We start from the raw sequence: 57671 nt of genomic DNA, 5'->3' as shown, positions 1-57671 counted from the left end.
ACGCGCTCCGGTCGCGGGAGTCCCGCCGCGAGGGCGATTCCCCTGGTGGGCGCTGATCGTCTGTGCCGCCGTCGCGCTTCTCGTCGTGGGACTCGGTCTCGCATCCTCACAGGGCGTCTGGGCACAGGAGAACTGGCTGAGCGCCCACGATCCGTCGTACCGCGACCGGCGTCTTGCGCACCTCTACAACGACCTGGCCTGGTTTCCCTCGAACTGGGCCGACTGGTTCCACCCCAACATCTGCGGCTGGTACGGCGTGATCGGTGTGCTCCTGGCCGTTCTGTCCGCCCGGTCCGCCGCCCCGGGCGCCGCGACGGTCAGCCCCGGGAGGACGGAGCTGTTCGCCCTCTCCTTGCTCCTCGTGGCCCAGATCCTCCCGACGCCGGGCGGGTACGCCGGTGCGCCGGTCTGGATGGTGAACCTCCTGCCCCTCTTCCTGGTCGGCCTTCTCCTCCTCGCGGTGGGGCGCCGTCGCGCCGTGCTGTCCAGGACGTTCGGGGAGAACGAACCCTCGCTGCGCGAGGTGATCCGGGAGTCGGACCGGAGCTGGCTGATCGACTCGGCGCGGCAGTACCGCGACCTGCACTCCCAGCTGCGCCGCCTGGAACAGGGTGACCAGGACAGCGAGCGTGCCCAGCTGGAGGACCGACTCGACGCGATACACCGGTGGAATCCCGGCGACACCACCTCCGGGCACGCCGGCAAGAAGCTCCCGGACTCCGTCGACGCGGTGGATCTCACCCTGGCATGGGGGCCCTGCGACACCTGGTGGAACAACGGCCGCCGAGCCGCCCTGTTCGCGGTGCTGCTGTCCCTGCCCGCCACCGCTGTCGCGTTCTGGGCGGACAACGTCCGCGGGCCGCTCTGGGGTGACACGGCCCGATCCCAGTTCGGCGTCGTCAACCTGGTCGACTACGTCGTCACATGGGAGGTCGTCGGGGGCGTACTCGGCTTCACCCTCGGTGCGCTGTGGCGGGTGCTGCCGGGCCGCCGTGGCCCCGCGAAGGCCCTGGGCCTCTCCCTCGTGTACGCCGCTCCGGTCGCCGTCCACTGGGTGCTGAGCACGATCGCGGGCGAGCCCATCGGCACCCTGGCGCTGGACGTTGCCCTGACCCTGCTCGTGCTCACCTCGACCGGTGTTGTCATGGACATCGATACGTTCCGCCGGGAGGGCCACTACTGGCCCACCAAGGCGGCCCTGCTGCTGTCCGTCTACCAACTCCGCACGGCGTCGGTGCAACTGGCGTTCTTCGTGGCCCAGGCGGTCGCGCTGGTCGGCGTCTGGCAGCAGCTGAAGGGCAACGACCCCATGGTCCTGATTCAGCCCGAGCCCCCGCCGGGGACGCCGGAGTCGGGAGGTGCCCCGTGAGACATCGACGGCGGCAGCCCGTTCCGCGCGGTACGACACCGCGCGGCTCTTCAAAACCGTGAGGCAGCTTGCCCATTCGGGTGCCAGTCCGCCTCGGACCAGTCGTGCTCCTCGAAGCCGTCGGGAACCTGCGCGCAGGGGGCGTAGACGCTGATGAACAACGTCGTGGTCGAGTCGTTCCACTGAACGTCGACCTGGTCGCCGTCCTTCGGGTTTTCGAATCGGAAGCCCAGCTCGCGGAAGGTCGCCCCTGCACGGTCGCCTTCGTGGGTGAGTTTCCAACCCTGCTTCACCAGTCGCTGGCGTACGCGCCGCTGCGCGTCTCGTGCGGTGGCTTCGGGGATGTCGGGCACGCTCCAATCGAGTCCGAAGCTCCGGACGTCGCTGCGTGCCTCGTCGATATGGGCGATGCTTCTCAGCCCTCGGTAGTAGCAGGCGCCGGTATCGACCCTGCCCGAGTTGGCCGCGTACGTTTCGGGCAGCGCGAAGCCGTCGTACACCCAGTCAGACCGGTCCTTGAGCCGTTGGGCGACCACGTCGGGGTCAGCAGAGGGATACGGCGCGCCGTTCCATACGGAGTTCCCCACTGCCACGGCAGCCACTGACAGCGCGACCGGCACAAGCCCTGCGACGGCGTACAGGACGGTCCTCCTGGCGGTTCGGGTTCTACGTAGACGTAGAGGGGTCTTGGGCATGCACGTGACGGTAGACGTCGGCAGGGTGCGACGCATGAGTAGCAGTACCCAGGTGAGTTCTGGCGCCCCTGCGAAGTCGCGTGCTGAAGCGGCGAATCGCGGACAGCCACTGGGCAGGGGGCTCTTACGAGTCGGTGTTGCTCACGGGGGCGGCCTCTCAACGTTCCCGCTCCGGGGTGATGGTGGCGTGGCCGCCCGGCTCCGGGGTGGTCGGAGCCGGGCGGGGTCGCTCCCGGTCAGGAGCAGATGTTGGGGTGTTTGATGTCGAGGACGAATCGGGCCGGGCGGGGGACGGTGTAGGCCTTGTAGTGCGGTTTGGTCTTGAACGCCGTCCCGAAGGTGACCACGCCTTCGAAGTCGCCGGTCAGTGCGAGCCCCTTGAGCTTGGGCAGGTGGATCTTCAGCAGGCGGGGTCCCCGGTAGACGGGCTTGCCGGCCTGATTGTGGGCGGCGGCGGGGGAGAGCTTGATCTCCAGGAAGTAGCGTCCGGCGAGCGGGACCCTCTTTCCGGAGCCGTCGTAGCGCAGGTGCCTGACGGGTTTGACGGTGACGGGTGGCACGGTGCCCCGCACATGGATGACGAGGCGGTCGAAGGTGCAGTGCCCGGCCCAGTGGGCGTCGACGACGAGTGCGGTGGCCGGGGCTCGCCCCGATGCCGCGGACTGTGTGGCGGCAGAGGCGGGAGCCGCGGCACCGGCGGTCGCGGTGAGGAGGATGCCGGCGGCGGCGACGGCCGTGCGGCGCGGATGGTGGTGCATGACGCCCCCGATCTTTCTGTAGGGGACTGTGTGCTCACTGGAAGAGACATCAGGGCGATTCGGGTGGTTCCCTACTTTCCGGTCTTTTTGTCTATTTTCGTAGTTTTTCGACCTCGGGCGCTTGCTGCGGATGTCGATGCCGTCCAGGCAGCCTCCGCGCGGCTGGGGATTCCTGCTCCCCGGCCCCGTGGGTGCAGTGTCCGGCATGGTGGGGCCGGACCCTTTGTGCGGTGATCGGCCCGTCCTGCGTTGACCAGGTTCTGTCGGCGCCCCGTGGGGGAGGGGGCGGTGGCTTCGGCATGTGCGGCCGGGAGCGGCGTGTCCTGGGTGCCGTTGCCGTCGGGGTGTGTTCTGTGGGGCGTCGGGTGGTGTGGCTGAGGTCAGGTGGTGGGTCCGCCGCAGCGCGCGCGTGCCTGATCGATCGGCGCGCGATCTCCTGGCGGCGGGGGCGGGGCGCGGTTTCACGGCCGGCCCGAAGTCTTTCCTTGGCGCCTCGTTCCGCGTCGCTGGCTGCCGCTCCGCCCGCGAGGTGCCCGGCGGGCCGGAGGTGCCCAGGGTCGCATGGTCCGGCGTCTTCGCCCGGACCGGTGTCGGTGACGGGCAGGTGGTGGCTCTCTTCCGCGGCGTCTGCGTCGGCGGTCTCGGCGCGCTGCTGCGCACGGTCACCGCTGTCTGTCCGTATCGCCCGGCATGCCGGTCGCCGGAAGGGTTGTGGGGAGGGGCGGTGACATCCCTCACGTGCCCGGTCCGCATCAACGTGTCGCGGTAGTACGTGGCGTGTGGCCGACATAGGCGGATCTGGCGTATGGAAATCGGCATATACGGCATCTTGGTCGGGGGTGATGGCCGGGATCGGCGGTCTCGAGGCGCCGGACCGTATCTGCCGTCCTTCTGACGGAGTGTGAGGCGCTGCCGGTCTCCGCCTCGGCGGCTCGGCACAATCCGGGGCCGGATTCAAGGGGGCCGTCGTCTACTAGGTGAGGTAGTGGAAGCGGCCCGTTGCCGTGTTCTCACGTGGCTTTTAACAATGACGGCCCTGCAAGGCGCCCCCGCAGGTCAAGCGCAATGTCTGTGCGAAACCGGGCCGGCCGGGGCGCAAAGAGAGTCGACCGAACGAGGTCCGCATGAGGAACCAGCGCAAGCACCGCAGGAAGACCCGCCGCCGGCCCATAGCCGTCGCGGTCCTGGCGATGGGCGCGGTGGCGGTGCCGTCGGCCGCCATGGCGTGCATGGGTGACGCGGGAGCCGAGGCCGTCACCGCCACGTCCAGCGGTCACTGGACGGACGGGAGGAAGACCTCCTGGGACGGACACCGGTGGTGGGACGTCCGGACCGCGAAGCAAGCGGCGACGGCTTCGCCCTCGGCCTCGCCGACGACCTCTCCCGGGACCGCGGCGCCCGCCCCGAAGAAGCCCAAGGCACCCGCCCGGAAGAAGCCCAAGCTGCCCGCGTCGAAGACGATCACCCCGCCTGTCCGGAAGACGGCCTCCCCGCCCGCCCCGACGAGGGCCACCGTCGCGCCGAAGCCGACCGCCGCGTCTCCCTCGACGACGACCGCCGCGCCGAAGCCGACCGCCGCGTCTCCCTCGACGACGACCGCCGCGCCGAAGCCGACCGCCGCCGGCACGGCGACCCCGGCCGTCGCCCGCGTGGTCGCCCTGGTCAACAGCGAGCGTGCCAAGGTCGGTTGTTCCCCGGTCACCCTGAACGCGAAGCTCTCGCAGGCCGCCCAGGCTCACAGTGCGGACATGGCGAGCCACAACACCATGTCGCACACCGGTTCCGACGGGTCCGACCCGGGACAGCGGATCACGCGCGCGGGCTACCTGTGGAGCACCTACGGCGAGAACGTCGCGTACGGGTACTCCACGCCCGAGCAGGTCATGGCGGGCTGGATGGCCAGCGCCGGCCACAAACGCAACATCCTGGACTGCGGCTTCAAGGAGATCGGTGTGGGGGTGGCGCAGCCCGGCAACTACTGGACGCAGGACTTCGGCACGGCCCGCTGACCCATCCCGCCTGCCGCGGCGGCTCCGCTCGCTGCGGAGCGGCCGCGGCGGACGATGCCGGGAGCGGCGTATTGGCATCGGTAGGAGAGACGATCCCTGACCTGGTGGTAGGTGCGGATCCACTGGGCGAGGCAGAGGCCGCTGCGGAACTGGGGGAGCGGAGTTCGTGCCCGGCGCTGTTCCGGCAGATGCCGGCGGTGATCAGCACGAGCCGGCACTGGGCTCAGGTGTTCGCGGTGCTGGAGCCGTGCTCGACCACGGGGCCGTGGCCAGGTTTCCGGCGAGCAGGAGGCAGGGGCCGGTCAACAGGGTGTAGCTGTGGTCGATGACCCGGTCCCTGCCGACTTCGAGAACCCGCACACCGGCTCCAGTTGCCGCATCGTCGGGTTCGTCCGCCAGTACGCCGCCACCGCCCATACATGTGGTCCGCCGGAGACAGGGCCCACGGCCGGCCGTCGGCCGGCCCGTCCCCCTGTCGGGGGCGGCAGAAGCCGCTCAACAGGCTTGTGCGTCAACTGCGTTGACATCCTGTGTGAAGCGCCTCCACCATGACCGGGCGGTCACATGACCGCCCGGTCATGCGGAGGAATGCCCATGCCCACGCCCACCTGGACCCGGCTGTCCCCGGCTCGTCGCGAGCGTGTCCTGGTCGCGGCGATGGACGAGTTCGGAACGCACGGCTACTCCACGGGCAGCCTGAACGTCATCGCCCGCGAAGCAGGGGTGGCCAAGGGCTCACTCTTCCAGTATTTCTCCGGCAAACTCGATCTCTTCACCTACGTCGCCGAGCAGACGTCGCTGCGCGTCCACGCCCACATGCGGCCCTGGCTCGAGGGCTACGACGGCACCCGCGACTTCTCCGTGCATCTCGTCGACGCGCTGGAAGCCTGGCTCGACTACTTCGCCAAGCAGCCCCTGGAGCGCGGGGTGGCAGCCGCCACCAACATGGAGATGGACCCCGCCGTCCGCGACGCCGTCCGGACACCCGTGAACGCCCTCTATCTGGCCGCGCTGCGCCCCCTGCTCGAACGAGCCGTCGCCGCCGAGCACCTGCGCGAAGACACCGACGTCGAGGCGCTGCTGTCGCTCCTGCTCGTGGTCCTGCCCCACCTCGCGCTCCTTCCGCACGTCCCCGCCCTGGACAGCCCCCTCCCGCTCACCGCGGTAAACCCGCAGGTTCGGCGCCAGAACCTCGAACGCCTCGTCACCCCGCTGCTGGCCGACTTCAGAGGAGAGGACGACCGATGAGCGGCTTCCACCACGATGTCCTCGTCATCGGTGCGGAGTTCGGCGGCCGCGGCAGCGCACCGCCGGACCGACAGATCGTCGACAACCCGTCCCGCATGACAGGCGGCTACCGGTCACGACAGCCAGGCTGACCTCCACCCGACCCACCGCCCGGGCTTGTGCGGGTGTGCCCGCCGCGGTGCGCTCCTTCGACCTCGGCGCCGAAGAAGACCCGGACATCACGGAGACGTACCACCAGAAATCACTGCTTCATCCCCACAGAAAAGGTGATCTCGTGTTCCGTACACTCCTGCGCTCCAGCACCGCGGTGCTGCTCACCGCTGCGGCCGCCCTTGCCCTCGCACCAGGAGGTGCCCACGCCCGCCCGGCGGCAGCCGCGGAGGTGGTGGACCCCTCGACCACAGGGTCGTTCCCCGTCGCCTACACCGACGTCACAGTGACGGCCGCGGGGCGGTCGTACAGTGCGCGTGTCTGGTACCCGGGCACGACGGCCGGGGCGAACGCACCGGCCGCCGCCGGAGCCCACCCGGGCCTCGCCTTCGGGCACGGCTTCTTCCAGGCCGTCACGCAGTACGAGAGCCTGCTCAAGCACTACGCCTCCTGGGGTGTCATCACCGTCGCCCCCAAGTCCCAGGGCGGCCTCTTCCCGAGCCACACGGCCTTCGCCGACGACCTCAACGCGGCACTGACCTGGCTCACCACACAGAACACGACCAACGGCTCACGTTTCGCAGAGCGGGTCGACACCTCCAGGTACGCGGTCTCGGGCCACTCCATGGGCGGCGGCGCGGCACTGATCGCCGCGAGCCGTAACCCTGCCGTCAAGTCCGTCACCACCCTCGCCGCCGCCGAGACCAACCCCTCGGCCGTCGCCGCCTCCGCCGCACTCGCCATACCTGTCCAGTACGTCGGTGGCAGCGCCGACTCGATCGCCGGTGTCGCCGGCAACCAGCAGAAGATGTACGACGCCAAGGTGTCGCACACGCAACTGCGCGTCATCACCGGCGGATTCCACTGCGGGTTCGAGGACAGCTCCGGCATCGGCTGCGACAGCGGGAGCACCACCCGAGCCGTCCAACTGAAACTGACCTACGGCATCACCACGTCCTGGCTGCTCCACACGCTCGGCCTCGACTCCTCCCTGTACGACCAGGTGTGGGGCTCCGCCGCCCAGAACCTGGCCGGCGTCGTGTACACGGCCAAGCCCTGATCGCCGCCTCGGCATGCCATCAGCCCGTCGCCGGTGAACTCGCCCGCTGAGGGCAACCGGACCTGAAGGCGCGAAAGTCCAGGCAGACACATCACGTCGTGCGGGCGGCCGCGCAGACCTCACGGCCGCCCGCACGTCCGGCTTCGGTGGCCGCCCGCACGAGCCAGGACGTGGGTCTCGAAGCTGCGGTCTCCCACCTGTTCCAGCCAGACAACCGATCGTCGCCGTCGCCGGACACCAGCAGGTCGATGTCGCGGTCGCCGTCCATGTCGCCGCTGCCGAGCACGCCCGGCGCAGCCCGGCCGGGGTTGCGGTGCGGACGGGGCGCGCGACCGTCGCCGGCTCGGCCTGCGCATCGTCTCCCGGCCGGCGGGTGCGAAGGCTTCGCGGTCCTGCCCTGCCGTGTGAGGGTCGGGTGCTCGATCGGCTGCGTCGGCATGATGACCCGAGGTCTGACCCGCGGAAGGCGGCGGGCCAACTGGTGAACGAGGGAACCTGTGCTGGACACGGCGGCGGCCTCGCAGCTCCCGAGGTCGCTGTGGCCGTCGTCGTCTGGGCGCGTTCAGTTGTGCCACTGTGGCTGAAAGGTGCTGGAGTGGTCGTGGCGGTGGCGCGTCCGTGAGCTAAGCGCTTCCCCGGGGCCGAGTGTGTCCGGGAGCATGAGACATGGTTTCCGATGACTGGCGGTTCACCGACGATGTCGAGGACTTTCTGGCCCGGGCCGGGGGTTTCCTGCGCTCGCGTCCCGTCCTGCACAACACGCCGCTGACCGACATCGAGAGACTGCGGGCACGTGGTGCCGGCGCACCTGGTACAGGCGCACGGGGTGTCGAAGCCGGCTTCTTCGGTGTGCTCGAGTCCGGGGGTGAGGTCTGTGCCGTTGTCTATCGCAGGCCACGCGGGCATGTGTGGATCACCCCTCTTTCTGCCGGGCGGGCGGAAGCTCTCGTCGCTCGCCTGGCCGGCGTTGACCGGTTCGTCTCGGGTGTTCTCGGGGATCACGACACGGCCACCGCGTTCGCCGGGGCGTGGCAGCGGCACACGGGCGCGGTACCGGTCCCCTTCTGGCGGACGCACCTTTACCGTCTCGGCTCGCTCACCCCGCCGCGGCCGCACCCGGAAGGCCGGGGGCGCATCGTGGGCGAGAGGGACCGGGATCAAGTCGTGTGCTGGTGCCGGGAGTTCTGCGTCGATGTCGGGGAGCAGCGTTCCATCGACCTGATCGACGCCGGCTCCTGGGACGACTCGCGTTTCGGCGACAGGCACTTCACGTTCTGGGAGTCCCCGGAGGGCGTTCCCGTGTCGATGGCGGCTGTGACCTCGGTCGTGGGGGGCATGGTCCGGGTGGATCCCGTCTACACCCCGGCTCGTCTTCGGGGCCGCGGCTACGCGGGTGCCGTGACGGTCGAGGTGAGCAGGGCGGCGCTGGCCGCGGGCGCGAGGGACGTCGTCCTGTTCACGGACCCGGACAACCCCACCAGTAACGCCCTCTACCGGCGGATCGGATACAGCCGTGTCGCCGACTTCATCGGATACGACTTCTCCTGCGACGCACCAGGGGCCGGTGAGGTGACCTGAGCTGTCCAGGACCCGGGTTCCCGGGGCGGATCCCAGGCCACATCGACGTCAGCTTCGTGGAAGTCGTGTGCGAGTCCCACCACCATGGCAGCCACGGCGGCCCGTGCCTTGGCCGGGCCGGCGTCGCCCCGGGTGGCCGGTAGCTGGTTCTTCGAGCCTGGTGGTCCACCTTGTCCGGGGGCGGGACGCTGACGGAGTACAGGATCGGACGGAGGCCGTCTACGTGTCCGCTGAAGTGCGAAAACGCTGATCAAGTTCGAGCCGTGTTCGACGCCGGTCCTCAAATGGCAAGCTGGGACGGTGTGTTGGCCCGGCCGAGCGGCGCGGCCTGTGCCCGGGGTGGGTGTGGGCTGTTGATTCCCCGGTCAGCGGCGGCCGGTGGCCAGGGTGACGAGGAACTGGCCGCCGCCTGCCTGGATGTCGGCGGTCACCGGCAGCGTCGGTGCCAGTCGGGAGAAGCGGTCCACCAGCCAGTCCGCGGCTTGTTGGGCGTCCTGCCTGGTCGGGCAGCGGCCCACGGTCTCGCGGCCTCCCTTGCGTTCCAGTCGTGCGGCAACGGTGATCAGTGGTGCGGGTTCGATCACGTAGAGGTGGTCGGGCCAGGCGATGACGACCTTGACCGCGCCCTTGCGGGAGTTGCACCCGCGGTGCGCGAGCCGTTCGGTGACCTTGGCCTTCCGGTCGGCGGTCCGGCTGTCGACGCTGGGCCCCTGGGGGTCGTTCACCGATTTGTCGGGGTCGACCGGCTGGTCGCAGACCCAGCATCGCCAGCCGTCGCGTTCTGCCACATCATCAAGGAGACTCACCCGGGCAACTTAGCCTGTCCAGCCCGCATCTTGCGCGCCGGGGCTTCGTCAGTCGGGTGAGCCGTGGGCCCTGCCGTGGGCCATCGGCCGGCTGCGGAGCGGGGTTGGGGGGTGCGGGACGGTGAGTGCGGTCCCGCGCAATATGCCGGGGCAGGCGCAGGCGCAGGCGCAGGCCCGGGGCCGTGGCCTTCCGTCGAACCGGGCTCATCGACACCGTCGCCGGCACCAGCATCGGCCCATTTGCCGGCTCCTGTCGTCCGGCCAGCAGCCGCGCCGGACAGCCCAGCGCAACCGGCTGACCCTTGATCTCGCCGGCTGTGGCGGCGTAACGTCGACCGATCCTTCATCCTCGCGTCTGGAAGTGTGTATGCCTCGCCGGTCACCGGGCGAGATCAGAGCCGGTCGGTCACGCTTTTGGGGCGCTGGTACCAGACGCGTCGTCCCTGGTGTGTCCGCAGCGACGAATCGGCAGATCGCTGCATTCGAGCGCCGGAACGGGCTGCCCTGCGGGCATGTCGCTCACGCTTTCCGGGCGTGGGCTCTGGCGCTTCACCCTTGGCCCGGCCATGGAGCGAACTACGGGAGCGGAACCACGCTGTGGCGGGACCGGCACGCGCGGACGCTGCTCGAGGGCGCGGCCACGTCCATGGACCGCACGGCGCGTCGCGATCTCCTGGCAGCGGTCAGGCCGGTGGACGAGCGGTTCCTTGCACGGACCTTGCAGGATCCGTTCTCGGCGCCCTCCGACCCTTGGTGGAAGCGTCGCCTCACCGGGTGAAGCAGCCCTCGGCGGATCCGGTTACCCACCGGTGGCTGCTGGGGCCGCTGCTCCGTTTCGTCACCCCCTGCCGCTCCTCCCGGTTACGGGCAGCAACGGGAACGCACCTGGCGGGCCGCGCACGCGGTCCGAGCAAGCACGACGACCGGAGCGTGCCGTACGCCGCGCAGATCGCGAGGGTCGGATACCTCGGCCGGTCGCTCCAGCAGGCCCGGGATTTCCTCGGGCACGGCCCCGGGAGGCTCGCGGAGTTGGTCAAAGGCAGGCGGGATCGGCCATGACGCGTGGGCGGGCACGGTCTTCCACTCGGATCACGGAGCGTCGAGAACTCCACGATCCCGGGAGGTCACGTCAGCCGTCTGCGGCGTCCTCGGCCTCCCAGCGCAGCAGGTCGCCCGGCTGGCATTCGAGCACTTCGCAGAGCGCGGCGAGCGTCGCGAAGCGCACCGCCTTGGCACGGCCGTTCTTGAGTACCGCAAGGTTGGCGGGCGTGATCCCCACGCGGTCCGCGAGCTCGCCCACGGACATCTTGCGCCTGGCCAGCATCACGTCGATGTCGACGGCGATCGGCATCAGATCACCTCGTCCAACTCGGCCTGCATCCGGGCCGCTTCGACGTCGCGCGCGACGGCCTGGGCGAGCAGCATCCGCATCAGCAGCACGATGAGCGCGACCCCCAGGATCGCCAGGCCGACCCCGCCCATGATGACGGTGACGCCGGGGTCCTCCCGCTGGCCCGGCGCGTTGATGCCCGTGATCGCGAACCACACGAGGGCAGCCGCCACGATCGCGCCGATCACGCCGTCCACGTACCGGAAGGCGGCGTGGGAGAACACGGTTCCACGTCGCACCATCGTCACCAGCCGCCATACGCAGACCACGGCGACCTGGACCGACACCATGCCCAGGATCGTGACCACGCGCAGCGGGGTCAGCGGGAGCGACCCGTCCTCCGGGTCGCTCCCGCTGACCAACACCCACACCATCAATGCCTGCACGAACACGGTGCCGGCGAGCACCACCACGAGCACGGCGCGCAGCGCACGCACTGTCAGCTTTCCCATGACCCATCCTTGCATCGAGTTACGATGGGAATCTATCGATATTCGATAGGTGAATCAAGTGCCGGGACGGAGGGTGGGCGGCAGTCTCGCACCGTGGCGGGATGCCCGCGCCTCCCATGGCCTGGCGATCGCGCGAACCGTCTTGATCCTGCCGAAGCGGGCCTCGCTCGAACGCGAGATCGGATGTCACCCGACTGCGCCGAAGCCCTGGGCCGGCGGTGACGACGGCTTCGCCGCTCGGTGTCTCACCTGCGTCCGTACCGTGAACCCGCTGGTCAGCTGGGCGATCGCGGAGTGGGACGACCAGGACAAGACCTCTGCGCAGGCGAGCCGTGGCTGTTCCTGGCCCTGGATCACCGCAAGGACGCCGACCAGCCTGCCGCCGTCACGACCGCCACCCGACACCGACGCTCCGCCGCTGCCCGAGATCCACGCCGTTGGGCTCCAGGGCGATCGGTGCCCACGGGCGCGGCATCCGGGCAGGCCGGGGGAGGGGGCCGGGCCGGCACGCACCGCGTACCGGCCGGAACGCGAGACTTCCGTGAGCTACGTCGGCGCGGGCCCGGCAACGATCGTGACGACCACGACCCCGCCAGGACCAGGAGCGCAAGGCCCAAACGGCCCGAAGCCACCGGATTCGCCGCGCTCGTCGAAGGCCTGGAACGCTTCCGGCATGCCCGCGGTCAGGACTGGGGCAGGACTGGGCCAGGACTGGACCCTCGCAATTCGATGCAGAATCGGTGCGACTTGAAACGAGGATTCCGCTCGGCGCACGCTCTGATGGCCGGACGCGAGTGGCCCGGTGGCAGTCCGGTCAGAACTGAGCGGGCGCCCGCTCCCGTCCCGGCTCCAGCCGGGCAGGACGAGGAGTCGTCATGAGCGACGGACGTTCGGTTCCTCCTGGCAGGTCGTCGGCCGTCGGAATCCACCGACCTCCCACGGACCTGCCGGCTCTCCGGACCTGCTCGTTCCGGTTGTCCGGCCTGCCTTGGCGGCCTTGGAATCCGAGGCCGGGCCGGCACCGAGTCGGAACGCACGACGAGCGCGAAAGGCGCGCGGGGTCCATGGCGTACGAGGGGGAGATCATGAGCAGGCGCAGCGTCGCTGTGGTGGGGGCGGGTGTGGCCGGTCTGTCGGCCGCGTACGTGCTCTCGCGCGGTCACGACGTGGTTCTGTACGAGGCGGACCACCGGCTCGGAGGCCACGCCCACACCCATCAGCTGCCCGCCCGCGGGGGCGGCACCGTCGGCGTGGACACCGGGTTCATCGTGCACAACGAGCGCACGTACCCGTATCTGCTGCGGCTGTTCCGGGAGTTGGGCGTGCCCACGCAGAACGCCGAGATGAGCATGTCCGTCCGCTGCGACGGCTGCGGCCTCGAGTACGCCGGTGCCCGTGGTCCGTACGGTCTGCTCGGCGGCGGCAACCTCCGGCGTGGCCGGTACCTGCGGATGCTCGCCGAGGTGCCGCGCTTCCACCGGGCTGCCCGCCGTCTCCTCACCTCCGGCGACGAGGCGGCCACGCTCGGCACCTTCCTGGAACGCGGCGGCTTCACGGCGTACTTCGTGGGGCACTTCGCCCTTCCTCTCGTCTCCGCGGTCTGGTCCTGCCCCCCGGACACGGCGCTGCGCCACCCGGCGGCCTACCTGTTCCGGTTCCTGGAACACCACGGTCTGTTGTCCGTCACCGGCTCTCCCCGGTGGAAGACGGTCACCGGCGGCTCCCGCGTCTACGTCGACAAGGTCGCCAAGGAACTGTTTGCCGTGCGCACGACCGCGCCGGTCCGTGCGGTCGTGCGCGGTGCGGATCACGTACGCGTCACGACCGACGACGGTGAGACCACCGACCACGCCGCCGTCGTGATCGCCGTCCACCCCGACCAGGCCCTGCACCTGCTCGCGGACGCCACGCCCGACGAACGCCGGGTCCTCGGGGCGTTCACGTACTCCCGCAACCCCACCGTGCTGCACCGGGACACCTCGGTGCTGCCCGCCTCGCCGCATGCCCGCGCCGGCTGGAACTACTGGCTCCCGTCCTGCCGGACCCGCCCCGGGACGGTGCAGGTCAGCTACGACATGAACCGCCTGCAAAGGCTCACCGGGGAAGAGCCGCACATCGTCACCCTCAACCCGGACGGCCGCGTCGACGAGAGCACCGTCCTCGCCCGTATGGTCTATGAACACCCCGTCCACACCCGCCACTCCGTTGCCGCTCAGCGCGAACTGCCCGGCCTCGCCACCTCGGTGACGGCGTTCGCCGGCGCCTACCACGGCTGGGGATTCCACGAGGACGGCTGTCGCTCCGGCGTCGAAGCGGCCCGGGCCCTGGGGGCGAACTGGTGACCCCCGCGCCCGACGTCCCCTCGCTCTATGCCTGCGAGGTCGCCCACGTCCGCACGGTGCCGCTCGGCCACACCCTGCGCCGGCGCACCTACCTGTGGCTGGTCGACATCGACGACCTGCCGCGCCTGCCCCGCTTCCTGCGGCCCCTCGCCCGCTTCGACGCCCGCGACCACTTCGGCGGCGGGGCTCCCACCATCCGGGCCGGACTGGACTCCTTTCTGAGACGACAGGATGTGACGGACGCCGACGGACGCGTCCTGATGCTCGCCCACGCCAGGGTCTTCCACCACGTGTTCAACCCGCTGACGCTGTACTGGTGCCACGACCGCACCGGTCGCCCCGCGTGCGTCGTCGCCGAGGTGCACAACACTTACGGCGGCCGCCACTGCTACCTGCTGCGGCCCGACGCGGACGGACGGGCGGACGTCGCCAAGACGTTCTATGTCTCCCCGTTCTTCGATGTCGAGGGCTCCTACCGGATGCGCCTGCCGCTGCCCGCCGAGCGGCTCGACCTCAGCGTGCAGCTACGGCACGAGGACGGCAGCCGTCCCCTGACCGCCACGGTCCGCGGCCGACGCCGCCCGGCCGACGTGTCCGGTCTGCTCACCGCGACGCTCAGCCACCCCTGGTCGACACTCGCCGTCACCCTCGGCATCCGGTGGCACGGCATCCGTCTCCACCTCAAAGGGCTCCCCGTCCGCCCTCGACCCGTTCCCCCGACCCGAGAGGGCATGCTTTGACCATCTCTCCGTCGTCGTTCCGCACCGCCTGCACGACCTGCGGCAGCGAGTCCGCCGGCGCCGCGCCCGTCGACGCGGCGCGCTGGCCCGACGTCGCCCGCCTTCCCCGATCCTCCGCCCTGCGGACGGCGCTCGCCCGGCTGATCGTCGAACACGCCCTCTCCAGCACCCCGCTGCGGGTACGGCACGGCGACCGTGGCCATGGCCGGATCCCCGCACCCGCCCAGGGCGATCCCGGACACCCGACACTGGTCCTGCGCGATCCGGCCGCGTTCCACCGCCGGATCGGCGCGGACGGCCTCATCGGCTTCGGCGAGTCGTACATGGCCGGCGAGTGGGATGCCGACGACCTCGTCGCCGTCCTCACGATCCTGGCCTCCCGCGTGGACGCTCTCGTACCCGCGCCCCTGCGCCGACTGCGAGGTGCCTGGGTCCACCGGCGCCCGGCCCTCGAACGCAACACCCTCGACGGGGCCCGCAACAACATCCGCCGTCACTACGACCTGTCGAACGACCTCTTCGCCCTGCTCCTCGATACGAGCCTGACCTACTCCTCGGCCGTCTTCACCGCGTTGCCCGCCACGCACGGGGACCTCACCGCCGCCCAGCACCGCAAGATCGACCGGCTCCTCGACCTCGCCCGCGTCGGGCCGGGCACGCGCCTGCTGGAGATCGGTACCGGCTGGGGCGAACTCGCCCTCCGCGCCGCGGCGCGAGGCGCCGATGTCCTGACCGTGACCCTCTCCGCCGAGCAGCGCGACCTTGCCGCACAACGGATCGCCGCCGCGGGACTGACCGGCCGGGTCACCGTCGAGCTGCGCGACTACCGGCAGGTCCGGGGCTGCTTCGACGCGGTCGTCAGCGTCGAGATGATCGAGGCGGTCGGCGCCGAGTACTGGCCGGTGTTCTTCGCAGCGCTGCGCCGGCTGCTCGCGGCCGGGGGCAGCGTGGCGCTGCAGTCCATCACCATGCCGCACGCAGGCATGCTCGACACGGCCCGCACACACACCTGGATCAGCAAGTACGTCTTCCCCGGCGGGCTCATCCCCTCCCGGGAGGCGATCGCCCGACAGAGCGCCGCCGCAGGTCTGCGTATCACCGACGACGCCGGGTACGGCGACCACTACGCCGAAACCCTGCGGCTGTGGCGGGAGAATTTCCTGCGGCGGTCCGAGGCCGTCACCGCGCTCGGCTTCGACCGGGTGTTCCGGCGCATGTGGGAGCTGTACCTGGCCTACTCCGAGGCGGGGTTCCGCTCGCACTACCTCGACGTGCGCCAGCTCCGCCTGGTCGCCGACGGAGCCGTACCGAGGAGTCCGCGGTGACCTGGAACGCGCTGGCGGTCAACCTGGCCGCCTCGGCCGGCGCGGCTCTCGCGGTGATGCTGGCCACCTTCGTGATCTCGTTCCGTGCAGGGGTCCACCGGATCGTGGACATCGCCTGGGGCGTCGCGTTCGCCGCCGTCGCCCTCGTCACCTGGGCCCTGTCCGCGGGCCACGGGGACGACCTGCGACGGTTTCTCGTGGTGGCGGCCACCTGCGTCTGGGGGCTGCGGCTGGCGCTGCACATCGCACGCCGTGCCCGCGGCCACGGCGAAGACCCCCGCTACGCCAGGATGCTCGCACGCGCTCCCGGCAGGCCCGCCGTGTTCGCACTGCGCAAGGTCTACCTGCTCCAGGGTGGCCTCGTCTGGCTGGTCTCACTGCCCGTGCAAGCCGCCGCCTACCTGCCGAGCGGCCCCGACCTTCTCATGGTGCTCGGACTCGCCTGGTGGGCGGCCGGCCTGGGCTTCGAGGCGGTGGGCGACCACCAGCTCGCCCGCTTCAAGTCCGACCCCGCCCATCGGGGCCTGATCATGGACCGGGGACTGTGGGCCTGGACCCGACACCCCAATTACTTCGGCGACTTCCTCGTCTGGTGGGGCCTGTACCTGACAGCGTGCGCAGACTGGCGGACAGCCGCAGTGACCCTCGTGTCACCGCTGACCATGACGGGGCTGCTCGTCTGGGGCAGCGGCAAGCGCCTCCTGGAAGCCCATATGGCCGACCGGCCCGGCTACGCCGACTACAAGGCCCGTACCAGCGGATTCCTGCCCCGCCCTCCGCGCAGGACCCCTGTCCCGCGGGGGAGTGGATGACCACGTCCGCGGCACCGGGCTCGTCCGGCGTGGGCGGGCGCCTTCCCGTGATCCTCACAGGTCACTCCAGGGGCGGCCCTGCGGCCCTGCGCCGGAGGCGACCCAATGCCCGGGGCGTGGTCGCCCCCAGCCCCGGGCTGCCCACGGACAGCCCACGCGGACATCAGCGGCGTCGTGCGGTCGCCCTCGTGCCGTGGAGAGCCATGCGGTGTCGGCCGCCGCCCGCGTCCGAAGGCGTCGACGGATCGGACGAGGCGGCGCAGTGCCGGCCGAGGAAGGTCGAGGCCTCGCGCAGACCGGCTGGGCAGAGCATGCCCGGTGCGGCCGGGTGGCTTCCCCAGCCCGGTCCGGCCAGAACCACCAGCGGACGGGTGCGGGCTCCCTTGATCCCGAAGCCGGTGTTCGCGACGAGTCGGGCAAGCGTGTGGCCGGCGGTGCAGCGGGACCGTGACCACTCCCTTCCTTCTTCGCAGGCCACCGCGTCGCCGGATGCAGGGGGGAGGTCCGATCACCAGCCCCAGGTGCCGGGCCCGCCCTTGAAAGGACCCGTGACCTCGTCCGTGATCCATCCGCCGTAGAATCCGCCGGCCTGAGCACGCACCCGCTCGCCGTCGACCATGCACGCCTCCACCCGGTCGGGGTAGAACGCCAGGTGACCGGCAAGGGCTTCGTATCCGGGGCGCGGAGCGTCATAGCTCCAGGCGGCATCGGGTACGGGAGGGCGGCCGGCCGTCCCCCGCACGGTCCAGTAGGTGGCCAGGCCCTTCCACTCGCACACACTCCGACGCCCGGAATCGGACAGAAGCTCGATGCGCACGTCCGCGCGAGGAATGTAGAACACCGGCGGATGGCTGGTCTCCAGCACCCTCAGGCAGCGGTGGGAGTCGGCGAGCGTCATACCCCGATCCCGTACCACCACGTGCCGCGTGTCGGGTTCGATCCGAGGCGGACGCGGATAGTCCCCGACCGATTCCCTGCGCTCACGACCGTCTGCTCCGGGTGTTTCGCCCACGGCTTCACCTCCCGCTCGAGCCGTCGGTCCTCCACCGGGCCCGCACCACCTTTCCACTGAGCGCTCTTCAGGACTTCACCCGAGCCGAGGAATGGGATCCGGGAACGGTGCGGTGCGTGCAGGTCGGTGAAGGACCGGTGCGCCAGGGGACCGTCTGGCGGAACACCTCACGCTTCCGCGGCAGGACCAGCGACCTGCTCTACCGGCTCGCCTCCCGGGAGCCGGACCGGCTGCTGTTCATCGGTGACAACAAGACCGTCACTGCCACCGATGACCTGACCTTCCAGGCGCGGTCGGCAACGACCACACTCCTCACTGTCGTAGACGTGCATGCCCCAGGAGCTGTCACAGCATCCGACGTGGCCGCACTTCACGCACCACCGAAGCCGCACCCGGCTCCAGCCGCGTGACGGACAGTCCGCGCGGCCGACGGGCCGGGCCGGCAGTGACACCGCGGACGGCACCAGCAGCCCGAGGTGCGCGCAGAGAAGCCTCCGCGGCCGGCCGCCGTCGGGTGCCACCTCCCGGCCGAGGCCGCCCAGCACCACCTTCCTCACCTGCATCAGCCCGCCTCCGCTCCGGACACAGAAGCTTCTGTAGTCCATTCCTTCGGTGCGAGGGGCGCGGACGGATGCGTCCGACGCCGATTCGCGCAAGCTCGGCCCTCGCGTGAAGGGACGGCTCCCATGCCGCCGCCGCGGGGTGGCGCTCGTTCCCGACCGGAGGGTGTTTCCCGGCAGGAGGTGAGGCCGGATCCGCGCTGCGTGCCGAGGCCCGCCTCGGGACCGTTGAGATCGTGATCGCCCGGTCGGGTTGTCCCGGTGGACATGCGGTTCGGCCGATGCGTGCCGCCCTGCGGGTGGGTGCTTCCGCGACACCGCTCAGGACCGCCCGCCGCAGGTCCCTCATCGCCTGTGCCCGGGGACGTTCTCCTCGTGCGCGCACGTTCTGGCCGCCGGATACTCGATGCGGGCCCGATGCCGCCCAACCGCAGTCCGGGCGCTGAAGAAAATCGACCTTCCCGGCCCCGACCGATGAGGAGATTGCGTCGTGCGCTCCCGAAGGATCCCGCTGACCCCACTCGCGGCGGTGACGGCCGGCCTGCTGGCCGGGGCGGTGGGAACGGTGTGCCTGGATGCCGTCCACTACCTGAAGTACCGGCGCGCAGGTGGGACGGACAGCCCGCTCGACTGGGAGTTCGCTCCGGTTGAGAGCTGGGAGAAGGCCCCTGAGCCGGGGCAGGTGGCGAAGCGGGTGATCGAGGGCTTCACCCAGCGCCGGCTTCCTGATGATTCCGCCTGGTTCACGAGCACCGTCGCTCACTGGGCCTACGGATCGGCGGCGGGAGCGGTCTACGGCATCGTCGCCGGATCACTGCCCAGGCCTTCCCCCGTGTACGGCGTGCCTTTCGGCGCCGCGGTGTTCGCCGGTGACTACGTCGCCTTGCCGATCGCAGGACTCTACAAGCCGATCTGGCAGTACGACCCCAAGACCGTGGCCTGGGATCTCGGCGCGCACGTCGCCTACGGCACCGGCACCGCAATCACCTTCTGGCTGCTCGGCCGACTCGGCATCGGCGCCGTCGAAGAGACACCGTAGGCCGCCTGCCGTCCACCGCCGATGCCCTTGCGCCACGGCTCCCTGCTGACGGGGGTGCGGCGGCTTCCGGACCGCCGCCCAACCTCCCGACAACCGGCTCCGGCGAGGCCGGATCGCCGTCTGCCGGATTCCCCTGCGCGGCTCGCGTCGGGTCGTGCGAGGCTCGTCATGTCGGCATCTTGCACGAGCGCAGGAGGTGTCAGTCATGGACATGAAACTCGAAGTCGTGGTCGTACCGGTGTCCGACGTCGACCGGGCCAAGGGCTTTTACACGCGATTGGGCTGGAGGCTGGACGCGGACGTCGCCCCGGACGAGAACTTCCGGGTGGTGCAGGTGACGCCGCCGGGCTCTCCGGCATCGGTCATCTTCGGCACCTCGGTCACGTCCCAGACGCAGGGCTCGGCCCAGGGCCTCCAGCTGATCGTGGACGACATCAACGCCGCACACGATGAGCTGAAACGGCTGGGCGCCGAGCCGAGCGAGGTGTTCCACGACGCCGGCGGTGTCTTCCACCACGCCGGGACAGAAGCCCGAGTGCCGGGACCGGATCCGCAGCGCACGAGCTACGGCTCGTTCCTTTCCTTCAGCGACCCCGACGGCAACGGCTGGCTCCTGCAGGAGATCACCACCCGCCTCCCGGGACGCCTCGATCCCGCCACCACGACGTTCGCCTCCGCAGAGGACCTGGCGAGCGCGCTGCGTCGCGCCGCGGCCGCGCACGGGGAGCACGAGGCACGCATCGGTGCGGAGGACCCGAACTGGCCGGACTGGTACGCCCTGTACATGGTGCGTGAGCAGGCCGGGACCGAACTGCCGTCGTGACCGCATCGCCTTTCGGTAGGTGACTTGCCGAGGCCACAGCACAAGCATGCGTGGGCAGCGTGGGGCTGCCGCCGTTGTGATGGGCCACATTGGCTGGAGAGCGGCTGACTGCTCCAGCGCAGGATGAACCGATGGCACGCGGTGCGTTCCTGCCCAGGCCGAAGAGGGCGCCCTATGGACAAGCCTGCGCGGGGGGAAAATGTGGAGTGGGCCCCGGTATCGCGACTGTCCGGGGATCAGCTCAAGAAGCTGGGGGCCGTCGGATCGGAGTATCCGGCACCCGCCGGCGAGGTTCTCTTTTTGGCGGGTGACGCGTCCTACGACTTCTTTGTCGTTCTGGAGGGGGCCGCGGAAATCATCGATCGGCTCGGTCAACCGGAGGAGCGGCTAGTCGCGGCATACGGCCGCGCGGAGTTCCTGGGCGAGATAGGTATGCTGACCGGGGAGCGCTCACGCTTTACCGGTGTCATGAAGACCCCGGGCCGATTGCTGAGAGTGCCGCTGCAGCAGATCCAGACGATCGTTGCGCAAGACAGTGATCTGAGCGAATGCATCCTTCGAACATTCCTTGTGCGGCGGGCGAACCTGTTGAGAAGGGGTGCGGGCATTACGCTCATCGGTTCCCGCTACGACGAACGATGCCGAGTCCTTCTGCATTCGTTCTCACTCAGCAGGATGGCCGTGGAGTGGCTGGACCTTGAGGATCGGCCAGAGGTCGAGATGCTTTTGCGAAGGCTCAAGGTATCGCTGAAAGACCTTCCCGTCATCCTCATCCCCGGCCGACCGTTGATGCGTAATCCGCAGCCGGCGAACATTGCTGCGGAGTTCGGAGAACCGCCGCGTGCAGTCGACGACCAAGAGATTTGCGACCTGCTCGTTGTCGGTGGGGGACCGGGTGGTTTGGCGGCCGCGGTATACGGTGCGTCCGAAGGACTGACGACCGTCCTCATGGACGCGGACGCGTTTGGTGGTCAAGCCGCCACGTCATCGAGAATTGAGAACTACCTGGGATTCCCGGCCGGTCTGCCCGGCGCCGAATTGGCGGCCCGAGGGGCGATACAGGCAGCAAAGTTCGGAGTACGGCTTCACCGGCACGCCCGCGCGGTGGCCTTCACCAGCGAGGGCGGTATACACACCGTCACGTGCGATGACGGCCGGGCATTCAGCGCTCGCGACGTCATCATCGCCACCGGGGCCAACCACCGGCGCTTGGCCGTGCCCGGCATCGAAGCCTGGGAGAGCAACGGCGTCTACTACGCCGCCACGGTTGTCGAAGCGACGTACTGGCGCGGGCGACCCGTGGCAGTGATCGGCGGCGCGAACTCGGCAGGTCAGGCGGCACTGTTCCTGGCCCGGACGTCTGATCCGGTGTACCTCGTGGTGCGAGGTGACGACCTTGAACGGTCGATGTCTCGCTACCTGATCGACGCGATCGCCGCAGACCCGAAGATCCATGTGAGGGTGCGGACGGAGGTGGTCGGCATTTCCGCCGACTCCGAGGTGACAGGGCTTGAAGTAGTGGACCGGACGAGTCGACTGCGCTCCTCCATGGCGGTCAGCGCCGTCTTCGTGTTCATCGGTGTCACGCCATGTACGGATTGGCTCGACGAGCAGTTGGCGACGGACCCCGACGGGTTCCTGCTGACCGGACAGGACGTCGCCGGCCCGGCGGGCCGGCGCATGCCACTGCCCTTCGAAACCGGCGTGCCCGGCGTGTTCTGCGTCGGTGACGTGCGCAGTGGAAGCGTCAAGCGAGTCGCCGCCGCGGTTGGTGAAGGTTCCGCGGCAGTACGGCTCATCTTCGATCGGCGCGGAGTCGATGGAGTCGCATTCCTGTGACAGCCGGCGCGGGGGCCGGAACGCCGGCTGCTCGGGAACCTGCTGGTGCGCAGTACCGGGCGCGGGTGCACTCTGAAAGGTGGAGCGTTCCGGTCACCGAGCATGCCCGGTAGGCCTACGAGGCCGAGGCACTGGACCTCCGCAGAGCCGGGTGTGCGAACCAGCGTCGGTGCAGCGCGCCCCATGCGACGCCTACCAAGGCTGCCGACGGACAACAGTCATCGCGAACCAGGGAGTAGGTCATGCCGTCCCTACACTTCCACGTGAACTCTTCGATGAGCCCGGACGAGGTGATGGGCGTGCTGACGAACTTCGGCCCGTCCCGTGTCGAGGAGTGGCCGTCCATCGATGCCGAGCACTTCCGGGTCCACGAGCGTGGCGATACCTGGGCCGAGGTGACCGAGGGGAACGACAAGTCGTGGGAGCGCGCACGCTACGAATGGGACCCCGCGACGAACAGGGTCACCGTCACCACTCGCGACTCGGTGCCCTTCGGCTCGGGGGGCTGGCAGTTCCAGATGACTCCCATGGACAACGGCACCCGCGTCGACGTCAGACTCGAACGGCACCCTTCCTCGTTCAAGTCGAAGATGATGTCCTCGATCATCCCCTTCGCCGGGCCGGTGTTCCGCAAATCCTTCAAGGAACCCCTGCACACCACGTAGTCGGGCCCCTCAAGCAGTGTGGTGACCATCGACTTGGGGTGGCACGAGCAGCAGGACCGTACGGCCGGTGTCCGGCAAGCGCCGTGTGCCGGCGGCGAACGGGGCTCCGAGGCCGTAGGCGCTGTCGATCAGCAGGCGGCGGCGCGGTGACTCGCGGCCGCGCGACGCCGCTCGGTCGCCCGGCGGCCGCCCTGTCGTACGGCTCCCGGAGGCCCGCCACTCTCGCTTTGTCCTGTGCGTGGAAAAAGTTGCACGCTACTGCTGCGTAAGTGCTTCCCAGGCCGGAAAATCGTTGTTACGTTCCCTTCCGAGAGCTCGACGACGCAGTCGGTGGAGAGGGGAGGGATCGTGCGACGGATGACTGCTCGACCTGAGAACGCGCATCAGGCGCGCCTGCTTCGTCTGCTGCGTGACAACGGGTCCCACTCCCGGGCCCGGCTGGGTGATCTGGTGGACCTGTCCCGTTCGAAGCTGGCGGTCGAGGTGGACCGGCTGCTGGAGACGGGGCTGGTCGTCGCGGACGGGCTGGCCCCCTCCCGGGGCGGCCGGCGGTCGCACAACATCCGGCTGGCACCGACGTTGCGTTTCCTCGGCGTCGATATCGGTGCCACGTCGATCGATGTCGCCGTGACGAACGCGGAGTTGGAGGTCCTGGGGCATCTGAATCATCCGATGGACGTCCGGGAGGGGCCGGTCGCGGTATTCGAGCAGGTGCTGGCGATGGCTGCCAAGCTGAAGGCCTCCGGTGTCGCGGAGGGCTTCGACGGCGCCGGCATCGGCGTTCCGGGGCCGGTCCGCTTCCCCGAAGGTGTACCGGTCGCGCCACCGATCATGCCGGGCTGGGACGGCTTCCCGGTCCGGGAGGCGCTCAGCCAGGAACTGGGCTGCCCGGTCATGGTGGACAACGACGTGAACCTGATGGCGATGGGGGAGCAGCACGCGGGCGTCGCGCGCTCCGTGGGCGACTTCCTGTGCGTCAAGATCGGCACCGGCATCGGCTGCGGCATCGTCGTCGGTGGTGACGTCTACCGCGGGACGACGGGCAGCGCCGGCGACATCGGTCATATCCAGGTGGAGCCGGAAGGCCGCGGGTGTGCGTGTGGCAACCGGGGCTGTCTGGAGGCCCACTTCAGCGGGGCCGCGTTGGCCGTCGACGCCGAACAGGCCGCGCGTGAGGGCCGGTCGGCGCAGTTCGCCGCCCGGCTGGAGACGGCCGGACGTCTGACGGCCGAGGACGTGTCGGCTGCCGCGGCGGCAGGGGACGCGGTGGCTCTCGAGCTGATCCGGGAGGGCGGGAGGCGTCTGGGGCAGGTCATCGCAGGGCTTGTCAGTTTCTTCAATCCGGGGCTGGTGGTGATCGGCGGCGGTGTGACCGGGCTCGGGCACACGTTGCTGGCCAGTGTCCGGACCCAGGTGTACCGGCAGTCCCTGCCGCTGGCCACGGGCAACCTGCCGATCGTGCTGGGTGAGTTGGGGCCGGCAGCCGGAGTCATCGGCGCGGCCCGGCTCATCAGCGACCACGTCTTCTCACCGGCCTGACTCCTGCCCGACCCGTGGGCGACGGAACATGACCTGCACCACTGGAACCGGACGACGCCACCACAATCGCATGTCCTGCGACTCCGACGGCGTCACCGCTGACCCCTTGCGCCTCGGCAGCCTCACCTCGCCGTCGTGACACCCCGGAGCCGGCGCGCCAACCACAGCCCCGCCGTATCACCGTAGGACCTCGGCGGTCGGCTCCCACCACCTCATGGCCGACGGGCCCTCGGGCCTGCCCAGTCCTGCCCCGCTCCGCCCGTACGCCCCTGCGCACTCGAACACCCGGGCTCTCCAGAGCCGCCCAGGTACCCGAACCACCGTGCCCGGTCCTGCCCGCTCACGGCCCGCACCCGCCGAGGGGATTCCTCATGGCACCACAACCACCCCTGCTCACCATGTCCGGCATCACCAAGTCGTTCCCGGGCGTTCGCGCCCTGGACGGTGTGGATCTCGAGGTCCAGGCCGGTGAAGTCCATTGCCTCCTCGGCCAGAACGGGGCCGGCAAGTCCACTTTGATCAAAGTGCTCGCCGGAGCCCACCAGCCCGACAGCGGCGAGATCACCTGGCGAGGCGAGCCCGTGACCCTGAGGTCGCCGATCGCCGCCATGCGCCTCGGCATCGCCACCATCTACCAGGAACTCGATCTGATCGAAGGGCTGTCCGTCGCGGAGAACGTCTTCCTCGGGCACGAACCCACCTCCGCCGGGTTCGTCGTGCGTGGCTCCGTCGCCCGTGCGGCGACCGCGCAGTTGCTGCGACGCCTCGGGCACTCGGAGATCGATCCCGCGCGGCTCGTCGGCGATCTGTCCGCGGCGCAGCAGCAGATCGTCTCGATGGCCCGCGCTCTGTCCCACGACGTCCGGTTGATCGTGATGGACGAGCCGTCGGCGGCGCTCGACCCCGAGGAGGTGGACAACCTCTTCAGGATCGTGGGTGATCTGACGGCCGACGGTGTCGCCGTGATCTACATCTCCCACCGTCTCGAGGAGATCCGGCGCATCGGCCGGCGGGTCACGGTCCTCAAGGAGGGCCGGTCGGTGGCCGGCGGTCTGCCCGCCGAGTCGACGCCGACCGAGGAAGTCGTGGCGCTGATGACCGGCCGGAACGTGGAGTACGTCTTCCCCGAGCGCCCCGAGGCCGGGTTCGCCGCGGGCAGCGAGCCGGTGCTGAAGGTCGAAGGGCTCACCCGGCGAGGGGAGTTCGCGCCCGTCGATCTGGAGCTGCGGCCCGGTGAGATCGTCGGTCTGGCCGGGCTCGTCGGGTCCGGGCGCAGCGAGATCCTGGAGACGATCTACGGGGCTCGCAAGCCCGACGGCGGCCGCGTCCTCGTCGACGGCGCTCCCCTGCGCCCCGGAAGTGTCCGCGCCGCCGTCCGTGCCGGCATCGGTCTCGCGCCCGAGGAACGCAAGGCGCAGGGCCTGCTGATGCTGGAGTCCGTCAGCAGCAATGTCTCGGTCTCCACCCTGTCCCGGTTCGCCCGCGCGGGCTGGCTCGACCGGCGCACCGAGCGAGCCGCGGCACACCAGGCGGTCCGGGAACTGTCCCTGCGGCCGGACAATCCCGATGCCGCGATCAGGACCCTGTCCGGCGGCAACCAGCAGAAGGCGGTGCTCGCACGCTGGCTGTTGCGGGGCTGCAAGGTGCTTCTGCTGGACGAGCCGACCCGGGGTGTCGACATCGGCGCTCGGGCGGAGCTCTACGCCGTGATCCGCCGGCTGGCCGACGAGGGCCTGGCCGTACTTCTCGTGTCCAGTGAGGTGCCCGAGGTTCTGGGTCTCGCCGACCGGGTGCTGGTGCTCCGGGAAGGCAGCGTCGTGCACACGGCGGACGCCCGCGAACTCGACGAGCACCGTGTACTCGATCTTGTGATGGAAGGGAGCCCGACGCCATGACGCAGCCGGCCACCGCGGCGCAGAAGGAAACGCCGACGTCCGCCGCCAAGTCCGCGAGGGGCCAGGAAATCTCGCGGCGACTCGGTCTGCGGTGGGACGTGCGCAGTCTGTCGCTGCTCGGAGTCCTCGTCGTGCTCGTCGCGGTCGGTGGGATCACCGCACCGGACGAGTTCCTGGCGACGAGCAACCTTCAGCTCGTCCTCACCCAGGCGTCCGTGATCGGCGTCGTCACCGTCGGAATGACGTTCGTCATCACCGGCGGCGGGATCGACCTGTCGGTGGGCGCGATCGTGGCGCTCGCCTCGGTGTGGGCGACGACCGTGGCCACGCAGGAGTTCGGTTTCGCGGGCATCCTCTTCACCGCCGTGATCGTCGGCGTGGGCTGTGGTCTCGTGAACGGTCTGCTGATCGCCTACGGCAGGCTGGTGCCGTTCATCGCGACGCTGGCCATGCTCGCCTCCGCCCGGGGTCTGGCCTTGCAGATCACGGACGGCAGCACCCAGATCGTGGCCGTCGACTCCGTGCTCGACCTCGGTGCCAGGGACGCCTATGTCCTCGGCGTCCCGCCCCTTGTCCTGATATTCGCCGCGGTCACCGTCATCGGCTGGCTGCTGCTCAACCGCACCACCTTCGGCCGCCGCACCGTCGCGGTCGGCGGCAACGCGGAAGCGGCACGCCTCGCGGGCATCGACGTCCGACGCCAGCGCCTGTACCTGTACCTGCTGTCCGGACTGTGCTGCGGTATCGCCGCCTTCATGCTGATCGTGCTCGCCGGCTCGGGGCAGAACACCAACGGCAACCTCTACGAACTCGACGCCATCGCCGCGGCCATCATCGGCGGCACCCTGCTCAGTGGCGGTCGCGGCACGATCCTCGGCTCCGTCCTCGGTGTTCTGGTCTTCACCACGATCACCAACATCTTCGCCCTGAACAACCTCGAGACCGCGGTCCAGCAGATCGCGAAGGGCGCCATCATCGTCGCCGCCGTCCTGGTCCAGCGCCGCTCGATGCCCGGCGACGCCTGACACCGTGCCACACACCGCTTGACGCTGTGCCACACACCGCCTGACACCGTGCCCGCACACCGCCGGACGGCGGGCCACACCGTGCCTCACACCGCCGGACGGCGGGCCACAAGGTGCGCACACCGCCGTCCGGCACCCTCACCTTCCCCACCCGACGTGCACCGCCCAGTCGAAGGGTCGATCCGCCATGGCAAGAATCCCCTCCACCAGCCGCAGAGCACTGCTGTTCGGTACCGCGGCCGCCTCCGCCGGTGCGCTGCTGACGGCCTGCACCAGCAACGAGCCCACGAACCAGGAACAGGCCACGGACAACGCCCCGGTCGCGGACGACAAGCCGGGCAAGGCCGTCACCATCGGCTTCGCCGGCCCCCAGGCCGACCACGGCTGGCTCAACGCCATCAACGACAACGCCAAGTCGCGTGCCAAGAAGTACTCCGACGTCACCCTGGAGATCACCGAGGGCTCCAACGACATCGCCCAGCAGATCGGCCAGATCCAGACACTGATCAACAAGAAGGTCGACGTCCTGGTGATCCTGCCGGCCGACGGCAAGGCGCTCACCCAGGTCGGCCTGCAGGCGATGAAGGCGGGCATCCCCGTCATCAACCTGGACCGCGTCTTCGCCTCTCCCCAGGCGTACCGCTGCTGGATCGGCGGCGACAACTACGGCATGGGTCTCAACGCCGGCCACTTCATCGGTGAACGGCTCAAGGACAAGCCGAACGCCAAGGTCGTCGAACTCGCCGGCCTCGACAACCTCGAACTGACCCAGCAGCGCACCAAGGGCTTCGACGACGCCCTGAAGAACTACCCGAACATCAAGAAGGTGGCCCGCCAGGCGGCCGACTTCACGGTCGAGTCCGGCCAGGCCAAGATGGCGCAACTGCTCCAGGCCCAGTCGCAGTTCGACGCGCTGTGGAACCACGACGACGACCAGGGTGTGGGCGCGCTGCGAGCCATCGACCAGGCCGGTCGCGACGACTTCCTGATGGTCGGCGGCGCGGGGGCCAAGTCCGCGATGGACGCCATCAAGGCCGACAACGGCGTGCTCAAGGCGACGGTCCTGTACCCGCCGACGATGGCCGCCTCCGCCATCGATCTCGCCCGGGCGCTCGGTCAGGGCAAGGGCGTCGGCGGCCTCGCCGAGTTCGAGATCCCGTCATCGCTGACGCTCTACTCGGCCGTGGTCACCAAGGACAACGTCGACCAGTACCTGCCGACCGGCTTCAAGTGACCGGACCGGGCCGCGTGCCCACGAACACAGCGATGGGTCACTGACACTCCGACGAGGAGGAATCCGTATGGAACAGAGGGACAGCCGGACCGCGCCGCCGGCACTCGGCGTGGGCATGGTCGGCTACGCGTTCATGGGTGCCGCGCACTCGCAGGGGTGGCGCACCGTAGGGCACGTGTTCGACCTGCCGCTGCGGCCGGTCATGGCCGCGATCGCCGGCCGTGACGCGCACGCCGTGAGGGCGGCGGCCGACAAGCACGGCTGGGCCGCGGCGGAGACCGACTGGCGTGCCCTCGTGGCCCGTGACGATGTGCAACTCGTCGACATCTGCACACCGGGCGACAGCCATGCGGAGATCGCGATCGCGGCGCTGGAGGCGGGCAAGCACGTGCTGTGCGAGAAGCCGCTGGCCAATTCGGTCGCCGAGGCCGAAGCCATGCTCGCCGCCGCCGACGCGGCCCGCTCACGCGGCCAGTTGGCCATGGTGGGCTTCAACTACCGGCGTGTGCCCGCCCTCACCTACGCGCGCCGGCTCGTCGCCGACGGAAGGCTCGGCACCTTGCGCCACGTGCGGGTCAGCTACCTCCAGGACTGGCTGGTCGACCCCGACTTCCCGCTGACGTGGCGGCTGCAGCGGGAGCACGCGGGGTCGGGGGCGCTCGGTGACCTCGGCGCGCACATCGTCGACCTCGCGCAGTACCTGGCGGGTGAAGTGCTGGTCGGCGTCTCCGCCCAGCTGGAGACCTTCGTCAAGGAACGCCCCCGCCTCGACGGTGCCTCCTTCGGTCCGACCGCTCCCGGCGGCACCGGTCGCGGGCCGGTGACGGTGGACGACGCGGCCGTCTTCACCGGCCGGCTCGCCTCGGGGGCGCTCGCCACGTTCGAGGCGACCCGGATGGCGTCGGGGCGCAAGAACGCCCTGCGGCTGGAGATGAACGGCGAGTCCGGTTCGCTCGCCTTCGACCTCGAGCGGCTCAACGAGCTGTACTTCCTCGACCACCGGGAGCCCGCGGCCACGGCGGGGTTCCGCAGGATCGTCGTCACCGAGGCCGAGCACCCGTACCTGGAGGGCTGGTGGCCGCCCGGCCACGCGCTCGGCTACGAGCACACCTTCACCCACCAGGCCCGCGACCTGGTCGAGGCCATCGCGTCCGGCACCGACCCGGTGCCGTCGTTCGCCGACGGCCTTCAGGTACAGCGGGTGCTCGCCGCGGTGGAGGAGAGCGCGCAGAAGAACTCCGTGTACACCCCTGTCCAGGCCGTCGAGGCCGAAGTCCGGTAGAGATCCGCCGGGAACCACGTTGGGAGGCACCATGCCACGCCCGTTCACCCTGTTCACCGGTCAGTGGGCCGATCTGCCGCTGGAGGAGGTCTGCCGACTGGCCGCGGACTTCGGCTACGACGGCCTCGAACTCGCCTGCTGGGGCGACCACTTCGAGGTCGACAAGGCCCTTGCCGAGCCGTCCTACCTGGCCGGCCGGCACGCCCTGCTGGAGAAGTACGGCCTGCGGTGCTGGGCGATCTCCAACCATCTCGTCGGCCAGGCCGTCTGCGACAACCCCATCGACGAACGGCACCAGGGCATCCTGCCCGCCCGCATCTGGGGCGACGGGGAGCCGGAGGGCGTACGGCGGCGTGCCGCGGCCGAGATCAAGGACACGGCGCGGGCCGCGGCCGCCTTCGGCGTCGACACGGTTGTCGGCTTCACCGGATCGTCGATCTGGCACCTGGTGGCGATGTTCCCACCCGTACCGGAGCGGATGATCGAGCGCGGCTACGAGGACTTCGCGGAGCGCTGGAACCCGATCCTGGACGTGTTCGACACCGAGGGCGTCCGCTTCGCCCACGAGGTCCATCCGAGCGAGATCGCCTACGACTACTGGACCACCAGGCGTGCCCTGGAGGCGGTGGACGGCCGGCCGGCCTTCGGGCTCAACTTCGACCCCAGCCACTTCGTCTGGCAGGACCTCGACCCGGTCGGCTTCCTCTACGACTTCCGGGACCGGATCTACCACGTCGACTGCAAGGAGGCCCGCAAGCGTCTGGACGGACGCAACGGGCGGCTGGGCTCCCATCTGCCCTGGGGTGACCCGCGGCGTGGCTGGGACTTCGTCTCCGCCGGGCACGGTGACGTCCCCTGGGAGGACGTCTTCCGGATGCTGCGTTCGATCGGATACGACGGGCCGGTCTCCGTGGAGTGGGAGGACGCCGGCATGGACCGCCTCGTAGGCGCGCCGCGAGCACTCGCCCATCTGAAGCGGTTCGACTTCGACCCGCCTTCGGCGTCCTTCGACGCCGCGTTCGGGGGCGGCGACACGTAGGCGCTCCGTAGCCGATCCCTTCGACCTGCCGAGAGCCGACCAGGTCAGTGCCCGGTGACGGGAGAGCCGCCGGGCCGGTCCGGGCTGCCCGGACACGGCTTTGTCCTGAAGCGGGAAAAAGTTTGACGCGTTCGTTGCGCGAAGGGTTTCGGTCAAGGACGAACGGGGCTACGGTCCACCTCGTGCCCAGCCGCCGCACAGTTCGAGACTGACGGCGCATTCCGGTGGCACGGCTCACCTCTCCTGCGACCGGCCCACGAAGGACCTGCACAGAGCAGCGCCAAGAGCCCCGAGACATCACTCGTTCATCTCACCGGCGGCCTTCTCGCCGCCCACTCGCACGCTGTGACCGCGCCCACCACGGAGCATCCCTCCCGGGCCGCGGCCAAAGCCGCCCTTGTGCCGGCGGTGGCTGGCAGGCCTTGAGCCCCGCCCACCGTCCTCCACCCGCATCGGAACATCCACATGGCAGGGAGGCAGCCCGTGAACAACGACGGGAACGCATCGCAGGCCCGGACCGGCGGGCGGACCGCACGCACCGGACGCACCGGTGTCTGGTTCGTCGGAGCCCGCGGATCGGTGGCCACGACCGCCGTCGCCGGATGCGCGGCGGTCACCGCCGGACTGTACCCGCCGACCGGCATGGTCACCGAGACTCCACCGTTCGACGGCACCGGTCTGCCGTCCTTGCCCTCACTCGTCTTCGGCGGCCACGACACCGCCCACACCCCACTGGCCAAGCGGGCCGAGCACCTCACCGAAGCGGGCGTCCTGCCGCACGGGCTCGCCCCCGCCGTGCGCGCCGAACTCCAGGCCGCGGACGAGGAGATACGGCTCGGCGGACCGCTCGCGGGTGACACGCGCGGCGACGACGAACTCATCGCGGACTTCGCCGCCGACCTCACCTCGTTCCGCGTGCGCAACGCACTGGCACGGGTGGTCGTCGTCAACGTCTCCTCCACCGAGCCGCTGCCCGAGCCCGACGCCGTACGGCTGCCGCCCAGCTCCCTCTACGCGGCCGCCGCCCTGAGAGCCGACTGCCCCTACGTCAACTTCACGCCGTCCACCGGGCTACGAGCCCCGGTCCTCACGGGCGCGGCCGACGGACTTCCCCACGCGGGCCGTGACGGCAAGACGGGTCAGACGCTGCTGCGGGCCGCGCTCGCCCCGATGTTCGTCCAGCGCGCCCTGGAGGTACGGGCCTGGTCCGGCACCAATCTGCTGGGCGGAGGTGACGGCGCGGCGCTGGCCCACCCGGGTGCGGCCGCCGCGAAGAACGCCGGCAAGGAACGCGTCCTGACCGAAACCCTCGGGCACACGCCGGAGGGTGAGGTGCACATCGACGACGTACCGGCGCTCGGCGACTGGAAGACCGCCTGGGACCACGTCGCCTTCGAGGGCTTCCTCGGCTCGCGCATGATTCTCCAGACCATCTGGCAGGGATGCGACTCGGCACTGGCCGCGCCGCTCGTCCTGGACCTGGCCCGCCTGGTCGCCCGCGCCCACGAGGCGGGCCTGTCCGGCCCGCTTCCGGAACTGGGCTTCTACTTCAAGGACCCCGACGCGGGCCCGTCGGGCCTGTCGGAGCAGTTCGCGGAACTGCTGTCGTTCGCCGACCGCCTGAGGGAGGCGCAGTGACCCGCTCCATGCCGTGGGCGCGGCTGCGGGACTGGGCCGAACTGCTCCGTGTCCCCGCGCTGTTCACCGTGCCCGGTGACGCCCTCGCCGGTGCCGCGGCCGCCGGGCTGCGGCCCAACCGGGGCACGACGTACGCCGCCTGCGCCTCGCTCTGTCTCTACCAGGCGGGCATGGCGCTCAACGACTGGGCCGACCGCGACGAGGACGCCGTCGACCGTCCCCAACGACCGGTCCCCTCCGGGCGTATCTCCCCGACGGCGGCGCTGGGTGCGGCCGGACTCCTGACCGCGGCGGGCCTGACGTTCGCCGCCCGTGCCGGCCGCCCCGCACTCGGGCTGGCGTCGGCTCTGACCGCCACGGTCTGGGCGTACGACCTCCGGCTGAAGCACACCGCCGCGGCCCCGGCGGCGATGGCCGCGGCCCGCGCCCTGGACCTGCTGCTGGGGGCCACGGCGACCCTGTCGGTTCCCGACGCGAGGCGGTCCCGCCGAAGAGCCGCCGACACGACATCGCCCAAGACCGCCCCGCGCACCACCACCTCCGCCGTCGCGCCGGCCGCCCCGCGCACCACCACCTCCGCCGTCGCGCTGGCCGCCCACACCTACGCGGTCACCGTCGTCTCGCGGCACGAGGCACACGGCGGTTCGACACTCACGCCCCTCGCCGCCCTCACCACCACGACCGTGCTCGGCCTGCTGCTGGCTCGGACGAGCGCGTCGACAGGGCTCGTCCCGGCATGGGCGGCAGCCGCGTACGTCCGGACGGCCGCCGTTCCCTGCCTGCATGCCGCCCTCAATCCGTCCCCGCACCTCACCCAGCGCGCCGTCGGCGGCGGGATCCGCGCCATGATCCCGCTCCAGGCCGCGCTCGCCGCCCGGTCCGGGGCGAGCGCCACCGCCTTGGCCGTGCTGGGTCTCGCACCCGTGGCCCGCACGCTCGCACGGAAGGTGAGTCCCACATGAGCGGCCGGCGGCGACTCCGCTTCGGGTACGGCACCAACGGCCTCACCGACCTACGTCTCGACGACGCCCTGGGCCTGCTCGCGGACCTGGACTACGACGGCGTCGGACTCACGCTCGACCACATGCACCTCGACCCGCTCGCCCCCGGTCTCGCCGCCCGTACGGCCAAGGTGGCCCGTCGGCTCGCGGCGCTCGGTCTCACCACGACCGTCGAAACCGGCGCTCGCTATGTGCTCGACCCACACCGCAAGCACGGTCCGTCGCTGCTCGACCCGGACCCCGGGGGGCGTGCGGCCCGCACCCGGCTGCTGATCACGGCGGTCCGTGTCGCGGCGGACCTGGGGGCGCACGCCGTGCACTGCTTCAGCGGCGTCACGCCCCCCGGCACCGACGACGACACCGCGTGGCAGCGCCTTCAGGAGTCGCTCGCGCCCGTGCTCGACGCCGCGGCCGCCGCCGGGGTGCCCCTGGCGATCGAACCCGAACCGGGCCATCTCCTCGCCACTCTCGCCGACTTCCACCATCTGCGCACCTCCCTCGACAGCCCTCGCGCTCTCGGCCTGACCCTCGACATCGGTCATTGCCAGTGTGCGGAGCCGGCCCCGCCCGCGGAGTGCGTCCGTGCGGCCGCGCCCTGGCTGCGGCATGTGCAGATCGAGGACATGCGCCGCGGGGTGCACGAGCATCTGCCCTTCGGCGACGGCGAGATCGACTTCCCGCCGGTGCTGGACGCCCTGGCCGCCGTCGACTACCAGGGCCTCATCGTCGTCGAGCTGCCCCGCCACTCCCACGCGGGGCCGGAACTGGCCCGATCCTCCATCGAGTTCCTGCGGACCACGGCGGCCGGCGTCACGACGGGAGTGACGGCGAGATGACCCAACCCCCTGCCTGGACCCGCGGCGACGTCGCCGCGCTGCTGCCCGACGACACCGCGCGCGCCTGGTTCGACGAGGCCCTGGCCGACGCCGCCCGCGCCGCGGGAACACCGCCGGCGGCCCCTTCCCCGTACCTCGCCCACACCTGGGAGCTGCGGTTCGCCGCCGCCGGGCGGCACTGCGGCCACCGCAACGCGGACGCCGTCCGTGCGCTGCTGCTGATCGAGGCCCGGGCCGGACTCGGGACGCTGACCCGGCTCTACGGGTACGGCAGTGCCGCCGAACGCCGCGCCGTCCTGCGGGCGCTGCCGGCCCTGGTCGAAGGACCGCACGCCGTACACCTCGTGGAGGACGCGCTGCGGAGCAACGACACCGGCCTCGTCCTTGCCGCCGTCGGCCCGTACGCCGCCGCCCACCTCGACGCGCACGCCTGGCGGCACGCCGTCCTGAAGTGCCTGTTCACCGGCGTCCCCCTCGACGCGGTCGCGCGCTGGACGCACCGGGCGGCCGGCGACGGCGAACTGGCCCGCATGCTCCGCGACTACGCGGCCGAGCGGACGGCCGCCGGCCGCGATGTTCCCGACGATCTCGGCCGCGTGCTGACCCTGACGGGCGAAGTGCCCAAGGAGCTTTGATGCGTATCTTCGACCCGCACATCCATATGACGTCCCGCACCACCGACGACTACGAGGCGATGCGCGCCGCCGGTGTGCGCGCCGTCGTCGAACCCTCCTTCTGGCTGGGGCAGCCCCGCACCCGTCCGGCCAGCTTCTTCGACTACTTCGACGCCCTCCTCGGCTGGGAACCCTTCCGCGCCGCCCAGTACGGCATCGCCCACCACTGCACCCTCGCGCTCAACCCCAAGGAGGCCAACGACCCCCGCTGCACGCCGGTCCTGGACGCGCTGCCCCGCTACCTCGTCAAGGACGGCGTCGTCGCCGTCGGCGAGATCGGCTACGACTCCATGACACCGGCCGAGGACGCGGCGCTGGCCGCCCAGCTCCAGCTCGCCGCCGACCACGGCCTGCCCGCCCTCGTCCACACACCCCACCGCGACAAGCTCGCCGGTCTGCACCGCACCGTGGACGTCGTCAACGAGTCGAGCCTGCCCAGGGAACGGGTGCTGCTCGACCACCTCAACGAGACGACCGTCAAGGACGCGAAGGACAGCGGCTGCTGGCTCGGCTTCTCCGTCTACCCGGACACCAAGATGGACGAGGACCGCATGGTCGCGATTCTGCGGGCGTACGGAACGGAGAAGGTCCTCGTCAACTCGGCCGCGGACTGGGGAAAGAGCGACCCGCTGAAGACCCGCAAGGTCGCCGACGCCATGATCACGGCCGGCTTCGGCGAGGACGCCGTCGACCAGGTCCTGTGGCGCAACCCGGTCGCGTTCTACGGACTCAGCGGCCGTCTCCGGCTGGACGTCCCGCAAGCGGACGGCCTGCACGAAGGCAACTCCGTCCTCCGCGGAGGCGAGTAGGGCATGCGCTTCCGGCACCCCGACGGCTCCACCGTCCACGTCGCCTACTGCACCAACGTCCACCCCGCCGAAACCCTCGACGGTGTTCTCGCACAACTGCGCGACCACTGCGAGCCGGTCCGCAAATGCCTGGGACGCGACCGCCTCGGCATCGGCCTGTGGCTCGCCAAGGGCGCCGCACGCGCGCTGATCAGCGACCCGGTGGCGTTGCGGAAACTACGGGCCGAGCTGGACCGGCGCGGCCTCGAAGCAGTCACGCTGAACGGCTTCCCCTACGAGGGGTTCGGCGCCGAGGAGGTCAAGTACCGCGTCTACCGGCCCGACTGGACCGACCCCGTACGCCTCGCGCACACCACCGACCTGGCCCGGCTCCTGACCGCGCTCCTCCCGGACGACGTCACCGAGGGGACCGTCTCCACCCTCCCGCTCGCCTGGCGCACCGACTTCGACGAGCACGCCGCCGCCACCGCCCGTGCGGCACTGACGACGCTGTCGGGGCGGCTCGACGCGCTGGAGGAACTGACCGGCAAATCGATCCGTATCGCCCTCGAACCCGAGCCAGGGTGCACGGTGGAGACCACCGCGGACGCGATCGGACCGCTGACCGCCCTGCCCGGCGACCGTATCGGCGTCTGCGTCGACACCTGCCATCTCGCCACGTCCTTCGAGGACCCGGGAACGGCACTGGCCGCGCTCGAGGCGGCCGGCGTCGGCATCCCCAAGGCGCAGCTGTCCGCGGCCCTGCACGCCGAGGAACCCCGTCGGCCGGAGGTCCGCGACGCCCTCGCCGCCTTCGCCGAACCCCGCTTCCTGCACCAGACCCGCACCCTCACCCCCGACGGACTGCGCGGCACCGACGACCTCGGCGAGGCGCTGGCCGGCGACGCCCTGCCCGACGACGCACCCTGGCGCGCCCACTTCCACGTCCCCCTGCACGCCCCGCCCGCCCCACCCCTCACCTCCACGCTGCACGTGCTCCAGGAGGCCCTGGCCCATCTGGTGGGAGGCGAGCGGCCGCGCACCCGCCATCTCGAGGTCGAGACCTACACCTGGCAGGCCCTCCCGCCCGGACTGCGCCCCCGCACCAGGACTCAGCTCGTCGAGGGCATCGCCGCCGAACTGACCCTCGCCCGCGACCTGCTCATCGGCCTCGGCCTGAAGGAGCTGCCATGAGCACCCGTCCCTTACCACTCCTGGTCCTCGACGTGGTCGGCCTCACCCCCCGTCTCCTGGACCACATGCCCCACCTCAAGGCGCTGGCGGCCTCCGGCTCGCAGGCCACCCTGACCACCGTGCTCCCGGCCGTCACGTGCACCGCCCAGTCGACCTTCCTCACCGGCACCCTCCCCGACGAACACGGCATCGTCGGCAACGGCTGGTACTTCCGCGAACTCGGCGACGTACTGCTGTGGCGCCAGCACAACGGCCTGGTCGCCGGGGACAAGCTCTGGGACACCGCCCGCCGCGCCCACCCCGGTTACACGGTCGCCAACATCTGCTGGTGGTACGCCATGGGCGCCGACACCGACATCACCGTCACCCCCCGCCCGATCTACTACGCCGACGGCCGCAAGGAACCCGACTGCTACACCCGCCCGGCAGCCCTGCACGACGAACTCACCGCGCGATTGGGCACCTTCCCGCTCTTCCACTTCTGGGGACCGGGCGCGGACATCGTCTCCAGCCGGTGGATCGCCGACGCGACCCGCCACGTCCTGCGCACCCGCCGGCCCGACCTGACCCTGTGCTACCTCCCGCATCTCGACTACGACCTTCAGCGGTACGGCCCCGACGATCCCCGCTCCCACCGCGCAGCCGCCGAACTCGACGCCGTCATCGGCCCGTTGCTGGCGGACGCCCGCGCCGAGGGCCGCACGGTCGTGGCCCTGTCCGAGTACGGCATCACCCGCGTCAGCCGTCCCGTCGACATCAACCGCGCCCTGCGGCGGGCCGGACTCCTGGAGGTCCACACCCAGGACGGCATGGAGTACCTCGACCCGATGACGTCCCGCGCCTTCGCCGTCGCCGACCATCAGCTGGCGCACGTCTACGTCCGCCGGACCGAGGACCTGCCGGCCACCCGAGAGGCGCTGAAGGACCTGCCGGGCATCGACGAGATCCTCGACGACGACGGCAAGAAGGCGAACGGACTCGATCACCCGCGTTCCGGCGACCTGGTCGCGCTCGCCGCACCGGACGCCTGGTTCACGTACTACTACTGGCTCGACGACGCCCGCGCCCCCGACTTCGCCCAGCTCGTCGAGATCCACCGCAAACCCGGCTACGACCCCGCCGAGCTGTTCGTGGATCCCGAAGATCCCTACGCACGGCTCAAGGCGGCCAAGGCGGTGGCCCGGAAGAAGCTCGGCATGCGCTACCGGCTCGCCGTCGTCCCCCTCGACCCCTCACCCGTACGCGGCAGCCACGGCCGCCTCCCCACGAGCGACGAAGAAGGTCCGCTCGTCCTGGTCTCCACCCCCCGCGCAGTATCCGGCCGCGTGGCGGCCACCGAAGTGAAGTCCCTGCTCCTGCGACTCGCCGGCCTCTCCTGAGGCGGCCGCCGCCAGACACCCGCAGCACCGTGACGACGAAAGAGAGAACCCCTGTGACCGCCTTCAACGACGAGACCGTCACCGGCGACGCCCTGCGCCGCGCCCTCGGCGTGAGCCGCCGCCGTTTCCTCAGCACCTGCACGGCCGCCACCGCCGCGGCGATCGCCGCCCCCGTCTTCGGCGCCGCACCCGCCGTGGCGCAGGACAGAGCGGAAGCCGCCGGCGGTGACCGGGGCCGCTCCGCTCTGGTTCCGCCGCACAAGCGCGGCATCATCCTCTACACCGTCCGTGACGCGGTCGGCCGTGACCCGCTGGCCTCCGACCTGCCCTCCGGCTTCCGCGAGGTGTTCGAGCAGCTGTCGCGCTTCGGCTACCGCCAGGTGGAGTTCGCCGGATACGGCCAGCACGCGAGCGCGCCCGGCGGCGCCGACCTGGGCACCGTCAAGGGCGCGAAGCTGCTGCGCTCCTGGCTCGACACGTACGGCCTGCGGGCCCAGGGCAGCCACGGCTTCATCCCGGCGTCCTGGCCGCTCACCCCGTCCGACCTGGACACCTTCAAGCGCTGGCTGGAGATAGCCAACATCCTCGGCATGGAGCACATGGGCACGGGCGCCGACCCCGTCGGCACCCCCTACCGCGCGGACTGGGACGTCGCCGCCGAGAAGTGGAACACCTTGGGCGCCATCGCCCGCCGCGAGGGCGTCAAGCTCTACACCCACAACCACGACAGCGCCTACGACTTCCTGCTCGACGGCGGCCCGCTCGACGCCCAGGGCCGGCCGACCCGCAGCTCCGGCATCCGGAAGCTGGAGTACTTCCTGAAGGTGACGGACCGCAAGAGCGTCCACCTGGAGCTGGACGTCTTCTGGGCGCACGTGGCCCAGTACAAGTTCCACACGTACACCGCCCATGACGGCTCGTCGCGCGAGCGAGTCTTCGACCCGGCGGCACTCGTGGTCCGCAACACCGACCGCTTCCCGCTCTTCCACGCCAAGGACGGCGTCGTCAACCCCCAGAGCGGCCTCGGCTACGACATGGTGCCGTTCGGCACGGGCGACATCGACTACCGGAGGTTCTTCACCCGGGTGGGTGCGAAGAACCACCGCAACCCGATGGTCGAGCAGGACAACGCGCCGAGCACGAGCGCGCCCGGCCAGTCCCTGGAGTTCGCCCGGGTCGGCTACGACAACCTCGCCGCCCTCCGCGCCTGCAACTGACACGACGTCACCCGGCATGCAGGCCAGGCGCGCTCCGGCGCCCCACACCCGCCCGGTGCGCCTGGCCATTCACCCGCGAAGGAGTTCTGAGTGCGCAACAGACGGATCGCCGCCCTCGTGGGGGCGGCTGCCTTGGCCGGAGCCGTCGGGCTCCTGCCCCTCCCCGCAGCCCAAGCCACCCCCTCGGCCCCCGTGCCGCCGGCCGCGTCGGACTTCCAGAAGGTCACCCTCAACGACCGCCCCGGCGAACCCATGGCCCTCGCCGTCCTGCCCGACCGGCGGGTGCTGCACACGGCGCGCACCGGAGAGGTCCGGATCCACGACCCGAAGAGCGGTGTCAACTTCCTCGCCGCCGACCTGAAGAAGAGCCCCGCCGGGCTCTACCAGCACGACGAGGAGGGCGTGCAGGGCATCGCCGTCGACCCCGGCTTCGCCAAGAACCACTGGGTCTACCTCTACTACTCGCCCCGCCTCGACACCCCCATGGACGACCCGGCCACCGCGGGCGTCAACGAAGGGGACGCACCGCAGTTCGGCACGGCCGAGGAATTCGCCGCGTACAAGGGGGTCACCCGGCTGTCGCGGTTCAAACTCGTGGGCAACAAGCTCGCCTACGCCACCGAGCAGAAGATCCTCGACGTACCGGCCGACCGCGGCATCTGCTGCCACGTCGGCGGCAAGATCGACTTCGACGGCAAGGGCAACCTCTTCCTGTCGACCGGCGACGACACCAACCCGTTCGCCTCGGACGGCTACGCCCCGCTCGACGACCGCCCCGGCCGCAATCCGGCCTACGACGCGCGGCGCACCGCGGGCAACACCGACGACCTGCGCGGCAAGGTCCTGCGCATCAAGGTCGGGCGCGACGGCGGATACGTCGTCCCGAAGGGCAACCTCTTCGCGCCGGGCACTCCCAGGACCCGTCCAGAGATCTACGCCATGGGCCTGCGCAACCCGTTCCGCTTCGCCGTGGACGACAGGACCGGCGAGGTCTACCTCGGCGACTACTCGCCCGACGCCAACAACGCCAACCCCGACCGCGGCCCGGCCGGCCAGGGGCGCTGGATGGTCATCGACCGCCCCGCCAACTACGGCTGGCCGTTCTGCGTGACCCGGGACCTGCCGTACCAGGACCACGACTTCGCCACCCAGACGTCGAGCGGGGCGTTCGACTGCGCCAAGCCGGTCAACGACTCGCGTCACAACACCGGCCGCAGTGTGCTGCCCCCGGTCACGGACGCGGAGATCGTCTACGGCTACGGCGCCTCCGACACGTTCCCCGAACTCGGCACGGGCGGCATCGGACCCATGGGAGGCCCGGCCTACCGCTACGACAAGCGGAACACCGCCGAGAACCGCTGGCCCGCGTACTTCGACGGCAAGCCGCTCTTCTACGAGTGGACCCGCGACCAGGTCAAGGCCATCACCCTCGGCGGCAGGAACGAGGTGCGGAAGATCGAGGACGCGATCCCCTCGATCACGACGGACGGTCCGATCGACGCCGAGTTCGGCCCGGACGGCGCGCTGTACGTCCTCGAGTACGGCACCGGGTACTTCGCGGAGCTGCCCGAGGCCCAGCTCTCCCGCATCGACTTCACGCGGGGCAACCGCACCCCGGAGCCCCAGGTCGCCGCGGACGTGCTCAACGGCACCGGCCCGCTGACGGTCCGGTTCTCCAGCGCCGGCACGAAGGACGCCGACGGTGACGCCCTGCGCTACGCCTGGGACTTCGACGCCGACGGCACCGTGGACTCCAGGGAGGCGAACCCGACGTACACCTTCACCAGGAACGCTGTCTTCGACGCCACTCTGAAGGTCACCGACAGCACCGGACGCTCGGCCTCCGCGTCCGTGCCCATCGTGGTCGGCAACAAGGCGCCGGTCGTCTCGCTCACCACCGACCCGGCTCCGCACGGCGGCGCGGTGTTCCACTGGGGCGACACGGTCACCTGGCAGGTCTACGTCACCGACGACCAGCCGGTGGACTGCTCGAAGGTCACCGTCTCGTTCATCCTCGGCCATGACTCGCACGGCCACCCGCTGTCGTCGAGCAACGGCTGCTCCGGATCGTTCCAGACGTTCGTGGACGGCGGCCACTCCGGTGCGGACGGCCTGAAGGCGGTCTTCAACGCCACCTACCAGGACTCACCCCCGGACGGCCTGCCGTCACTCTCGGGCAGCGCCGAGGTCGCGTTGACACCGGCCGACTGACCGGGCGCGACTCGACTCCCGACGCCCACGCAGGAGCGGGCGTACCCGCTGCGGGCCTCACGGCTCTCCGGTTGTGAGGCCCGCAGCGTCGCGCGGGCAGCTGTGCCGTGGACATTTGGTGTCGGCTGCCTACCTCGAACTCGACCGGTGCGGCGCTGAATCAGTGGTCATCAGCGGCTGCTGCTGCGTCGTGGGGCTCGAATGCGATGTAGTCGAGGGGGTCCTCGTCGCGGCGTCCGAGCGGGGGCAGGCCCTCGGTCGCGAACCGGCCGCGCAGCCACTCCAGCAGGGTTTTGGTGAGGTCGGTGTTGAGCGGTGGGCCTTGGTCGGCATGGCGCGGTACAACGATCAACGGCCAGTCGTCCGGCGTGGCACCTTCGGTCAGCCAGCACAGTTGGTCGCCGTCGATGGAGTTGGCGAAGGGCAGGAATCCCCCGGACTCGGGATGGACAGCCAGGGGATGATATTCAGGGAACTCGGCTCGCTGCCCCTGGTAGGTCTCCGCGTACCACTCGGCCCACGGTGCGAGCGCGTACCGGTCCTCGCCGAAAGGGATGTTGAAGCGCAGCCAGCCGCACCAGGAGCCGGCCCCGTACCGCTCCATCAGTCGTACGTACTCGCCGGGCAGACGTGTACCCAGCCGTTCGTACAGCCAGTCCCAGTTGTGCTTACCGAGCGCGGGTGTCTCCGGCGCCGGGACGAGCGCGATCAAAGTCTCCAGCCCGCTGCCCGTGGCAAGCGCCGTCCGCTGCTGAGGGGTTGGCTCCGGTCGCCGAGGCGGCGGTGTCCACGGGGTGCGCTCCAGGTCGGTGTGCATGCCGCTCCGGGCGGCCACCGGGCGCATGCCGTCGGCCACGAGCCCAGCCAGCGTCGGCACGAGCGGGGTCGTAAAGCGCCGCCAGGGGTCGCGACCCGCGTTCTCGTCGTCCTGACAGTGCATGACGACCGGCCACTGGTCGGGGTCGTCCGATGCTGTGGTGTCCCAGTAGAGGGTATCGGCGGTGCGGGTGGCGCCGAAGGGAAGGACGCCGGGGGCGTCACGCCGAGTCTGCTGGATCCAGGCCCCATAGTCGAACCAACCGCGGTTGACGCATGGCGTGTGAAGCCAGAGCCAGGCGCCGATGTCGAGCGGGCCGTACGCGGCGGCGATGGCCTTGTAGTCGGCGGGCAGGCTCGTCCCCAACCAGGACTCGACTGCCGCCCAGTCGACAGGTACGGCGTAGTCGGCCGGCGGATCGCCGAAGATCTCGGCGAAGGCGCTGACGTGCGGGTCTGAAGCATTCACGGATCTATGGACCTTTACCGGGAGCGAACGGGTGTCAACCAGGAGGGCGGGGAAGCACATGAGCTCCTTCCAGCCCGCCGCAAGGACAGGGGCAGGGCGGTTGGGCTGACAAATGTGGTGAAGCCCCTGGTGGATGGGCTTTCGACCAAGAGAACCGTCTCCATTAGAGGCTTCGCACGCTTGTCTACCCGTCGGGCGTCGACGTGTCCAGTTCTGTCCTGCGCTGTCGGCCCCGCTCCGGCAAGACCACCGGGGGCGTCCTGTTGGTTCAGAGCCTTCGCCTCGCTCTTGAAGATCCGGCGGCTCCGGCCGCCGAACGCGTCAGCTCGGGCAGCTTCGTGATCCCGAGGACGACCGCGACGACGAGGAGGATCAGGGCAAGCTCACAGCTGCCGGACGAGGGCTTCACACCCGTGTGTGCCGTTCCCGCCGTTCCCCGTGGGGGTGAACCTGCCGGGTCGGCCCGTGGACGGTTCCGGCAGGCAGGTGGCGGGGCCCGGGCGTCAAACGGGAAGGATCCATTCCCCGATGAGTGCGGAGACTCGCCGGAGGGCGCTGCCGGTCTGCTGGGCCAAGCGGACCGATGGATTCAAGTGCGGTCCGGGAGCGTGCCGATGAAGTGGACGGTCGGCCTCCGGAGCGTGTTCTCGGCGTCGTACGGGGGCCGCTCCGCCCTACCGTCCTTGTCTTCGGGAGTTCCCTTCCATGCGTCTGATCGCACGTGTCGCCACCGCCGCCGCCCTCATCGCCCTCACCCCGGTCGTCACCGCCGGCACGGCTTCCTCCGCGGACGCGCCGGAGCCGACCCCGGCACCGCTGCGGACCTCGGCCGACGCCGTGCCCGGCGAGTACATCGTCACCCTCGACACGGGCGTGGACGCGGCCGAGCTGGCGCGCCGGCTCGGCCTGGCGCCGAGGCACGTCTACTCCTCCGCCCTCAACGGCTTCGCGGCACCGCTCACTGCGCTCCAGCTGGAGGCGGTGCGGGTGAGTCCCGGGGTGAAGGCGGTCGAGGAGGACACGAAAGTGGCGTCCGCACCCATGCCGTCAACGCCCGGTGCGACCAGGGCACCGTCCTCTTCCTGGGGCCTGGACCGCATCGACCAGCGGCTGCTGCCGCTGAACGAGGACTTCACCGTAGGCGGCAGCGGTGCCGGGGTGACCGCGTACATCCTCGACACCGGCATCGACTACGCGCACACCGAGTTCGGCGGGCGCGCCAGGTTCGGCTACGACGCGATGCCGGACGCCGCGACCCGGCGCGGCCAGGACTGCAACGGCCACGGCACGCACGTCGCGGGCACCGTCGCCGGATCCACGTACGGCGTGGCCGGCGAGGCGAGCCTGGTGGCCGTGCGCGTCCTCGGCTGCGACGGCATCGGCACCTACGCCGGGATGATCGCGGGCATGGACTGGGTGGCGCGGAACGCCCAGCGGCCCGCCGTGCTCAACGGCTCCCTCGGCGGCCCGAAGTCCGAGGCCCTCAACAACGCCGCCGACGCCCTCTCCGACGCGGGTGTCCTGCCGGTCTTCGCGGCGGGCAACTCGTCCGAGGACGCCTGCGCCATCTCGCCCGCCTCGGCCACCCGCGTGGTCGCCGTGGCGGCGAGCAACCGTGACGACCAGCAGACCGGCTTCTCCAACTGGGGCCGGTGCGTCTCCCTCTACGCCCCCGGCCAGGAGATCGTCTCCGCGCGCCTGGGCGGCGGCAGCGTCGCCCTGACCGGCACGTCCATGGCCGCTCCGCACGTCACCGGTGTCGCCGCCCTCTACCAGCAGGCTCACCCGGACGAGACCCCGGCGGACATCGCCAGGTTCCTGAACGAGGAGTCCACCAAGGACGTCCTCACCTCCGTCAGCGCCGGCACGCCGAACCAGCTGCTGTACACCGGCGGACTCTGAGACGGCGCGGGCCCGGTCGACAAGGCCCGGCCCGCGAGCAGGATTCCGGAGTGGTTCGCGGCATGCCGGACAGGTGCAGGCGGGGGAGGACGGCGGTTCTGTGCCGCTCGCGCGCATCCTGCGCCGACGCGAGCGGCTGGTACTCGCCCACCGCGCGTTGGCGGTCTCGGCGTTTTCGGCGGGCGGTCGAGAGGATCGCCGGGCTGAACGGCCTTTGTCGTCTGCGGATCCGCCGGGAACGACGCGACGACATCCACGAAGCCCAAGAGGCTCTGACCTGGTGTTTTCTTGGACTCCTCGTAGGCTGTGGAGATCTGCCGGACTCCTGAGGGGGCTTCGCGAGTGGGCAGGCATGCTGTACGACGCTGCCGACATCGTGGTGCTGGAGGGTCTGGAGGCGGTTCGCAAGCGGCCCGGGAGGTTCAGGCCGCGGGCGGCGACTGCGCCGACGCAGCACGGCCCTGTTCCCGCACACGCGAGTGGCGTTGGAGGCCGCTCGTCGGCGCGGGGACGCCCGACTCGGCATGACAACAGCATCAGGCGGCGCCTCGTCGGCGGGCCCGTCGACCGTTGCTCGCCTTGCCCCACGCCCGAGGAGGCGAGGGTACGCCGCGGTGCCGGGCGGATGCGTCTTCGAGCGTGCGGGGTGGCTCAGCCCTGGACGGCGGGGCGCGGTGTGAGTGTCAAGGGCGGGGTGAGGACGGGTTCGAGCAACTCCGCGAGTTGCCGGCGCTGTGGTGCGTCGAGTCGGCCGGTCGCCGGTGCCAGGGCGTTCTGGACGTCCTGGTACAGCCTCCCGGCGAGTTCGCGGCCGGCGTCCGTGATGACGACGTCGACGACGCGCTTGTCGTCCGGATTGGCGCTGCGGGCCAGGAGTCCTCGCCGTTCGGCACGGTCGATGAGGCCGGACAGGGTCGACTTGTCCAGCCCCAGCAGCGCTGCCAGGTCGCTCATGCGGGGGCGCTGGTCGCGGAGGATCCCGAGGACCCGTAGCTGAGTGAGCGAGAGGTCGTGCTCGGCGCCGATGCGGGTGAGCACGCCCATGATCTGGAACGCGCTGCGGACGAGTCCGTCCACCAGGGCGTCTGCGGACTCCTCGGAGGTCATGGGCACCACCCTACTTGACATTGTTTGTATCACCAACAACCCTGGAATCGATTGGCAATACAAACCAAAAATCGGGAGACCTCCTCATGCGCGCCGCTGTCCTCACGTCGTACGACACCCCGCCGATCTACGGCGAGTACCCCGATCCGGCCGCCACCGGCGAGCACGACATCGTCGTGGAGGTCCTTGCCGCAGGCCTGCACCACCTGACCCGGGCGAAGGCGAACGGCTCGCACTACTCCAGCACCGGCACCCTCCCGCTCGTGCCCGGCGTGGACGCCGTCGTACGCGATGCGACGGGCCGCCTTCGCTATGCCGCCCTGGACGACACGGCGTTCGGCACATTCGCCGAGCGCACCGTGATCGACGTGCGCCGCAGCGTGCTCCTGCCGGAGGGCATCGACCCGGTCCGGATCGCGGCCGCGATGAACCCGGGCATGTCCTCCTGGGTCGCGCTGCGCCGCCGCATCGCCTTCCAGGAAGGCCAGCGCGTCCTCATCCTGGGTGCCACCGGCAGTGCCGGAAGGATGGCGATCCAGATCGCCAAGCGGTTCGGTGCCGCACGGATCATCGCGGCCGGCCGCGACATCACCCGCCGCAAGAGCCTGCCCGGCCTCGGCGCGGACCAGGTCATCTCCTTCGACGAGGTCCATGCCGCCGCCGACGTCGACGTCGTCCTGGATTTCGTGTGGGGGGCACCAGCGGCTGAGGCCATGCTCCCGATCCTCACCGCCCGCACCGACCGCTCGATCCCACTGGCCTGGATCCAGATCGGATCCATCGCAGGCGAGACCGCGCCGATCCCTTCCGCAGCGCTGCGCGCGGCCCGGCTGCACATTCTGGGCAGCGGCATCGGCTCGGTCTCGCCCCGTGACTTCATCGCCGAACTGCCGGAGCTCGCCGCAGCGGTCACGGAAGGTGCCCTCGACGTCCAGGCACGGGCCGTGCCCCTCGCCCAGATCACGCAAGCGTGGACCGACCGGTCCGGCGAGCGCCTCGTCTTCGTCCCATGACGCAACCGCCCGGCCGCCCGATCCCCGCCCGGGGCGGACGCCGACAGTCGCTCACCCCGGACAACTCTCCCGCTGCCTGCCGGCAGGCAGCACCGGTGCAAGGAGTGAACATGAGAAAACGCGCGTTGGCCGTGGGCCTTGGCATCGCGGGAATGTCCGCGGCCCTAGGGTTGCGCCGGGCCGGATGGACACCGGTGATCATCGAACGGTCGCCCCAGCGCCGCACCGGCGGTTACTTCGTCAACCTGATGCCCGAGGGCATGAAAGCGGCCGCCGACCTCGGTCTGGACAACCTGGACACCCGCAACCCCGAGCGCGGAACCACCTGGTCACTGAACCACCGAGGTCACCGCAGGCCCGCCCTGGGCTGGCTCGACCTGCCGGGCCGGCCGACAGCGATGGTCCGCGGCGACGTCGAGGTTGCGCTCTGGCACCAGATCAGTGATGACGGCGTCGAGGTGCGCTTCGCCACCGCGCCCGCGGAGATCGTCGAGGACGACACCGCGGTGGACGTACTGCTTGACGACGCCTCCACCGGCAACCGGTACCGCGAATCCTTCGACCTGGTCGTCGGCGCGGACGGGCTGCGCTCCAGCGTGCGCGGCCTCACCTTCGGCCCCCACGCACGGTTCATGACCACCTGGAACGCGATGGTCTGCGCGTTCGCGCTGCCCGAACAGGCCCCGTCGTTCGGCGCGCAGGACAGCCTCATCAGTGCTCGCGCCGGGCGCGCGGTGTGGGTGTTCGGCCTCGCGGACCGAGCGCCCACCGCCCTGCTGACCTACTGCACCAAAGCCCTCGACGAGCAGTTCACCGGAGACGGTACCGAGCGCCTGCGCGCGGTGTTCGACGACATGGACCATCCCGCCGTCCGGCACGTCCTGGACGCGCTGCCCACCACCCCTGATCACCTGTTCGACTCGGTGCATCAGGTGAAGATGGAGCGGTGGAGCACGGGCCGGGTCGTGCTCGCCGGCGACGCGGCGTGGTGCCTGACCCTGTTCTCCGGCATGGGCACCACAGCCGCCCTGAGAGGCGGAGTGGAACTCGGCCGTGCCCTCGCCGAACACCCCGACGACCTCGACGGCGCACTGGCCGCCCGGGAAGCCCGGCTCCGGCCCTTCATCACCGCACATCAGCGCATGGCCAGACTGAAACAGCAGTGCTTCGTGCCGACGAACCGTGCCCTGGAAGCAGTTCGCACGCTCGCCATGCACGTGGCCGTCAACGCCCGCCGAACAGTCACCGAGACGCGCCTCCTCCGGGCCGCCGCCGAGGCGCCGCACGGCGTGTGAGCAGCGTCGACCGGCCGGCGCCGTCCTGGGCGCGCGCGTCGAGTCTGCGGGCCGGGTCGAGAAGGACGTCGCCATGCGTCCGCCCGTCCGGGCGACCGGTCGCCGGTGGCCGGCGTAGGTCAGGGGCTTCACGAAGTGCCCGGCCGCAAGCAACTTGACCAGGCCCAAATGGGTCCAGGCCCGCCCGGGCCGCAGCCACGACCGTCCAGGCGGGCCATCGATTGTCAGACCGCGACGACGATCTTCTTCCCGGCGTGGAGCCCCTTTTCGAGGTGGCGGTGCGCCTCGACGACGTCGTCGAGGGCGAACACCTTGTCGATGGCGGGCCGTAGTGCTCCGAGGCGGAGGCCGGCGTTCAGGAAGGCCGCCATGCGCTTGACCGCATCGGCGTCGAGGGTGTGCTCGAAGCTCCGGTAGCTGAAGATCGTGAGCGGTGTGCCTCCCGGGAAGGGGGTGGGCCGGGGGTCGAGGAAGCCCGCGGTGACCAGAGTGCCGCCGGGGCGGGCCGCCTTCAGCAGATCCTGCTGGCCAGGACCCATGACCATGTCGAGGACGATGTCGGCGCCGGTCCCACCGGTGTGGTGTCGGGCGGCTTCGACAACGTCCCCCTGGTCGGTGGCGATGACCGCGGCGGCGCCGGCGGCGAGCAACTCGTCCGTCCTCGCGGTGTGCCGTGTCAGGGCGATGGGCACGGCGCCGATCTGCCGGGCGATCTGGAGCGCCGCCCGGCCGACGCCGCCGGACGCGGCAGTGACGAGGACGTGGTCGCCGGGCCGCATCCTCGCCTTCTCCACGAGTGCGCCGTAGGCGGTGGAGTAGGCGACCCAGACCGCGGCCGCCTCCGTGATGCCGAGGCCGGCCGGCCGGGCGACGACCCGGCTCGCGGAGAGCGTGACGTACTCGGCGTAGCTGCCCCTCGTGCTCGCGTCCGGAACGGCTGTGAGGATGACCGGATCGCCGATCTTCAGGCCGTTGGTCCCGGGGCCCAGCGCGTCGATGACGCCGGTCCCCTCGACGCCGAGGCGCGCGTGCGGCAGGGGGACGGGCGCGGGGGAGGCGCCGGAACGCATCATCTGGTCGAGCGGGTTGACGGCGAACGCCTCGATCCTGACCCGAACCTCGCCGACGGCGGGCTCGACGGCCGGCTCCTCGACGACGTGCAGGACATCCGGCCCGCCGAACTCGTCGAACACGACAACTCGTGGCATGGTGAATCCTCCGCAATCCGGTATGGGTTTCGTTGCTTGCGAAAGACGTTACGGAGCCGACGGTTACCTCCTGGTACCTTCGACCTTCATGCAGAACGAGTCCGGATCGGCCCTTCTCGCCGACTGCCCCACGCGGCTGGCGGTCGAGATCATCTCCGACAAATGGGCTGTGCTCGTGCTCTTCGGGCTCAGCCGGCGGCCTCGCAGGCACGGTGAACTCGTCGACCTGATCGGCGGCGTCTCGCGCAAGGTCCTCACTCAGGCACTGCGTCGCCTTCAGCGGTACGGCCTGGTGGAGCGCCATGCCGAAGAGCCGCGGCGGGTCGAGTACAGCCTCACCGACCTCGGCCGGACCCTCGTCGGGCCCATCGAGGTCCTGACCGACTGGGCGAGGGAGTACGGCGGGGCCATCGCCGACTTCCAGGAGGCGGCGGAAGCCGTTGCTTCCGCCCAGGGCTCCGGAGCCTGACCGAGCGGATCCGTGAACGCCGCGCCGGCAGCCATCGCGTCCCGCAGCACGAGCCGCGGTTCCATGCCGGCGGGGGCGAAGTTCTCGGGGCTGCTCCACCCCTTCGACGTCGAGGCCCGCACCGCCGCAGTGGTCGAGGACACTGTGGAGCCGGCGCGGGCCGAACCCGCCGAGGCCGAGACCGAGGCCGACACGGACGCCGAGGCACGGCGCTCGCCGGGCCCGGTGGGACCCTCCGCACAGTCGCCGCAGCAAACCAGCCATAAGCTTGGCGAGTTGACCCGCTCTTCCGGGATCGGTGGTCCGGTCACCGCCGACAGGCCGCTAGGATCACGGCATGGTTACGGCTTGGTCGCCCCGGTGCATAGGCGGGTCCCGCTCCGGTGCGGGTCCGTTGCTACGCGTGGTGGCCTTGGCTGTGCTCCTGTTCGGTGTCCTGGTGGCGCACGGCGCATGTGTGGAGAGTGCCGAGGGGCACCTGTCCACCAGTGCAATGGTTCTCACGGCGACGCCGGTCGAGAACACGCACCATGCGGGCGTGGACTCCGCGCCGCCGTTCGTCGCGGCAGCGGACGATCGCCAAGGCGGTGGCGGTCACGAACCGTCACATTCTGGGGAGCAGTGCGCGTCCGGACAACCTCAGCAGAGTGCTGCCTCGGCAATGCCCTGCTTTGCAGCGTCGGTTCGTGAATCGAGTCGTGCCGGGGACGCATCGGCCGTACGCGTACCTGTGGCCGGCGCGTCCGTTGACGGGGCATCACCCACGGCTCTGAGAGCAGCTTCCGCGGTGCGGCAGGTCTAGAGGCACAGAGTCCTCCAACCGGCCTGCCGGTCGTCACCGGTTCGGCTGATCACGCGCGACGAGCTTCGGTTTCCGTGCCCATGATGGGCCGGTCACGTTCGTCGATGCCGTCCCATCCCACCCATGTCTGCGGCCTTCCTCCGCCGTTGTCGGAGAGCGGTAGCAGCGCGGAGGACCTGTGCCGACCTTTTCCCGTACGCCCGCTCGCGCTCCATGGACGCCACGCGGCTCACTTCCATGGCTCCGACTCCTCTCGACGCTTCGCGGCACGATCGTCATGGCGCTCGTGCTGTGCGCCGTCCTGCACGGTGTGCCCGACACAGTGCACGGGGCGGTGCCGCCTCCCGCCGCCTCTTCGGCCGTGGCGGTGAGCGGCGATGCTCATGGGCACCATGCCCCTCACGGTGTCGAGAACTGCGTATCGGACGTGCTCCTCCGACCGGCGACCCCGTCGCATGAGGACATTCCCCTCGCCGCGATGGCCCTCGTCGTCCTCGCCGCCGTGTCCCTGGCGGTGGTCGGACCTGTCGTACGGCATGAAATCCGCAGACGTCGCAGCGCGCGCACCGGCCGCGCGGCGCTCGTTCGTACGTCCCGGTGGCGGATCTAGACCACTCGCTCGCGGTCGACCAGCCTCGTCGGTCGCCGCCTCCCCGGGCCTGGACGTGGATCTGTGATCCGCCCTGCCGCCCTGGGGTCGAGATGACCCGCACCCGTGCATTCATCGAGCGAGAGTGAAGAAACAGACATGCAGTCATTGACCAAGACCGCGGCTGCCCCCGGCCGGTCGGCCCTGTCCGGGCTGGTGGGCAACACCCCGCTGCTGCGGGTGTCGGAGCCGCTGGCCCCGGCCGGGCGCGGCTTCTGGGCGAAGCTTGAGGGGTTCAACCCCGGCGGCATCAAGGACCGTCCGGGACTGCACATGGTGGAGCGGGCCCGCGCCCGTGGCGACCTGCGGCCCGGCGGACGGATCATCGAATCCACCAGCGGCACCCTGGGTCTGGGACTGGCGCTGGCCGGGATGGTGTACGGCCACCCGGTCACCCTGGTCACCGACCCGGGGCTGGAGGTGTCCATGACTCGGCTGCTGACCGCGTACGGCGCCCAGGTCAACGTCGTCTCGGAGCCCCACCCCACGGGTGGCTGGCAGCAAGCGCGCCGTGAGCGCGTGCAGCTGCTGCTGGAGCAGCACCCTGATTCCTGGTGCCCGGACCAGTACAGCAACCCGGACAACGTCGCCGCCTACACGCCGCTGGCCCTTGAGCTCGCCTCCGAGATGGGCCACATCGACGTGCTGGTGTGCAGTGTCGGCACCGGAGGCCACTCGGCCGGTGTCTCCCGGGTCCTGCGGCAGCTCTACCCCGAGTTGACCGTCGTCGGCGTGGACACCACCGGCTCCACGATCTTCGGTCAGCCCGCCCGGCCTCGCCTGATGCGCGGACTCGGCTCCAGCATCTACCCCCGCAACGTCGCCTACGGCAACTTCTCCGAGGTGCATTGGGTCGCCCCGCACGAGGCCGTGTGGGCGTGCCGGCAGCTGGCCGCCTCCCACTACGCCACCGGCGGATGGAGCGTGGGCGCCGTCGCGCTCGTGGCCGGCTGGCTGGCCCGGACGACGCCGGCGGACGCACGCATCGTCGCCGTCTTCCCCGACGGCCCGCAGCGGTACCTGGGGACGGTCTACGACGACGACTACTGCGCCGCCCACGGCCTGCTGGACGGGCCACCGGCTCCCGAGCCCGACCTGATCGGCCGCCTGGACGAGAAGGAGGTCACCGCCTGGACCCGGTGCACCACCGTGGTCGATCCCCTCACCCTGCAAGGAACTCGGCTCGGCGTCGCCGAGGACGTCCCGGGCGTCGAGCCCGAAGCGACGGAGGAGAACCGGTGAAGGGGCTGTTCACACAGGCCCGGTCCCACGAACGCAGTGTCCAGCTGTTGATGGTGAACCAGTTCACCATCAACCTCGGGTTCTACATGCTGATGCCCTACCTGGCCGCCCACCTCTCCGGCACACTCGGCCTGGCCGGCTGGATCGTCGGACTCGTCCTCGGCGTACGGAACTTCAGCCAGCAGGGCATGTTCCTCCTGGGCGGGACCATGGCCGACCGGCTCGGCTACAAGCCGATGATCGTCGCCGGGTGCGTGCTGCGGACCCTCGGCTTCGCGACGCTCGGACTGGTGGACTCACTCCCCGCACTGCTGGCCGCCTCGGCGGCCACCGGGCTGGCCGGCGCGCTGTTCAACCCCGCCGTACGGGCGTACCTGGCAGCCGACGCCGGGGAACGCCGAGTCGAGGCGTTCGCCCTGTTCAACGTCTTCTACCAGGCCGGCATCCTGATGGGACCGCTCGTGGGCATGGTGCTGACCGGGGTGGACTTCCGCGTCACCTGCCTGGTGGCTGCCGGGATCTTCGCGCTGCTCAGCGTCGTACAGATCCGCGCGCTGCCCGCCCGGCGGGCCGAAGACGCGACGCGGCAGCGGAGCGGCGAAGGCCCCGGCGTGCTCGCCCAGTGGCGCGGCATCCTCGCCAACCGGCCTTTCCTCCTCTTCTCCGTCGCCATGATCGGCTCGTACGTCCTGACGTTCCAGGTCTACCTGGCCCTGCCACTGGAGGTTCGCCGGCTCGGCGGAGACGACGTGTTCGGGACGGCGGCGGTGGCGGTGCTGTTCGCCGTCTCCGGACTGAGCACCATCCTCGGTCAGACGCGGGTGACGGCCTGGTGCAAGGCACGCTATGAGGCCGGGCAGGCGCTCGTGCGCGGGCTGCTGGCGATGGGCCTGGCCTTCGTTCCCCTGCTGCTGGCCACGGCGATCCCCGTACCGGCCTCCGGGATCGGGCTGTGGCTGCTCGCAGCGGTACCGCCGACACTCGCCGCGCTACTGCTCGCCTTGGGCACGATGATCGCCTACCCGTTCGAGATGGACACCATCGTCCGCCTCAGCGGGGACCGCCTCGTCGCCACGCACTACGGCCTCTACAACACGATCTGCGGCATCGGCATCACCGTCGGAAACCTCGGCACAGGTGCCGCGCTCGACGCGGCCCGCGCGGCCGGTGTGCCGGCGCTGCCCTGGATCACGCTCGCCGCGCTCGGGCTGGCCTGCGCGGCCGCCCTTCACGGCCTGCACCGCACCGGTCGACTGACAGCACCACCCGCCGCCGCACCGCTGCACGCGACCACCTGACCGACCCGGCGCCGGCTCAACAGCCCGCCGACTTGGGGGCGGGGCACCGCACGGAGCCCCGCCCCTGCTGAGCCCTGCCCTTGACCAGGAGATTCCTGATGCCGGCACTCGCCCTGCCCCACCCGAATCCCTGTGACCAACGTCATCTCGGTGAACCACATGCGCGCGGGGACGGTCCTACGACCGGATGCCCTCGAGAAGCGACAGCTGGACGCGGCGACCATGACCGCGCTTCCAGGGCAACAACGGGAAGGACACTCATGAAACTGACAGTCAAAACCGCGGTGTTAGCGGCGGCCATCGCCTCCACCGCCGTACTGACGGCTCCGGGAACCGCGTCGGCCGGCCCCAAGGACGCCTGTATGGGAGGTATGGTCTGCCTCTTTGACGGCCACAACAACACCGGCGACATGGTGCAGCTCTATCCGGTGGACACCCCCAACATCGGTTGGGCGTGGAACGATCGGGCCAGTTCGGTGTGGAACCTCAGCGACGGTCAAGTCTGCATCTGGACCGATGCCGACTACAACGGCTACCACTTCAGCATCCCGGCGGGCGGGAAGCAGGAACTTCTGTTCCTCTACGACAACGCGGTGTCCTCCTTCTCGGTCAGTGGCTGCGGAGGCTGAGCCGGCTGGTTGACCGAACCCGCCGTCCACCCGCGCTTCGAGGGAGGACGGCGGGATGTGGCCGGATGGCGTCCCGCATGGGACACCGGTGGCGAATTCGGCGGTGGTCACCCTCGGAGGCTGCCCCGCCGCTGTCACTACCGGCGGAGTTGTCGCACGATCGAGGGGCGGCCCCCGGAGACCGCCCCTCGATCGTTTCGACGCCCACCACACTCCCGCCGCCCGGCGAAAGACCAGGACAGACAGTGAGATCCTGCCGGCCTACTGGGGCGCGTATCGAGTTGTGATCATCGGGTGGTCCTGGTGAGGTCTTTGATCCAGATCATCGAGGCGTGCAGGTGGAGACCGGCGAGGTAGCTGTCGGGAGTCTTGTCGTATCGGGTGTCTCACCGTCCCGGTTCCGGCCTCCTGGCACGTCACGCTCTCGGGCGGGTGAGGCGCGTGGAGCCGACGTGAGCCGGCCGGTGCACTGATGTCCGGCCGGTGCACAGATGTCCGGCCGGTGCACTGATGTCCGGGCGGGACTCATGGGACATGGCCCGGCACCCGGCTCAGGTTCCGGGGAGGATACGGCGCGTTTCGTAAGCCCACATCGCGATCTCGACCCGGTTGCGGGCGCCGAGTTTGGCCATCAGGCTGGCCAGATGCGTCTTCACCGTGCTGAGGCTGATGTGCAGGGCATCGGCGATCTCGGTGTTGGTCAGCCCGCGAGCGACGGCGAGGAGCACCTGCTCCTCGCGGGCGGTGACGGGGGAGACCGGCTGGGCCACGGGCCGGCCGGCGGGCAGGTCCGCGAATGCCTGGAGCAGACGGACGGTGACGCTGGGCGCGATGAGCGCCTCACCGCCGGACGCCGACCGTACGGCCTGCGCCAGAAGGTCCGGTCCCGTGTCCTTGAGGAGGAATCCGCGGGCGCCGGCACGCAGCGCGCCGTAGACGTACTCGTCGAGGTCGAACGTGGTGATGACGACCACGGCCAGCGGGTCGGCGACGCCCGGGCCTGCGACCAACCGGGTGGCCTCGAGCCCGTCGATCACGGGCATGCGGATGTCGAACAGACAGACGTCGGGGCGCAGTTCGCGGGCCAGACGTACCGCTTCCTGTCCGTCGGCGGCCTCGCCGACCACCTCGATGCCGGGCTGGGCGTTCAGCATGATCCGCAGCCCGGTGCGGATGATGGTCTGGTCGTCAGCGACGAGGACGCGGATGGGCACCGCTCTCGGTCCTCCCTCTCGGCAGCTCGGCTTCGACATGCCAGCCCTGGTCGGCGCCGGGGCCGGCTTGTAGTGTGCCGCCGAGCAGCGTCGCGCGCTCGCGCAGTCCGGTGAGTCCGTATCCGGCACGGCCTCGGCCGGTGCGGTGGCCGTTGTCGCGCACGCTCACCCGTACCGTGTGCCGTTCCGCGGTGACCCGGACGACGACCTCGGTCGCGTTGACCGCATGGCGCATGGCGTTGGTCACCGACTCCTGCACAATGCGGTAGACGGCCGCGTCCACGGCCGGGGGCAGCGTGTCCAGTTCGCCGTCGAGGCCCAGGTCGACCCTGAGGCGACCACCCGGGGTGCGCACCAGGCGCTCCAGATCCGCGACGCCGGCAGGCGGCGCCAGCTCGGCGCCGGCCCCGCGGTCGCGCAGCGCGGCGACCATGGCGCGCATCTCCTCCAGCGTGCGCGCCCCTTCCTCCTCGACCCCCTCCAGCGCCTCGACGGCGGCGGACGGGTCGGTGCCCGCGAGCACCCGGCCCGCCTGGGCGCTGATCACCATGGCCGAAACGTGGTGGGCCACAGTGTCGTGCAGTTCCCGGGCGAGCTGCTCACGCTCGCGAGAGCGTACCTGCTCCAACTGCCGCTCGCGAGCGGTCCCCCAGAACCGCACGGCGGCCCCGATCAAGCCGGGCAGCGACAGGAAGACGAAGCCCCCGACCTGTTCGGCGGCCGGAGTGTCGTCCGCGATGACCCCCAGCACGAAGGCCGTGAGGATCACCGCGCTGCCCAGCACGATCTCCCGTCCCGATCCCCACCGGGGCAGCGCATACACCAGCACGAGCACGACCACGCCGGTGTCCAGGCCGACGGGCTCGCGCGGTGCGGCGACCAGTGAGGCCACCTGGAGCAGGATCACCGAGCCGAACGCCAGCGTGACCGTCGCCAGTGGGCGGGTCCGGCGCCACAGGGGCAGCAGGCACAGCCATACGGCGAACACCACCGCCACCGGCCGCCACACGACGTTCTCGCGCAGGGTGGCCTCCAGCACCACAGCGCCCAGGCTCGCGGCCAGCAGCGCCCAGTCCCGCCACACCCGGGCGGGCGCGTCGGGCGGCCGGGGTTCGGTCCACAGGGTTCGCAGGTCGTCTCGCAGCACGGTTCTCAGCCTAGGGGCCGCGCCGTGCCGCGCATCGGCCGAAAGGACGGGTCGTCACTCCGCCCCGCGGCCGACGGATCCGCGGCCCGCGGGCCGATGCCGCGGAGCGCCGCGGCGACGAACCTCGGCATCGTCGGCCGTACAAGGACGGCCGACGAGGTGGTTGGAGGACCCGATGCTCTCGAAAGCCCTGTTGCGCCTGGGCGCAAGCGCCGCCCGCCATCCCTGGCGGGTGATCGCGGCATGGCTGATCGCCGCCACGCTCGCCGTCCTCGCCGCCGTCGCCTTCGGCGGGCGGACCGCGGACTCGATGACCGCTCCGGGGCTGGACTCCCAACGGGCCGCGGAACTGATCGAGCGGGCCGGCACCGGCCAGGAGGGGATGACCGCCCAAGTGGTCGTCACCCCCCTCGACGGCGGTGCGACGTTCTTTGACGACGACGGCGCGCGCACCGCTCTCACGCGGCTGCGGGCCGAGGTGAAGCGGCTGCCGCACGTGCTCGGCACGAGCGACCCGGCGGGGGCGCTCGACGCGGGCGGGGACACCGCCGTGCGCGGCGGCCTTGTCTCGGCCGACGGGCGGATCGCGGTCGTCCGGGTGCAGTATCCCGACCAGAGCCGGCTGTCGGCCGAAGACCTCGACGCCCTCGTCGATCTCGGCGACCGGCTGCGCGCCGAGCTGCCCCTGCGCATCGAGATGGGCGGGAACCTCTTCTACGTCTTCTCCGACGCGGACGGCGGCGCGAGCGAGCTGATCGGCCTCCTCGCCGCGGCCGCGATCCTGTTC

The 57671-nt window shown here is 70.6% G+C and carries 51 protein-coding genes and 1 pseudogene (1 of these 52 running past the window's edge); 37 read left to right on the top strand and 15 right to left on the bottom strand.

Features of this window, described 5'->3' with window-relative positions; all coding sequences use genetic code 11:
- A protein-coding gene (locus IE275_RS39585; protein ID WP_189717539.1) for a DUF6185 family protein crosses the window boundary here: on the top strand, positions 1 to 1369 show its 3' portion. Its footprint begins 1232 nt before the window's first position; only the last 1369 of its 2601 coding nucleotides appear in the window; the start codon falls outside the window, past its left edge; it ends in the stop codon at positions 1367 to 1369.
- Positions 1370 to 1419: 50 nt separating this feature from the next.
- Here IE275_RS39585 and IE275_RS39580 read toward each other — a convergent pair whose 3' ends face one another.
- The 3 genes from IE275_RS39580 to IE275_RS47135 form a co-directional block, all read right to left on the bottom strand.
- Positions 1420 to 2064, bottom strand: coding sequence for a hypothetical protein (locus IE275_RS39580; protein ID WP_189717538.1), 645 nt, complete (start codon positions 2062 to 2064; stop codon positions 1420 to 1422).
- Between the two features lie 236 nt (positions 2065 to 2300).
- A complete protein-coding gene (locus IE275_RS39575; protein ID WP_189717537.1) occupies positions 2301 to 2822 on the bottom strand; it encodes an AMIN-like domain-containing (lipo)protein in 522 nt (173 codons plus the stop codon).
- A 1273-nt stretch (positions 2823 to 4095) separates the two neighbouring features.
- The gene (locus IE275_RS47135) at positions 4096 to 4503 is read right to left on the bottom strand and encodes a hypothetical protein (protein WP_308435765.1); all 408 of its coding nucleotides are present in this window, start codon (positions 4501 to 4503) and stop codon (positions 4096 to 4098) included.
- On the opposite strand from IE275_RS47135, the gene IE275_RS47130 reads away from it, so the two are divergent.
- A complete protein-coding gene (locus IE275_RS47130) occupies positions 4472 to 4831 on the top strand; it encodes a CAP domain-containing protein (RefSeq protein WP_308435764.1) in 360 nt (119 codons plus the stop codon). The two genes, IE275_RS47135 and IE275_RS47130, sit on opposite strands and share 32 nt — an antisense overlap.
- Before the next feature lie 282 nt (positions 4832 to 5113).
- On the opposite strand, the pseudogene IE275_RS47345 reads toward IE275_RS47130, so the two are convergent.
- Positions 5114 to 5300 (bottom strand): annotated as a pseudogene (locus IE275_RS47345) (helix-turn-helix domain-containing protein); the annotation flags it as partial.
- A gap of 125 nt (positions 5301 to 5425) precedes the next feature.
- Here IE275_RS47345 and IE275_RS39560 point away from each other — a divergent pair.
- The 3 genes from IE275_RS39560 (at position 5426) to IE275_RS39555 (ending at position 7289) form a co-directional block, all read left to right on the top strand.
- On the top strand, positions 5426 to 6079 hold the full coding sequence (locus IE275_RS39560; protein WP_189717535.1) for a TetR/AcrR family transcriptional regulator: 654 nt from the start codon (positions 5426 to 5428) through the stop codon (positions 6077 to 6079).
- Positions 6076 to 6210: a hypothetical protein gene (locus tag IE275_RS46935; RefSeq protein WP_268255336.1), complete on the top strand. Its 135-nt coding sequence runs from the start codon at positions 6076 to 6078 to the stop codon at positions 6208 to 6210. Before IE275_RS39560 ends, IE275_RS46935 begins: the two co-directional genes overlap by 4 nt.
- Before the next feature lie 143 nt (positions 6211 to 6353).
- Positions 6354 to 7289 carry a poly(ethylene terephthalate) hydrolase family protein gene (locus tag IE275_RS39555; protein ID WP_189717534.1) on the top strand — a complete coding sequence of 312 codons (936 nt, stop codon included), beginning with the start codon at positions 6354 to 6356 and terminating at the stop codon, positions 7287 to 7289.
- Between the two features lie 91 nt (positions 7290 to 7380).
- On the opposite strand, the gene IE275_RS46310 is transcribed toward IE275_RS39555, so the two are convergent.
- Complete coding sequence (locus IE275_RS46310; protein WP_229871053.1) at positions 7381 to 7557, bottom strand: hypothetical protein; 177 nt, start codon at positions 7555 to 7557, stop codon at positions 7381 to 7383.
- Between the two features lie 398 nt (positions 7558 to 7955).
- On the opposite strand from IE275_RS46310, the gene IE275_RS39545 reads away from it, so the two are divergent.
- Positions 7956 to 8867 (top strand): GNAT family N-acetyltransferase, encoded by a 912-nt coding sequence (locus tag IE275_RS39545; RefSeq protein ID WP_189717533.1) that lies wholly within the window; start codon positions 7956 to 7958, stop codon positions 8865 to 8867.
- A 365-nt stretch (positions 8868 to 9232) separates the two neighbouring features.
- Here IE275_RS39545 and IE275_RS39540 read toward each other — a convergent pair whose 3' ends face one another.
- From IE275_RS39540 to IE275_RS39530, 3 genes are all read right to left on the bottom strand, one after another.
- Positions 9233 to 9673 carry a hypothetical protein gene (locus tag IE275_RS39540; RefSeq protein ID WP_189717532.1) on the bottom strand — a complete coding sequence of 147 codons (441 nt, stop codon included), beginning with the start codon at positions 9671 to 9673 and terminating at the stop codon, positions 9233 to 9235.
- 1129 nt (positions 9674 to 10802) lie between these two features.
- Positions 10803 to 11024, bottom strand: coding sequence for a helix-turn-helix domain-containing protein (locus IE275_RS39535; RefSeq protein ID WP_125652763.1), 222 nt, complete (start codon positions 11022 to 11024; stop codon positions 10803 to 10805).
- A complete protein-coding gene (locus tag IE275_RS39530) occupies positions 11024 to 11515 on the bottom strand; it encodes a DUF2975 domain-containing protein (RefSeq protein WP_189717531.1) in 492 nt (163 codons plus the stop codon). Before IE275_RS39530 ends, IE275_RS39535 begins: the two co-directional genes overlap by 1 nt.
- A gap of 1085 nt (positions 11516 to 12600) precedes the next feature.
- Between IE275_RS39530 and IE275_RS39525 the strand changes: the two genes are divergently transcribed.
- From IE275_RS39525 to IE275_RS39510, 4 genes are read left to right on the top strand one after another with little or no spacing between them, the layout of a single operon-like run.
- Positions 12601 to 13857 (top strand): NAD(P)/FAD-dependent oxidoreductase, encoded by a 1257-nt coding sequence (locus tag IE275_RS39525; protein ID WP_229871052.1) that lies wholly within the window; start codon positions 12601 to 12603, stop codon positions 13855 to 13857.
- On the top strand, positions 13854 to 14597 hold the full coding sequence (locus IE275_RS39520; RefSeq protein WP_189717529.1) for a DUF1365 domain-containing protein: 744 nt from the start codon (positions 13854 to 13856) through the stop codon (positions 14595 to 14597). Before IE275_RS39525 ends, IE275_RS39520 begins: the two co-directional genes overlap by 4 nt.
- 2 nt (positions 14598 to 14599) lie before the next feature.
- A complete protein-coding gene (locus tag IE275_RS39515) occupies positions 14600 to 15922 on the top strand; it encodes a class I SAM-dependent methyltransferase (protein WP_189717562.1) in 1323 nt (440 codons plus the stop codon).
- Between the two features lie 56 nt (positions 15923 to 15978).
- Complete coding sequence (locus tag IE275_RS39510; protein WP_189717561.1) at positions 15979 to 16734, top strand: DUF1295 domain-containing protein; 756 nt, start codon at positions 15979 to 15981, stop codon at positions 16732 to 16734.
- Between the two features lie 508 nt (positions 16735 to 17242).
- Here IE275_RS39510 and IE275_RS39505 read toward each other — a convergent pair.
- Positions 17243 to 17746, bottom strand: coding sequence for a DUF427 domain-containing protein (locus tag IE275_RS39505; protein WP_189717528.1), 504 nt, complete (start codon positions 17744 to 17746; stop codon positions 17243 to 17245).
- Between the two features lie 1089 nt (positions 17747 to 18835).
- Between IE275_RS39505 and IE275_RS39500 the strand changes: the two genes are divergently transcribed.
- The 19 genes from IE275_RS39500 (at position 18836) to IE275_RS39410 (ending at position 41624) form a co-directional block, all read left to right on the top strand.
- Positions 18836 to 19345, top strand: coding sequence for a hypothetical protein (locus IE275_RS39500; protein ID WP_189717527.1), 510 nt, complete (start codon positions 18836 to 18838; stop codon positions 19343 to 19345).
- 205 nt (positions 19346 to 19550) lie between these two features.
- Positions 19551 to 20168, top strand: a complete 618-nt coding sequence (locus tag IE275_RS39495) for a VOC family protein (RefSeq protein WP_189717526.1) — start codon at positions 19551 to 19553, stop codon at positions 20166 to 20168.
- Positions 20169 to 20342: 174 nt separating this feature from the next.
- The gene (locus tag IE275_RS39490; protein ID WP_189717525.1) at positions 20343 to 22007 is read left to right on the top strand and encodes an FAD-dependent oxidoreductase; all 1665 of its coding nucleotides are present in this window, start codon (positions 20343 to 20345) and stop codon (positions 22005 to 22007) included.
- A gap of 242 nt (positions 22008 to 22249) precedes the next feature.
- Positions 22250 to 22672 (top strand): SRPBCC family protein, encoded by a 423-nt coding sequence (locus tag IE275_RS39485; protein WP_189717524.1) that lies wholly within the window; start codon positions 22250 to 22252, stop codon positions 22670 to 22672.
- Between the two features lie 357 nt (positions 22673 to 23029).
- Positions 23030 to 24211 carry an ROK family transcriptional regulator gene (locus IE275_RS39480; protein WP_189717560.1) on the top strand — a complete coding sequence of 394 codons (1182 nt, stop codon included), beginning with the start codon at positions 23030 to 23032 and terminating at the stop codon, positions 24209 to 24211.
- Positions 24212 to 24582: 371 nt separating this feature from the next.
- Positions 24583 to 26106, top strand: a complete 1524-nt coding sequence (locus IE275_RS39475; RefSeq protein WP_189717523.1) for a sugar ABC transporter ATP-binding protein — start codon at positions 24583 to 24585, stop codon at positions 26104 to 26106.
- Positions 26103 to 27131: an ABC transporter permease gene (locus IE275_RS39470; RefSeq protein ID WP_189717522.1), complete on the top strand. Its 1029-nt coding sequence runs from the start codon at positions 26103 to 26105 to the stop codon at positions 27129 to 27131. Before IE275_RS39475 ends, IE275_RS39470 begins: the two co-directional genes overlap by 4 nt.
- Positions 27132 to 27318: 187 nt before the next feature.
- Positions 27319 to 28365: a substrate-binding domain-containing protein gene (locus IE275_RS39465; RefSeq protein ID WP_189717521.1), complete on the top strand. Its 1047-nt coding sequence runs from the start codon at positions 27319 to 27321 to the stop codon at positions 28363 to 28365.
- A gap of 67 nt (positions 28366 to 28432) precedes the next feature.
- On the top strand, positions 28433 to 29647 hold the full coding sequence (locus tag IE275_RS39460; protein WP_189717520.1) for a Gfo/Idh/MocA family protein: 1215 nt from the start codon (positions 28433 to 28435) through the stop codon (positions 29645 to 29647).
- A 31-nt stretch (positions 29648 to 29678) separates the two neighbouring features.
- Positions 29679 to 30686 (top strand): sugar phosphate isomerase/epimerase family protein, encoded by a 1008-nt coding sequence (locus IE275_RS39455; RefSeq protein WP_189717519.1) that lies wholly within the window; start codon positions 29679 to 29681, stop codon positions 30684 to 30686.
- A gap of 483 nt (positions 30687 to 31169) precedes the next feature.
- Positions 31170 to 32324 carry an inositol-3-phosphate synthase gene (locus tag IE275_RS39450; protein WP_189717518.1) on the top strand — a complete coding sequence of 385 codons (1155 nt, stop codon included), beginning with the start codon at positions 31170 to 31172 and terminating at the stop codon, positions 32322 to 32324.
- A gap of 8 nt (positions 32325 to 32332) precedes the next feature.
- Entirely contained in the window at positions 32333 to 33286 is a 954-nt protein-coding gene (locus IE275_RS39445; RefSeq protein WP_189717559.1) for an SCO3242 family prenyltransferase, read from the top strand.
- A complete protein-coding gene (locus IE275_RS39440; protein ID WP_189717517.1) occupies positions 33283 to 34161 on the top strand; it encodes a sugar phosphate isomerase/epimerase family protein in 879 nt (292 codons plus the stop codon). The genes IE275_RS39445 and IE275_RS39440 overlap by 4 nt, the downstream gene beginning before the upstream one ends.
- Entirely contained in the window at positions 34158 to 34796 is a 639-nt protein-coding gene (locus IE275_RS39435; RefSeq protein WP_189717516.1) for an EboA domain-containing protein, read from the top strand. Before IE275_RS39440 ends, IE275_RS39435 begins: the two co-directional genes overlap by 4 nt.
- A complete protein-coding gene (locus IE275_RS39430; protein ID WP_189717515.1) occupies positions 34796 to 35644 on the top strand; it encodes a TatD family hydrolase in 849 nt (282 codons plus the stop codon). The genes IE275_RS39435 and IE275_RS39430 overlap by 1 nt, the downstream gene beginning before the upstream one ends.
- 3 nt (positions 35645 to 35647) lie before the next feature.
- Positions 35648 to 36817, top strand: a complete 1170-nt coding sequence (gene eboE / locus IE275_RS39425; RefSeq protein WP_189717514.1) for a metabolite traffic protein EboE — start codon at positions 35648 to 35650, stop codon at positions 36815 to 36817.
- Entirely contained in the window at positions 36814 to 38196 is a 1383-nt protein-coding gene (locus IE275_RS39420; RefSeq protein ID WP_189717513.1) for an alkaline phosphatase family protein, read from the top strand. Before eboE ends, IE275_RS39420 begins: the two co-directional genes overlap by 4 nt.
- Before the next feature lie 53 nt (positions 38197 to 38249).
- Entirely contained in the window at positions 38250 to 39413 is a 1164-nt protein-coding gene (locus IE275_RS39415) for a sugar phosphate isomerase/epimerase family protein (protein WP_189717512.1), read from the top strand.
- A gap of 90 nt (positions 39414 to 39503) precedes the next feature.
- Positions 39504 to 41624 carry a PQQ-dependent sugar dehydrogenase gene (locus IE275_RS39410; RefSeq protein ID WP_189717511.1) on the top strand — a complete coding sequence of 707 codons (2121 nt, stop codon included), beginning with the start codon at positions 39504 to 39506 and terminating at the stop codon, positions 41622 to 41624.
- Positions 41625 to 41784: 160 nt separating this feature from the next.
- On the opposite strand, the gene IE275_RS39405 is transcribed toward IE275_RS39410, so the two are convergent.
- The gene (locus IE275_RS39405; RefSeq protein ID WP_189717510.1) at positions 41785 to 42909 is read right to left on the bottom strand and encodes an SMI1/KNR4 family protein; all 1125 of its coding nucleotides are present in this window, start codon (positions 42907 to 42909) and stop codon (positions 41785 to 41787) included.
- 268 nt (positions 42910 to 43177) lie between these two features.
- Positions 43178 to 43318 carry a twin-arginine translocase TatA/TatE family subunit gene (locus IE275_RS47340; RefSeq protein WP_373299373.1) on the bottom strand — a complete coding sequence of 47 codons (141 nt, stop codon included), beginning with the start codon at positions 43316 to 43318 and terminating at the stop codon, positions 43178 to 43180.
- 296 nt (positions 43319 to 43614) lie between these two features.
- On the opposite strand from IE275_RS47340, the gene IE275_RS39400 reads away from it, so the two are divergent.
- On the top strand, positions 43615 to 44811 hold the full coding sequence (locus IE275_RS39400; protein ID WP_189717509.1) for a S8 family peptidase: 1197 nt from the start codon (positions 43615 to 43617) through the stop codon (positions 44809 to 44811).
- Between the two features lie 651 nt (positions 44812 to 45462).
- Here the strand turns inward: IE275_RS39400 and IE275_RS39395 are convergent.
- On the bottom strand, positions 45463 to 45918 hold the full coding sequence (locus tag IE275_RS39395) for a MarR family winged helix-turn-helix transcriptional regulator (RefSeq protein ID WP_189717508.1): 456 nt from the start codon (positions 45916 to 45918) through the stop codon (positions 45463 to 45465).
- Positions 45919 to 46004: 86 nt separating this feature from the next.
- On the opposite strand from IE275_RS39395, the gene IE275_RS39390 reads away from it, so the two are divergent.
- Both IE275_RS39390 and IE275_RS39385 read left to right on the top strand, forming a co-directional pair.
- A complete protein-coding gene (locus tag IE275_RS39390) occupies positions 46005 to 46931 on the top strand; it encodes a quinone oxidoreductase family protein (RefSeq protein WP_189717507.1) in 927 nt (308 codons plus the stop codon).
- Between the two features lie 110 nt (positions 46932 to 47041).
- A complete protein-coding gene (locus tag IE275_RS39385) occupies positions 47042 to 48226 on the top strand; it encodes an FAD-dependent monooxygenase (protein ID WP_189717506.1) in 1185 nt (394 codons plus the stop codon).
- A 224-nt stretch (positions 48227 to 48450) separates the two neighbouring features.
- Here IE275_RS39385 and IE275_RS39380 read toward each other — a convergent pair whose 3' ends face one another.
- Positions 48451 to 49434 carry a zinc-dependent alcohol dehydrogenase family protein gene (locus tag IE275_RS39380; RefSeq protein WP_189717505.1) on the bottom strand — a complete coding sequence of 328 codons (984 nt, stop codon included), beginning with the start codon at positions 49432 to 49434 and terminating at the stop codon, positions 48451 to 48453.
- Between the two features lie 88 nt (positions 49435 to 49522).
- Between IE275_RS39380 and IE275_RS39375 the strand changes: the two genes are divergently transcribed.
- The 4 genes from IE275_RS39375 to IE275_RS39360 all read left to right on the top strand — a co-directional run bounded on the left by IE275_RS39375 (position 49523) and on the right by IE275_RS39360 (position 54523).
- Positions 49523 to 49903 (top strand): winged helix-turn-helix transcriptional regulator, encoded by a 381-nt coding sequence (locus IE275_RS39375; protein WP_189717504.1) that lies wholly within the window; start codon positions 49523 to 49525, stop codon positions 49901 to 49903.
- Between the two features lie 1550 nt (positions 49904 to 51453).
- Positions 51454 to 52596: a PLP-dependent cysteine synthase family protein gene (locus IE275_RS39370; protein ID WP_189717503.1), complete on the top strand. Its 1143-nt coding sequence runs from the start codon at positions 51454 to 51456 to the stop codon at positions 52594 to 52596.
- Entirely contained in the window at positions 52593 to 53894 is a 1302-nt protein-coding gene (locus IE275_RS39365; RefSeq protein ID WP_189717502.1) for an MFS transporter, read from the top strand. The genes IE275_RS39370 and IE275_RS39365 overlap by 4 nt, the downstream gene beginning before the upstream one ends.
- A 260-nt stretch (positions 53895 to 54154) precedes the next feature.
- Positions 54155 to 54523, top strand: a complete 369-nt coding sequence (locus IE275_RS39360; RefSeq protein ID WP_189717501.1) for a peptidase inhibitor family I36 protein — start codon at positions 54155 to 54157, stop codon at positions 54521 to 54523.
- A 551-nt stretch (positions 54524 to 55074) separates the two neighbouring features.
- Here the strand turns inward: IE275_RS39360 and IE275_RS39355 are convergent.
- Together IE275_RS39355 and IE275_RS39350 are read right to left on the bottom strand one after the other, a co-directional pair.
- The gene (locus IE275_RS39355; RefSeq protein WP_189717500.1) at positions 55075 to 55737 is read right to left on the bottom strand and encodes a response regulator; all 663 of its coding nucleotides are present in this window, start codon (positions 55735 to 55737) and stop codon (positions 55075 to 55077) included.
- The gene (locus tag IE275_RS39350) at positions 55712 to 56884 is read right to left on the bottom strand and encodes a sensor histidine kinase (RefSeq protein ID WP_189717499.1); all 1173 of its coding nucleotides are present in this window, start codon (positions 56882 to 56884) and stop codon (positions 55712 to 55714) included. Before IE275_RS39350 ends, IE275_RS39355 begins: the two co-directional genes overlap by 26 nt.
- Positions 56885 to 57059: 175 nt before the next feature.
- Here IE275_RS39350 and IE275_RS39345 point away from each other — a divergent pair.
- The coding region (locus IE275_RS39345; RefSeq protein ID WP_189717498.1) for an MMPL family transporter at positions 57060 to 57671 on the top strand (612 nt) is incomplete at its 3' end.

The organism is Streptomyces phaeofaciens (assembly GCF_014648915.1).
In the GTDB taxonomy this organism is placed as follows: Bacteria; Actinomycetota; Actinomycetes; order Streptomycetales; family Streptomycetaceae; genus Streptomyces; species Streptomyces phaeofaciens.
Note: the sequence above shows the minus strand (reverse complement) of the source record. Positions and strands in the feature narration are given on the sequence as shown.

Bases quoted from the DNA above. Each gene is read 5' to 3' on its own strand.
- IE275_RS39580 (WP_189717538.1), bottom strand. From the start codon at position 2,064: ATGCCCAAGACCCCTCTACGTCTACGTAGAACCCGAACCGCCAGGAGG.
- IE275_RS39575 (WP_189717537.1), bottom strand. From the start codon at position 2,822: ATGCACCACCATCCGCGCCGCACGGCCGTCGCCGCCGCCGGCATCCTC.
- IE275_RS39560 (WP_189717535.1), top strand. From the start codon at position 5,426: ATGCCCACGCCCACCTGGACCCGGCTGTCCCCGGCTCGTCGCGAGCGT.
- IE275_RS46935 (WP_268255336.1), top strand. From the start codon at position 6,076: ATGAGCGGCTTCCACCACGATGTCCTCGTCATCGGTGCGGAGTTCGGC.
- IE275_RS46310 (WP_229871053.1), bottom strand. From the start codon at position 7,557: ATGGACGGCGACCGCGACATCGACCTGCTGGTGTCCGGCGACGGCGAC.
- IE275_RS39545 (WP_189717533.1), top strand. From the start codon at position 7,956: ATGGTTTCCGATGACTGGCGGTTCACCGACGATGTCGAGGACTTTCTG.
- IE275_RS39535 (WP_125652763.1), bottom strand. From the start codon at position 11,024: ATGCCGATCGCCGTCGACATCGACGTGATGCTGGCCAGGCGCAAGATG.
- IE275_RS39530 (WP_189717531.1), bottom strand. From the start codon at position 11,515: ATGGGAAAGCTGACAGTGCGTGCGCTGCGCGCCGTGCTCGTGGTGGTG.
- IE275_RS39525 (WP_229871052.1), top strand. From the start codon at position 12,601: ATGAGCAGGCGCAGCGTCGCTGTGGTGGGGGCGGGTGTGGCCGGTCTG.
- IE275_RS39510 (WP_189717561.1), top strand. From the start codon at position 15,979: ATGCTGGCCACCTTCGTGATCTCGTTCCGTGCAGGGGTCCACCGGATC.
- IE275_RS39495 (WP_189717526.1), top strand. From the start codon at position 19,551: ATGGACATGAAACTCGAAGTCGTGGTCGTACCGGTGTCCGACGTCGAC.
- IE275_RS39490 (WP_189717525.1), top strand. From the start codon at position 20,343: ATGGACAAGCCTGCGCGGGGGGAAAATGTGGAGTGGGCCCCGGTATCG.
- IE275_RS39485 (WP_189717524.1), top strand. From the start codon at position 22,250: ATGCCGTCCCTACACTTCCACGTGAACTCTTCGATGAGCCCGGACGAG.
- IE275_RS39480 (WP_189717560.1), top strand. From the start codon at position 23,030: ATGACTGCTCGACCTGAGAACGCGCATCAGGCGCGCCTGCTTCGTCTG.
- IE275_RS39475 (WP_189717523.1), top strand. From the start codon at position 24,583: ATGGCACCACAACCACCCCTGCTCACCATGTCCGGCATCACCAAGTCG.
- IE275_RS39470 (WP_189717522.1), top strand. From the start codon at position 26,103: ATGACGCAGCCGGCCACCGCGGCGCAGAAGGAAACGCCGACGTCCGCC.
- IE275_RS39465 (WP_189717521.1), top strand. From the start codon at position 27,319: ATGGCAAGAATCCCCTCCACCAGCCGCAGAGCACTGCTGTTCGGTACC.
- IE275_RS39460 (WP_189717520.1), top strand. From the start codon at position 28,433: ATGGAACAGAGGGACAGCCGGACCGCGCCGCCGGCACTCGGCGTGGGC.
- IE275_RS39455 (WP_189717519.1), top strand. From the start codon at position 29,679: ATGCCACGCCCGTTCACCCTGTTCACCGGTCAGTGGGCCGATCTGCCG.
- IE275_RS39445 (WP_189717559.1), top strand. From the start codon at position 32,333: ATGCCGTGGGCGCGGCTGCGGGACTGGGCCGAACTGCTCCGTGTCCCC.
- IE275_RS39440 (WP_189717517.1), top strand. From the start codon at position 33,283: ATGAGCGGCCGGCGGCGACTCCGCTTCGGGTACGGCACCAACGGCCTC.
- IE275_RS39435 (WP_189717516.1), top strand. From the start codon at position 34,158: ATGACCCAACCCCCTGCCTGGACCCGCGGCGACGTCGCCGCGCTGCTG.
- IE275_RS39430 (WP_189717515.1), top strand. From the start codon at position 34,796: ATGCGTATCTTCGACCCGCACATCCATATGACGTCCCGCACCACCGAC.
- eboE (WP_189717514.1), top strand. From the start codon at position 35,648: ATGCGCTTCCGGCACCCCGACGGCTCCACCGTCCACGTCGCCTACTGC.
- IE275_RS39420 (WP_189717513.1), top strand. From the start codon at position 36,814: ATGAGCACCCGTCCCTTACCACTCCTGGTCCTCGACGTGGTCGGCCTC.
- IE275_RS39400 (WP_189717509.1), top strand. From the start codon at position 43,615: ATGCGTCTGATCGCACGTGTCGCCACCGCCGCCGCCCTCATCGCCCTC.
- IE275_RS39395 (WP_189717508.1), bottom strand. From the start codon at position 45,918: ATGACCTCCGAGGAGTCCGCAGACGCCCTGGTGGACGGACTCGTCCGC.
- IE275_RS39390 (WP_189717507.1), top strand. From the start codon at position 46,005: ATGCGCGCCGCTGTCCTCACGTCGTACGACACCCCGCCGATCTACGGC.
- IE275_RS39385 (WP_189717506.1), top strand. From the start codon at position 47,042: ATGAGAAAACGCGCGTTGGCCGTGGGCCTTGGCATCGCGGGAATGTCC.
- IE275_RS39380 (WP_189717505.1), bottom strand. From the start codon at position 49,434: ATGCCACGAGTTGTCGTGTTCGACGAGTTCGGCGGGCCGGATGTCCTG.
- IE275_RS39375 (WP_189717504.1), top strand. From the start codon at position 49,523: ATGCAGAACGAGTCCGGATCGGCCCTTCTCGCCGACTGCCCCACGCGG.
- IE275_RS39370 (WP_189717503.1), top strand. From the start codon at position 51,454: ATGCAGTCATTGACCAAGACCGCGGCTGCCCCCGGCCGGTCGGCCCTG.
- IE275_RS39360 (WP_189717501.1), top strand. From the start codon at position 54,155: ATGAAACTGACAGTCAAAACCGCGGTGTTAGCGGCGGCCATCGCCTCC.